The organism is Streptomyces sp. NPDC057249 (genome assembly GCF_042669245.1).
Taxonomy (GTDB): domain Bacteria; phylum Actinomycetota; class Actinomycetes; order Streptomycetales; family Streptomycetaceae; genus Streptomyces.
In genome coordinates this window covers 57,158-114,828 of the sequence record NZ_JBHUXS010000007.1, presented here as the reverse complement: position 1 = coordinate 114,828, position 57,671 = coordinate 57,158, and the positions used below count along the sequence as shown (strand labels likewise).

The following is a 57,671-nucleotide window of genomic DNA, read 5'->3' as shown; positions in this document are numbered from 1 at the left end:
TGCTTGATATCTATTACAAATTAATGCCTGCGACGACACCTGGGCGTCTAACCCGGCCGAAGCCGTTCCCGGTAAAAGCCTTCGTCTTTGACTGACTGGCTTGGCCGACAAGCTGGGCGATGCGCTTTCAGCGGGATGCCCATGTCCGGTCTCGCTCGTTGCTGAGGATCGCCGCCGCTCGTCGCCCACTAGGACCGTAGGACCGTTCTTTCCCGCTCCCCCGGAGCCTTACCTTGACGATATCGTCGGCGGACAGCAGTGCGACGAACGAGCGGCGTCTCGAACTATGCCCAGGTAGACCGAGGACTCAAGCTCCAACGAGGCGCCTGGCATTGGTCATCCTTATGAAGTCGTAGTGAGATTCCTCATCCCGGGTCATAGCAATGATTTCCACGGGCGGCAGTGAGAGCTCCCAATAACCCATGTTTCGGATGCTATCCACATCCCCTCGGCAGGCGTAGATAATCAGGACATCCAAATCGCGTGGTTGCTCCGATCGCAGCATCGATCCGAACACCCAGATTTCCATGCCGGGGTAGCCGGCGGCGCACTCGCAAAGCTCACCGAGGATTGGCCAACGGCGCCTCAGGTCCATGTATCACGGATTTTACTGGCAAAGTCATCCAACCTATACAGGGGAACGTTGGCTTCGCGGGCGCTAGTAACCACCCGTTTCCCGAATCCTTGCGCTGAAGGGTTTGTGATAACTAGGGCATCGATGTCTAGGCTTGGGTACTCGTCAAGAATTTTGCAGAACCCTTCATCGGTCAGCTCATAGCGGTCGTGGGTTACCACTGTCAACGATCGGAGCCCATTCTTTCGCTGTAGTTCCCACGCCCTATGCCCTCGACGAATCACAGAGACCACAGCTCTCGTGAAAGCCATGCGCTTCCTGAAATATTCCTCTTCGGGGTGAACGTAATCAGAGATGTCATCGAAATATGTGATCGCACGGTTGAAGCCACCGAAAGTATCCACACAAACACCACGTTCCAGTGCCCGTGAATGAACATCAGGGTCCACCGGCCGCCTGGTCATGATTACCATATTCACTTCTGGGAGCTTTCCAAGCGCCTCTTCAAGCATTGGTACCGTAAATGGCAAGCTGTCCGGCTCCACGCAATATCCGATAGCGTCCGGCCAGCCGGCGCGCTCCACCCTCACGCCGAATTCGCCCACAGCTTGGACGGTTCTCCCGGATTCCGTGAGCTGTTTGACCACCCAGGATCGGATGCTCATGTATCACCCTTCATGATTGATTCAATTTCTTCCGGAAAGCGCGTGGACCCTGGGGTCCAGGTTCCTTCCAGATGACGCTCTTCAAGCTGCTGCACATGTATGGCGAAAATATCGACTGTTTCTTTCTCCGAGGCTGTCAGGAATCCGCGATTCGACTGCAGGAAGCGCAGCAAGGTTCTATTATTTGGGATGACCGTATCCACCACATGTCGACTCCACTGATCGGCGCGGGTGTCATCGAATACGTCATCAAGTGGGCCGTATAGCTGAAAGACGGCTCGGTTGGCGCCCAGGAGGGGTTCTATGGCGGCTCGCGCTTCAGCCCTTGACGCAAAAACCGGCACCCCGAAAGCGATTGCACGCGCTTGTTGGCTCCGCTCTTTCCAGCGGCGCAATATTTCCGCAGGGTACTGACTGGGGCCTTTGTCGATCATGGTATGGCACGTGGGGCACAGTACGAGAATGTTCGTCGGATCAGCGCGCTCTGTCTCGGTGAGGTCCGCACCTTCTGTTGCGCGTGGCCCGTTGGTACTTGCTGGAATGATGTGCGCAAGCTCTGCGACGTGCGCCTGGTCTACAAAGGCATGTAGATCAACTCGGCATCCTGGATTCTGGCAGTGGCCGCCAGATTCTGACCAGAGTACGTCTTTTGCGGGCTGCGAGAGCCTTACCCGTTTTGTCGAACTTGTCGTCATCGTCGCAACCTCCAGGGACAGCTGTACGCATCCGGAGCGTTAAAAGGCCCTGGATGCCGCCATTGTTCCACTGAGCAAGGCTCCCGGTGTGGGTTTTGAGCACATAGCGATGTTGGCGGCCCGGAGCGAAGCCGCAGTCCGCGTGCAGCCCGGTTGCTAGTTGACGGAGCGGTGTCAGAGTCAGGACGTACGCTGCCGGGCGTGGATGATCTCCTGGGCAAGGTTCTTGAGCTCCAGCCGTCCTGGACGGCGATGAACACCGAGAAGATGCAGGAGCGGGGTGTCATCGTCCGGCAGCAGCTGCCGGCGCTGATGCGTGCCGATGCGGCCCATCTTGCCGCTGCGCTCCGAGTCCCGGTCGATGGTGTGTTGGTTGAGGGGCGCGACGGCACGGGGCTCAAGTCCGAGATTCCGTGGGTGCGCGTGTACGGGCGGGAGGAGTCGCCCAGCTCGACCGATGGGTGGTACGTCGTTTACCTGTTCGGTGCCTCCGGCCAGCGGGTCTACCTGTCGTTGATGCAGGGGACGACGATCTGGACGGGGGGCGTGTTCAAGCCGCGCCGGCCCGAGGATCTTCGGGCCCGCGTCGATTGGGCTCTACCTCTGCTGGCAGAAGCAACGGCCGGGCGACCCGATCTGAAGAGGGTGCTCGAACTTGATGCCCGGACCCCCCTGGGGCGCGGATACGGTCCTGGGAACGTTCTGGCCATCGCCTACGAGCGTGATCAGATGCCCGGACAGGGGACCCTGGTGGAGGACCTGCGCTTCATGGCGGGACTGCTCGGCATCCTGTACGAAGCCGAGCGCCTCGCTCCGTACATCCCGGGGGACCCGACTCCCGAGGTGGTGCAGGCCGAGCAGGACGCGGCCAAGACGGCCGGCCGGCGCACTCGTAGCGGTACGAGGCGGCCCAGGGCTGGGCAGGGCTTCGCACTCACGGCGGCCGAGCGGGACGCCATCGAAGCCCACAGTGTTCGGATGGCCACCGAGCACTTCAAGGCTCAGGGCTGGACGGTCAAGGACGTCGGTGCCAAGGAGTCCTTCGATCTTCTGCTCAAGAAGGAGGGGCGCCGGCTGCATGTCGAGGTGAAGGGGACAACCTCGGCAGGGCTGGAGGTCATTCTCACGCGTGCCGAGGTCGAGAAGCAGCGGACGTACTACCCGGACAACGCGTTGGTGGTCGTGCACTCGATCGAGCTGGACCGCACGGGAACAGAGCCGGTCACAGCCGGGGGAGTCCTTCACTGCACCAGTCCGTGGGTCGTGGCGGAGGAGGACCTGACGGTGATCTCGTACGCCTACCGCACGCCGCTCGGTGCGCAGCCGTCGCACGAAGGGGTGGGGGAGCAGATCGAGAATCCTCGCGACGTTCCCCAGCAGCGAGATGCGGGGGCCGCCTCGCGGCTGGCGAGCAGTGAAGGGACTCTGTTGTAAAGGCGCTGACCACGCGGCTGCTGCGGGGCCGTAGGTGCTTGCCAACCTCGGCCCCGCCGGGCCGTCTGTGGGCCGTCGGCGGGTGACCAACGACGACCGGCGACGGCCACCAACGACCACGACCGTCCCGCCCGCCTCCGGGGGCGGCGCAGGTCACAGGCCCCTGAGGTACCCATTTCCGTCCAGGGCTGGCCGTCAGGCAAGATGGGGTGTATCTGCCCACACATCGATTGCCGGACGGTTTCTCTTGGCTGAGTTCATCTACACCATGCGCAAGACGCGCAAGGCGCACGGCGACAAGGTGATCCTCGATGACGTCACCCTGAACTTCCTGCCCGGCGCGAAGATCGGTGTCGTGGGGCCCAACGGCGCCGGTAAGTCCACGGTGCTGAAGATCATGGCGGGCCTGGAGCAGCCGTCCAACGGTGACGCGTTCCTGTCGCCCGGCTTCAGCGTCGGCATCCTCATGCAGGAGCCGGAGCTCGACGAGAACAAGACGGTCCTGGAGAACGTGCAGGACGGCGCCGCCGAGATCATGGGCAAGCTCAAGCGCTTCAACGAGGTCGCCGAGCTGATGGCGACCGACTACTCCGACGCGCTCATGGACGAGATGGGCAAGCTCCAGGAGGACCTGGACCACGCCAACGCGTGGGACCTGGACGCCCAGCTGGAGCAGGCCATGGACGCCCTGGGCTGCCCGCCCGGCGACTGGCCCGTCGTCAACCTCTCCGGTGGCGAGAAGCGCCGCGTCGCGCTCTGCAAGCTCCTCATCGAGGCGCCCGACCTGCTGCTCCTCGACGAGCCCACCAACCACCTCGACGCCGAGTCGGTGAACTGGCTGGAGCAGCACCTCTCCAAGTACGCGGGCGCCGTGGTCGCCGTCACCCACGACCGCTACTTCCTCAACAACGTGGCCGAGTGGATTCTCGAACTGGACCGCGGCCGCGCGCTCCCGTACGAGGGCAACTACTCCACGTACCTCGACAAGAAGGCCGCCCGCCTCAAGGTCGAGGGCCGCAAGGACGAGAAGCGCCAGAAGCGGCTCAAGGAAGAGCTGGAGTGGGTGCGGTCCAACGCCAAGGGGCGCCAGACCAAGTCCAAGGCCCGTCTCGCCCGGTACGAGGAGATGGCCGCCGAGGCGGACAAGATGCGGAAGCTGGACTTCGAGGAGATCCAGATCCCGCCGGGGCCGCGCCTCGGTTCCATCGTCGTCGAGGTCGAGAACCTGTCGAAGGCGTTCGGCGACAAGGTCCTCATCGACGACCTGTCGTTCACGCTGCCGCGCAACGGCATCGTCGGCGTCATCGGTCCGAACGGCGCCGGCAAGACCACGCTGTTCAAGATGATCCAGGGCCTGGAGACGCCGGACAGCGGCTCCATCAAGGTCGGCGAGACCGTCAAGATCTCCTACGTCGACCAGTCCCGCGCCAACATCGACCCGAAGAAGACCCTCTGGGCCGTCGTCTCGGACGAGCTGGACTACATCAACGTCGGCCAGGTCGAGATGCCCTCGCGGGCGTACGTCTCCGCGTTCGGCTTCAAGGGCCCGGACCAGCAGAAGCCGGCCGGGGTCCTCTCCGGTGGTGAGCGCAACCGCCTCAACCTGGCGCTGACGCTCAAGGAGGGCGGCAACCTGCTGCTCCTCGACGAGCCCACCAACGACCTCGACGTCGAGACCCTGTCCTCGCTGGAGAACGCCCTGCTGGAGTTCCCCGGCGCGGCCGTCGTCATCTCCCACGACCGCTGGTTCCTGGACCGCGTCGCCACGCACATCCTGGCGTACGAGGGCGACTCCAAGTGGTACTGGTTCGAGGGCAACTTCGAGTCGTACGAGAAGAACAAGATCGACCGGCTCGGCGCCGACGCGGCCCGCCCGCACCGCGCCACGTACAAGAAGCTCACGCGAGGCTGATCGTCTTGGCTCGTCACATCTACAGCTGCCCGCTGCGCTGGTCGGACATGGACGCCTTCGGCCACGTCAACAACGTGGTCTTCCTCCGCTACCTGGAGGAGGCGCGGATCGACTTCATGTTCCGGCTGGCGCCGGGGGACGGTTCGCCGTCCTTCGCGGGCGGCTCCGTCGTGGCGCGGCACGAGATCGACTACGTGCGGCCCCTGGTCCACCGGCACCGGCCGGTGACCGTCGAGTCCTGGGTCACGAAGATAGGCGCCGCGTCCCTGACGATCGCCTACGAGATCAAGGACCCGGACCAGGTCTACGTACGCGCCTCGACCGTCGTCGTGCCGTACGACCTGGCCGCCGAGCGCCCCCGGCGCATCTCCCCGGAGGAGAAGCTGTTCCTCCAGGAGTACCTGGCCGAGGAGCCCGCCGCGGTATGACCGTGTCCGTGCAGTCACTGCGGTTCGCCGACGCGAGGGAGGCCGCCGATCTCGGCGCCTTCCTCGGCCGGCTGCTCCACTACGACCGTGCCGCCGCCGTACGCCTCCAGGCGGGCGGCGGCGCGCTCGCCGTGTTCGGCAGGCCCCCGTCCTTCGACGTGCTGGCGATCCGCACGGCCCGCCTCGCCGACGCGCACGCCTTCGACGTCACCGTGTCGGCCGGCGACCTCCTGGAAGCCCTGCCGGACGAGGGGCGGGACGACGACGCCGCCCTGCCCGCGCCGGTCACCGGACCGCCCTGGGCCGGTGTCCTCCCGCCGCGCGGCGGCTGGCGGGAGCGGTCCGGGCTGCCCGGGCCGGTCGCCCTGCGGGCCGCGCTGACCGCCGCCGTCACCGAATTCCGGGACCGCGACGAGGCTCTGCCCGAGGACCGGCGCACCCGCGCCGAGCGGGACCGCATCGGCCACGACATCTGGTCGCGCACCCTCGCCGACACCGAACTCCCGCTGCGCGCGGTGCACGCCGCGCAGTCCCTCGGCTTCCTGCGCGCCGACCCCGCCTTCCCGGTCGCCCTCCTGGCGGCCGGCAGCTGGCTGCGCCTGCGCACCCCGTACGGCTCCGTCGCCCTGCGCCGGGCCGGCGCGGCGGGCGGCCTGGGGAACCTCGCGGTCTCCGTGACCGGCTGAACCGCGCGTCTTACGTCGTAAAGCCCCGCTCACCACCGCATCCGCACGTCCTCCGCCCACCCCAGCAGGCGCTCCACCGCGATCCGCGTCCCGTCGTCCGCGCGCACCGTGCCGTCGTAGTGGCCGAACAGCTGGTCGGTGCGGTTGGCCAGCACCCCCGCCTCGGTGCGGACGCGGCGGTTGTGGAACGGGGTGAACGTCAGATCGACCTGGCCGGTCAGCGGGGTGCGGATCGTCCACGGGCGGAGCGGTTCGGAGGCGGACCAGCGCCAGTCCAGCTCCTCGCCGATCTTGCTGAGCCGGCCGTCCACGCAGAGCGCGTTCTCCGTGGAGCCGGTGCCCAGCGTCCACTGCCCGCCGAGCTGGACGCCCAGCGTGTGCCCGTCGGTCCGGCCGGACGCGGCGCCCCAGTTCCAGTGGACCGTGCGCGGCCAGCGGCCCCGGCCGTGGTCCAGGACGGCCCAGGTGTCGTCCCCGTCGAAGTCCAGGAACTCCCCGCCCACCCTGACCCGGCCGGACGCGGGCAGCGCGGTCTGCTTGGAGGTGTACTGGAAGCGGCGGCTGCTCCACGGGACGACCACGGAGAGCGATTCGTGCCCCTCCGGCCGGGCGACCAGGAGGTTCACCTCCACCGGAACCCGCTCCGGGGTCAGGCAGCGGGCCCGCAGCCGGGTGCCGCCGGGCTCGTCGCGGATCTCCACGCGCACCTTGCCGCCCGTCGGGCGCGCCGGGCCCGTCACCACGTCCGGGGCGCCGGGGGAGCCGGCCACCGTGTCGGGAAGGACGGTGCCGGGGCCGCCCGGGATGATCGCCGTGCGTTCCAGCTCAAGACCGCCGGGCGCGTACTCCAGCAGGTAGACGCTGTTCAGGGCGAGGAAGTCCAGGTCGCTGACGGTCAGCGCCACCAGGTGGGTGGGCGTCGTCACGCACCAGTACTCCCACCGCTTCGTCCGGCCCCAGCCGCGCAGGTTGGCGCGGTGCAGCGGGGTCCGCGACCAGCCGACCGCCGCCGGGTCGAGGCGGCCGTCGGGCAGGCACAGGTCGGCCGGCGCGGTGATCTCGCGTTCGAACGTCGTCATGGCCGGATACTAACGGCCGGTCACCCGCCCTTCGGGCCGTCCGGTCACCCGCCCTTCGGGCCGTCCGGCCACACCCCGATGTGGTCCTGCTCCAGCTCCAGCATCACCCGGTGCTCCATGCCCAGCGCCTCGGTGTAGTCGGCGGGCAGTTGCAGCCGGCCGGCCCGGTCGAGCATCGCGTACTCGCGGGCGACCTGGGACTCCTGGCCGGTCGCCGCGTCGACCTCGGTGCGGCGCAGCACCTCGAAGGACGTGCGGCCGTCGCGGATCGCGACCGTACGCCGCACCTCACTGGCGACCGCCTGGTCGTGGGTGACGATCACGATGGTCGTGCCCAGTTCCTCGTTGGCACGGCGGAACGCGGCGAAGACCTGCTCGCCGGTGGCCGAGTCGAGTTCGCCCGTCGGCTCGTCGGCCAGCAGCACCGAGGGGGAGTTGGCGAGCGAGACGGCGATGGCCACCCGCTGCTGCTGGCCGCCGGACATCTGCTGCGGGCGGCGGTCGCGGCAGTCCTCGACCTCCAGCATCTTCAGCAACGCCTCGGCGCGCGCGGTCCGTTCGCGGTTGCGGCCCCGGCCGCGCAGCTGCATGGGCAGCGTGATGTTCTGGATCGCCGTCAGATACGGCAGCAGGTTGCGGGCGGTCTGCTGCCAGACGAAGCCGACGACGTCCCGGCGGTAGCGGAGGCGTTCCTTCGGGCCCATGGACAGCAGGTCGCAGCCCGCCACCTTCGCCGCCCCGGCGGTCGGCTCGTCCAGGCCCGCCAGGATGTTCATCAGCGTCGACTTGCCGCTGCCGGAGGCGCCGACCAGTGCCAGCAGCTCGCCCTCCTCCACCAGCAGATCGAGTCCCTGGAGGGCCTGCACCTCCACCCCGTCCGTGGTGAAGATGCGCACCAGCCGGTCGCAGGCGATCAGCGCGTCGTGCCCGTAGGAGGGCCGGTCGCGCCGGGCGGTGGCCCGCTGTTCGAGCTCCGCCAGCGTGGAATCGGTCGACGGCGTCGTCATCGGGAGTCTCCTGCCCTGAGTTCGGTGATCGATCCGCGGCGGCCGGCCCACCACGCCTGCACGCCGGCCACCGCCCCGGTCAGCACGATGACGCCGAGCGCCGGGAGGACCAGCGACCACGGGTCGGTGTGCAGCGGTGCGGTGTCCAGCGCGCCGGTGCCGGGGCCGGACGAGAGTGCCAGGCTCGCGAGGTCGACCCCCGGGGCCAGCAGGGCGATGGTCGCCCAGCCGACGAGGAGCCCGCCGCCGGCCGCCAGCAACGCCTGCGGCAGGGCCTCGAAGCCCAGGAGCCGGCCGCCCTGCCGGGAGGTCAGGCCCATGGTGCGCAGCCGCGCCAGCAGGGTGGTGCGCTCCGGCGCGGTCTGGAGCAGCGACAGCAGGACGGCGAGCAGGGCGTATCCGGCGCCGGCGACGATCGCCGCCAGATAGATCCGCTCCGCCCCCGACTGCATCGGGGTGTCGACGTACGTGGCCCGCTCGTCGGAGCGCAGCCGCACGGTGACCTTCTCGTCCGAGTGTCCGGCCGCCGCGCGCAGTTCCTTCGCGTCCAGCCCCGATCCGGTCAGCAGCAGCGCCGTGGTCTGCCGGTGGGTGAGCGCGGCGGCGTCCACCACGATGAAGGAGCTGCCGTCCACGGCGGGCGTGCGCGTGACCGTGGCGGCGGCCCGCACCTTGAAGTTCCCGGCCAGCGACCGCAGGCCGAGCGGCCGGTCGCCGAGGCGTTCGGCGACGGACGGCGAGACGAGGGCCGGCACGACCCGGTCCTCGTCCGGCGGCGTCCCCTCGCGGACCGCCGAGCCCTTCGCCCGCAGCCCGTCGGCGGAGAACGGGCCGAGCCCGGTGGAGCGGGCCAGCGCGGCGTACGCGGCGGGGTCGACGCCGATCAGCGTCGTGCCCTTGGCGTCCTGGACGCCGTTGCCCGCGGCCGGCAGGGCCACCCCGTACTCGATCTGGACGCGGACCGAACCGCTCACCCCCTCGGCCTTCTCCAGCGCGCGGACCAGACCGGCCGACAGCGGTACGGAGTCGGCCGCGCCCGTCACCCGGGCGTCCGCACCGGTGGTCCGGACGGCGGCGTCGTCGCGGGCGTCCGCGACCCCCGCCAGCACCGAACCGCCGAACGCGGCCGTGGTCAGCGCCACCAGCAGGGCGAGCAGCGGCAGGGTGCCGGCGGCCGAGGTGCGGCCGGCCCGGGCGAGCGACAGGAAGCCGACCGCGCCGCGCAGCCGGGACACGGACCGCAGGGCCAGGCGCAGCGGCAGCGGGTAGAGCCGGACCAGCACCACCGCCGCGATCAGGGCGACCAGCACCGGCGCGGCGCTGACCAGCAGGTCGGTGCCGCCCTCGGCGTCCGTGCCACGCCGGCGCAGCGCGGCGACGGCGCCGACGGCCAGGACGAGCAGGGTGAGTTCGGCGACGGTGCGCCGCCGGGAGGGGCGGGCGGTCGCCAGGTCGTCCCGGCCGGCGTGGGTCTGCGGGGTGCGGTGCCGGAGGGTCGTCCGCAGCGGGAGCGCGACGCAGACCAGCGCGACGACCGCGCCGGCCCCGACCGCCGCGGGCCACAGCCGGGCCCCGCCCACGGTGAGCACGGCGAGCAGCAGGCCCAGCGCCCCGGCGGGCACGGCGGTGACCGCGGTCTCGGCGAGGAGCCGGCCCCCGATACCCCGGAGGGACCCGCCCCGGGCCCGCAGCAGGGCGAGTTCGGCGTGTCTGCGGCCGGCCAGCAGCCCGCCCGTCATCAGGAGGACGACGCCGGCGACGGCTCCGATGCCGACGGCGGCGACGGTGACGACCGGCTGGATCGCGGACCGCATCCCGTCGTACCCCGTCAGGACCTCGTCCAGGTCCGTCGCCGTGCTCACCGTGGCACCGGCCACCTCACGCATGGCCAGCAGCCCCGGACCGCCCTCCAGCGACGCCACCGAGGTCCGCAGCTCCGGCACGTCCAGGGCGGTGAGGCGCGAGACGTCCGGCGCGATCCGCCAGTACAGCTCGGGCTGCCCGGCGGTGGAGAGCAGGGCGGGCGCGGCGTCCGGCGGCAGCAGCAGCGCGGCGATCCAGTAGTAGCGCGGGGTCTCCTTGGTGGGCCGGGCCACCAGCGAGGGCGTCCGCAGCAGCGGCTCGGCCGACCAGTACGACCCCGACGGGTTCTTGGGGGCCACGATGCCGGTGACGCGGACGGTCAGGGTGTCGCCGCCCCGGGTGGGGACGGCGATCGTCGCGCCCGCCTCGATGCGGAGTGCCTTCGCGGTCTCCTCGGTGACGGCGGCCTCGACCTCCCTGGTGGTCAGCGACACCTGGCCGCGCGTGGCCGGCCAGCTGCCGGCGCGCAGGGTGGCATGGCCGGAAAGGCCGGACTGGGTGACGTACGTCAGCGTCGGATCGAGGCCGTAGGGGCGCGGGAACCACGGTTCGTGAGCCGCGATCGGCGTCGAGGTGCGCACCCCGTACGCCGATTCGGCGGTGTCGGCGCGCAGCGGGGCGGGAAGGCGCTTCAGGACCTGGCGGTGCACAGAGGCCATCGACTCCTGGCGCACCGCGCTCTCGCGTGCCGCCGGGCGCAGTTCGAGGCCGGGCTGGGGACCGCTCAGCTGGAGCACGCTGCGCGCCGGGGTCGCCGCACCGAGGTCGTGGCGCAGCCCCTTCGTCTCGTACGAGTCGACGGAGCGGGGGAAGGCGGCGGCGAGGAACGCGGTCACCAGCACCAGCAGCGCGAACGCGCAGGCGGCGCCGGGGGCCGTCCGCAGCCGGGTGCGTACCCAGGGGGCGCAGGGGGTCGAGGGGCGGGCACTCATGTCAGTTGTCCCCCTGGGTGCGCAGCGAGGTCGCGGGGTCGGCGCGGCGCAGGGCCAGCACGGCGGTGATGAGCAGGGGCAGCGCGGCGACTCCGGCCAGCAGCGCGGCGACCTGTCCGGGCGGCAGTCGCACCAGGACCGGCGGCACCGGCTGGGCCGCCTGCCCGGTCAGCACGATCAACGGCACGACCGCCCGGGTCAGCAGGGCCCCGAGCAGGGCCCCGACCAGCAGCGCGATGGCGATGAGGACGCCCTGTTCGGCGGCGGTCATCCGGGCCAGCTGCCGGCGCGGGGTGCCCAGCGCCCGCAGCACGGCGAATTCGGCGGAACGTTCCCGCTGCGAGCCGACGGCGGTCACCGCGAAGCCGACCGCGGCCAGCGCGGCGGCGATCACCGCGACGGCGAGCAGCGCGGACTGCGGGCCCGCCCCCAGCGGATCGGTGACCAGCTCGTCGGCGATCTCGTCGCGCACCTGGACCTGGACGGGGTCGGTGTCCGGCTGCGCGCGCAGCGCCGCGGCCACCTCCGCCGACCGGCCCGGTTCGGTGCTCAGCCACCACTCCGTGGCGGTCAGCCGGGCGGTCGGGCGGGTGGCGAAGACCTCACCGAGGGCGCGCAGGTCCAGCAGGAGCGCCCCGCCGTCCCTGGCCCGCTGGGACTCGGCCGACGCGGTGGAGGAGCCCGAGCCGGGTCCGGTGGTGGGCAGCCGGTGCACGGTCCGGGTGATCTTCACCCGGACCGTCTCGCCGGCCAGGGTCACGTCGATCTTCTGGCCGGGTCCGGCCCCCGTCGCCTTGAGGTACGCGTCCGTGGCGACGGCGTTCAGGGCCGGTGCCTCGGGGCGGGCCGCGGTGAGCCGCACACCGACCGAGGGGACCGCGTACGCCGCGTCCTCGGCGGTGACCGATCCGGTGGAGTAGCCGACGGAGAGGGGGGTGGCGGCCGACGCGGCCGGGGTGAGCGGCACGCCCGGCTTCGGCTCGTCGAGGAGGGAGTCCTCGGTCCGCTCGCCCTGCCAGCGGAGACCTTCGGGCACCCGGACGGGTCGCTCGGTGCCGTCGGCCGCGGTGGTCCGCAGCGCGCTCACGGCCAGCCGGTGCGACTCCGCGCGGTCCACGGGCTCCTTGCCGTTCAGCTCGATCCCGGTCAGGGCGAACCCGCCGGCGGCCGACACGTCGACGGAGACCGGATGCGCCTTCCCGTCGACCGGGACGGACCCGGCGACGACCTGGTAGGGCAGGCCGTAGCGGTCCTCCAGGAGGACGGAGACCCGGAGGTTCATGCCGGACGGCGAGACCTTCCGGGGTGCGTCGTCGGCGGATATCCGTACGTCGAAGAGGAGACGGGTGCTGTGCTCCGGCAGGGGCAGACCGACGCGGGCGGCCTTCGGCGGGGTCAGCGTGTCGAAGAGCCCCGCCACCGGCCCGTTCCCGAGGTCGTCGCGCATCAGCATCCGCTCGTCGGCGTGCGCGGTGTCCAGGGCCAGGATCTCCGCGGTGCGCTCGCCGGAGAGGCCCACCGTCGTACGGAAGGCGGGCGCCGCCGCGCGTACGCCCGGCAGCTGTCCGTACGCGGGCGCCTTCGCCGGGTCCGCGTCGATGCCGGCGGTCATGCGCACCGAGGCACCGGACCGGAAGTCGGCCTGGTCGCTCTGCGAGCGGTTCCACGACGCGCTCTGCCCGATCGCCAGCATGCCCATCGCCACGGAGAGGACCAGCAGCAGCACGGGCCCGGCGCCCCGCAGCGGCCGGCGGCTGAACTGCCAGCCCGCCAGCGCGGTCGCCAGTCCCCGCCCGCCGGCGGCGCGCCGCTCCGCGAGCCGGGCGGCGGGCGGCAGCAGGCGCAGCGTCAGGACGGTGCCGGCGAGCAGGCCCAGCGCGGGCGCGGCCACCAGCAGCGGGTCGATCCCGAGTCCGCCCGAGCGGTCCCCGCTGAGCGCCCCGCTCCCCGAGCCCCTCGTCTGCCGGTCCAGCTGCCAGTACGCCACCGCCGCGACGAGCAGCAGCGCGAGGTCGGCGCCGGCCCGCACCGGGCCGGGCAGCGCGGCGGAACGCGTGGTGCGCCGGCCCCCGCCGCCGGCGGCCAGGGCGGGCGCCACCACGGCGAGCGCGCAGGCCAGCGCGGTGACGGCGGCGACCAGCCAGACCTGTGCGGTGACGCCGGTGTCGAGGCGGAGCCCGATCCGGGAGAGTTCGCTGCGGTCCGCCAGGAGCCGGGTCAGCGGGCCGGAGAGCAGGGGTGCGACGACGGCCGCGGGCAGCGCGAGGAGCAGCGCCTCGACGGACGCGAGCCAGGTGATCCGGGCCCGCGAACCGCCGCGTGCCCGCAGCAGTTCGGTCTCGCCCGCGCGCTCGCTGCTGAGCAGCCGGGCCACCAGGAGCAGGGCGTATCCGGCGAGCAGGACCAGCTGCACGGCCACGATCGTCAGCGTCGAGCGGGAGACCAGCAGGGCGCGGTCGACCTGTTCGAGGACGGTGGGCAGCGAGGTCCGCGCGGTGCCGCCGTCCTTGAACTCGGGTCCGGCCAGCAGTTTCTTCGGGCCGGTGGTCGCCGCGTCGTGCAGCGCCGTCATCCGGTCCGTGGTGACCGAGCGGAAGTCGGCGGACGCCAGCCAGGACACCTCGCCCGCGGTCGTCCGGCCCGAGCCGAGGACGGCGGGGTCGGTGAGCAGGGGACCGTACGTGGTGAAGACCACCTTGCGGACACCGCGTCCGCCGAGCTCGTCCAGCTGCCAGTACGGGTCGGCCTGGTCGGCGGCCTTGTAGAGCCCGGTGATCACGACGTCCACCGGCTTGCCGCCCAGCCGGTCGGTGAGCTTCAGCCGGGCGCCGGGCTTCAGCGACAGCGCCTCGGCGGCGGACGCGGGCAGGGCCACCTCGACGGGGGCGCCGCTCTTCCCCGCCCCGGCGGCGGGCATGCGGCCGGCGGTGAGGCGGACGCGGCTGCGGTCCAGCGAGGCGAAGTGCGTGAGGTCGGGGTCACCGCGCCGGCCGGCCGGGTCCTGGAGGCTGCGCGGCAGCGCGTACGGACCGGACGCCTCCAGCTTCCGTACGGTCACCGGCAGGCCGTCGAAGGTGTCCCGGGCGGCCTCGCGCGCCGCCGCGTCGGCCGGCTGCCGTTCGTCCGGTTCCAGCTGCGCGGAGACCACCAGCGAGGCGGGGACGGCGGAGCGGTGGGTGAGCGTGTGGCGCAGCGCGGCGTCGCCGACGGAACCGGAGAACGCGGTGAGCGCGGCCAGGACCGAGGTGGTCAGGAGCACGGCCAGCACGGCCGCCGCGAGGAGGAGCCGGTGCGCCCGCACCCGCAGAAAGACGAACCCCGTCACCTGGCCCCCTCGTCACCACTCGCCGCACGCCCGCCCCTGGCGTCGCTCCGGATGCTTTCAGACGGCTGTGTCCGTGGAAACCGCTTACGGGTACAACTTGATGCATTCGTGACCGGTATCCGGCCGTGGAGTACCGGATTCCGCACGGATGTAGGCGATCCGTGACCGGCGGTCAGCCGTCGGTGTTCACCATCGAGGCGGCGGCGTAGGTGAGGTAGTCCCACAGCTGCCGCTCGTGCTCGGGGGCGAGGCCCAACTCGTCCAGCGCGACGCGCATATGGCTCAGCCAGGCGTCGTGCGCGGCGCGGTCCACCCGGAAGGGCGCGTGCCGCATCCGCAGCCGGGGGTGCCCGCGCCGGTCGCTGTAGGTGCGCGGTCCGCCCCAGTACTGCATGAGGAACAGCGCGAACCGCTCCTCGGCCGGCCCGAGGTCCTCCTCCGGGTACATCGGCCGCAGCAGCGGGTCCTCGGCGACGCCCTGGTAGAAGCGGTGGACCAGGCGCCTGAAGGTCTCCTCGCCGCCGACCTGCTCGTAGAAGGTCAGCTCCTGCACCGTGTCGCGCGGAATCTCAGTCACCCGTCCATGGTCGCAGACGCGCCGGGCGCCGGGCCGGGCCCCGGGTGTTTTTCTCCGGCAGCCCGCCTTTCCGTGTGGAAGTTCGTGATGCGAACTACTATGGTTCGTGTAGCGAACAAAACGCGGTCCATCAAGCGGTCCATCAACAGGGGTGGACCATTCACGGCTGGAGTCGGCATGACAAACGGAACAGGCAAGCGCAGTGTCGTGGTCATCGGCGGGGGATACGGCGGCTCGGCCGTCGCCAAGGCGCTCGACGAGGAAACCGACGTGGTGCTCGTCGACCCGAAGGACGCGTTCGTCCACGCGGCGGGCTCCCTGCGGGCGCTGGTGCGGCCCGAGTGGGCGGAGAACATCTTCTTCCCGTACGACACGCTGCTGAAGCACGGCACCGTCCGCCGTGAGCGGGCCGTCGCGGTGGACCCGGGCGGGGTCACCCTGGCGGGCGGCGAGCGCGTCGCCGCCGATTACCTGGTGCTCGCCTCCGGGTCCGACTACCCCTTCCCGGCCAAGACCGACACCGACCTGGCCGGCGACGCGCTGGCCCGGATAAGGGAGGCGCACCGGGAGCTGGAGGGCGCGAAGCGGGTGCTGATCGCCGGCGCCGGGCCGGTCGGCCTCGAACTGTCCGGCGAGATCAAGGCGGTCTGGCCGGAGAAGCACGTGATCGTCACCGACCCGGCCGGCGAGCTGCTGCCGGGCTTCCTGCCCGAGGTCCGCGCGGAGCTGCTGCGCCAGCTGGACGCGCTCGGCGTCGAACTGCGGCTCTCCACCGGGCTCACCGGCGAGCCGCCGGCCGCCCCGGGGCGGCTCGAACCGTTCACCGTGACCACCGGCGGCGGCGAGAGCATCGCGGCGGACATCTGGTTCCGCTGCTACGGCGTGCGCTCCAACGGCGACTACCTCGCCGACGGCCGGGTCGCCGTCCGCGACGCGCAGGGCCGGGTACCGGTGGACGAGCGGCTCAACGTCGTGGGCCACGACCGCGTCTACGCCCTCGGCGACCTCACCGACCTGGCCGAGGCCAAGATGGCCGGGTACGCCATGCAGCACGCCGAGGTGGTGGCCGCCAACATCCTGGCGCAGGTGCGGGGAGAGGTTCCGGAGGCCGTCTACCGGCCGTCACCGGTGCCCTCCGCGCTGCTGCCGCTCGGACCCGGCGGCGGGGTGGGCCAGGTGCCCACGCCGGACGGGCCCGTGCTGCTGTCCGCGGAGGAGGTCAGCGCGTACAAGGGCAAGGACCTGTTCACCGGGCGCTTCGCGGAGCTCTTCGGCGTCACGCGCTGAGACCCCGGGCGCGGGCCTCAGCAGCCGGAGGTGGCCGCCGGGGCGTCCTCGTAGGACTCGCGGAAGACCATGGGCACCTTGTTCTCCAGGACGAGGCGGCCCAGCAGCGCGGTCAGCAGCTCGCGGTCGGCCTCGTCGAGCCCTTCCGCCAGGGCCTCGACCCGCCGGCAGGTCTCCGCGTAGAACACCTCGGCGAGCCGGCTCCCGGCCTCGGTCAGCGCGACCCGCACCGCGCGCCCGTCCTCCGGATCGGACTCCCGGCGCACCAGACCGCGCTGCACGCTCCGGTCGACGAGGCCGGTGAGGCTGGACTTCGCCAGCCCCAGTACGGTGCCCAGCTCGCGCATGCCGTACGGCTTCAGCATCAGCACGCAGAGCAACTGGCCCTGCTGGGCGGTGATTCCGTGCTCCCGGCCGGATTCGGCGTACACGGCGTTCACCAGGAATGCGGAGCGCACCAATGCGGTGGCGGTCCCCATCTGCCCGTCCTCGGCCTTTCGCATGGGTCCAGAATATGGCAGGCGGAGGCGGGACGGGCCCGTCCGGGCCGGACATTCGTGGTGCGAACTACCGCACGGAAGAGCGGCCGGTGAAGGGGGTGGGCCCTCACCGGCCGCTCTTCCGTGTGCGCGGTGTCTCAGTCCCGGCGGACCGTGATCGTCGTCCAGGCGCCGACGTGCACCCGGTCGCCGTCCTGGAGCGGGACGGGGACGTAGGGCTGGATCGGCTCCTCGGCGCCGTTGACCGTCGTGCCGTTGGTGGAGTTCTGGTCGACCACGGCCCAGCTGCCGTCCGGCTGCTGCACCAGCACGGCGTGCTGGTGGGAGACGCCCGGGTCCTCCGGCGGCACCGACAGGTCGATGTCCGGGGACTCGCCCGTGCTGTGCCGGCGACGGCCGATCGTGATCTGCCCGCCGGTGAGCGCGAGCTGCTGCTCCGGGGAGTACGCGGGCAGGTTCAGCCCGGTCGCCTCGGGGCCGCTGCGCTGCATCATCGCCAGGAAGTACTCACGGTCGGGCGCGATGAACGCGGTCCAGTTGTTGGACAGCGGGGGCCGGCCGGGCCCGGGGCCGTGCTGCTGACCGTGGTCACCGTGCGGACCGGGACCCTGCGGACCGGGGCCGGGGCCCTGGGGTCCGGGACCGTGCTGTCCGGGGCCGCCGTGCTGCGGGCCGGGTCCCTGCGGGCCGGGTCCCTGCTGGCCCGGGAACGGCGGCTGCGGACCCGGGCCCTGCGGGGGCGCGGGCCGCGAGGGCGGGGACAGCAGCCAGTCCTCGCCGTCCGTGTGCGGCGGGGCCGGCGGGGGCGCCGTCTGCTGCTGGAAGGCGGGCGGCGCGCCCTGCTGCTGGAACGGCGGCGGCGAGCCCTGCGGACCGCCCTGCGGCCCCTGCTGGTACGGAGGCGGGGGGCCCTGCCGGCCCTGCGGACCGGGTCCGGGGCCCTGAGGGCCGGGGCCTTGGGGGCCGGGTCCCTGGGGTCCGGGGCCGCCCTGGCCGAACGGCGGCGGGCCGCCCTGCGGGCCCTGCCCGAACGGCGGCTGTCCCGGGCCGCCCGGGTGGCCGGACTGGCCCGGGCCCGTGGACAGGGGCTCGGCGGACCGGTTCACCTGCGAGGGGCGGGAGCCCTGGTAGTCGAAGGGGTCGCGCGACTGCGGCGGGCCCGGCTGCTGCTGCGCCGGGAAGCCCGGCGGCCGGCTGCCGGCGGGGCCGGGGTCGCCCGGCAGGTTGTGCCGGGGCGCCAGCGGGGTGTACGAGGTCGCCGTGTTCGTGAGGAAGTTCCAGCGGCACTCCTCGCAGTACGGCGCCATCGCCTCACGCGGCGTGCGGCACTGCGGGCACAGCTCGGCCTGGGCGGTCGCGTCCGGGTCGTGCGGCCGGGGGTAGCCGTAACCGTGTGCGGGCGGCGGGGGAGGCGGCGGGGGGACCGCACCCGCAGGCGCGCCCGCCCCGGTCATGCGGTGGCCGCAGACCTCGCACCAGTCCTCGGAACCCGACTGGTGTCCGTTCGGGCAGGTCGGCATGTCGGCGCTTCCCCCTCTCCTTCTCCGGCCCGCAGGCCGTCATGTGGCGTGCTCCGCCGCCCGGCGGACCTGAACCGGCGGGCGGCTGATCGTTGCGGATATGTGGTTATTTCTTGACGCGAACCGTCTTCGTGGAGCGCGTTTCGAGAGTCATCTCGTCCGCTTCCGCGACCTTCGCCTTCAGTCGCACAGTACCCGTCGCCGCGTCGACGACGTCTACCACCTTCGAAAGCAGTTTCGCAGTGTCCTCGTTCCCGGACGCCGACGCCAGCTGCACCGCCCGGCCGAGTTTGGCCGTCGCGCCGTCGAAGTCTCCCGACTTGCGGGCATCCAGCCCCTGCTGGATGACTTGTGCCAGTTCGGCCTGTCCCGTGTAGTGCGCGACCTGCGGATTGATCGAGGTCGACGCCACCATGTCGTCCGTCCACACCGCCCGCACCAGCCCCTGCGAGAGGGTCTGCGGCGCCCCGCCCGACGGGTCCGGAAGGATCAGCGAGACCCGGGCGGCGAGCATCTCCTGCCCGATGCCGGCCTCCGGCACCCGGACGCAGACGTGGTAGTCGCGGGACTCGTCGCCCCAGGAACCGGTGGGGTAGTCCCCGGCGCGGGGGCCCGCCTGGGTGCGGCGGCCGGTCAGGTCGGCGACCGTCGGCGCCACCTGCTTCACGAACCGGATCTCCACGCCGACCGGGGTCCACAGCCGCAGCGCCACGTCCGCGACCTCCTTGCCCATGGCGTTCTCCATCATCCGCGTGAAGTCCGCCGCGAGCCCGGCCGGGTCGGCGACGATGTCGGCGGTGCCGAGGAGGGCGGAGGAGATGGCTGTGACTTCTTTCACCTCCCAGTCGGTGCCGACCCCGCGGGCGTCACAGGTGAACCGGCCCGCGCAGGCGTCGAGCGCCGCGCGCAGGTCCTCGGGCGACTCGTGCTCGTTGCGCCCGTCGGTGAGCAGGATGCCGTGCCGGATGTCCACGTCGGCCGCGCCGAGCAGCCGGTCCGCCAGCCGCAGCCAGGTCCCGATCGCCGTACCGCCGCCCGCGCTCAGCCGGCGCAGCGCCTCCTTGGCCTCGGCCCGGGTCCGCGCGTCGGCGACCGCCAGCCGGCCGTTGCCCGGGTAGACCTCCTTGGCCACGTGCGTCCCGGCAACCACGGCGAACGAGGTGCCGTCGCGCAGGGTGTCCACGGCCGCCGCCGTCGCGTCGCGGGCGTTGCGCATCTTGGTCGGCGGGTAGTCCATCGAACCCGAGCAGTCCACCATGATCACCACCGCGGCCCCGGCGGTCCGCCCCGGCAGCGGTACGCCCCCGGTGGTGCCGCCCCCGGTCGAGGTGACCGTGATGATGCCGTTGACCTCGCGGCCGCCCTCGGGCAGGAACTCGTTCTGGTACACCTCGACGGAGAACTGCGGCACGTTCGACTTGGAGAAGTTGGCCATCTGATCGGCTCCTTGAGGCTCCACGTCTCGGATGAAGCCAGAGGTACGGACAAAGGCGTAGGAGGGCGGAAAACCGCCCGGGCATCAGGCGGAGCCTGCCCCCAGGGGGTGCCTGACGAATCCCCGCGGCGTCACGGGCATGGTCAGGCACCCCCTTGCGGTGACACGGCGAACGGGAGCAGGGCCACCGTCACGTTGTCGTGGCCGCCGCCGTCCAGGGCGTGGCCGACCAAGACCTGGGCACCGTGCAGCGGGCGGGCGTACGCGTCCGCGGGCACCGCGGCGGCCATCTCGGCGGCGGACTCCGCGTAGTTCCACAGGCCGTCCGTGCAGACCACCACGATGCCCGGCCGGTCCGGCTTGAACGAGGCGGTGTGGGGCTCCAGTTCGTACGCGTCGGCGCCCAGCCAGCCGGTGATGGCGTGGGCCCGCTCGTCCGCGTACGCCTCCGCCTCGTTCATCAGGCCCGTGGCCACCATCTGCGCGGCCCACGAGTCGTCCTCGGTGAGCCGGGCGGGCGCGGTGGAGCGGTCCTCGGGCACCCAGTACACGCGGCTGTCGCCGACCCAGCCGACGACGAGCAGGCCGCTCGCCATGACCGCGCCGACCAGGGTGCAGGCCGGGGCGTTCTGATGGCGGTGCGGGTCGCGCTCCGGGCCACCGGGCTCCCGGGCCAGCCGGTTGACCGACTCCGAGGCCGCCACGATCGCCTCGTGCATCGCCTGCTGCGGATGCGTGCCGCGCGGCAGAGACTCCAGCAGGCACTCGTTGGCCGCGCTTGCCGCCGCCGCCGACGCCTCGTCGGGCCGGCTCGCCGACGACACCCCGTCGCAGACGATCGCCACGACGGCCGCCGAGCCGTCCGGCAGGGCCGTCGTGGACACCGCGAACGAGTCCTCGTTGCGGTGGTGGCGCAGCCCCCGGTCGCTCACCGCGGCGACCGAACCGAGCTCCTGCTCCATGTGGTCGCGCTCGCGCGGCTGCGCGTGGCCGCAGTTCTCGCAGTAGCCGTCGCCGTCGACCCGCCCGGCCCGGCAGGCCACACACACCCGGCCGCCGGCCGCCGGGACCGGGGCGGGGGCCGGCGGAGGCTCCGGGACCGTACGGGGATCGGGCGCCGCGCCGGGGGCGGCCAGCTCGAAGTCGCCGGAGGCGCCGGGGGCGTCGGGACGGACCCCGGGCGCGGGGCCCGTGGCCGCCGCGCCCGCCGCTCCCGGGGTGGCGATGGCGACCGTAGGGCGGTCGCGGGGCGGCTCGGGCACGGCCGACAGGTCGTACCCGCAGGCGCCGCAGAACAGGTCGCCCCGCTCCAGCGGCTCCTCGCAGCCGGGGCACCTCGGCACGACCGTCTCCTGGTGGTTCTGCGACATGTTCACACCCACGTTCGGGGGCGGAAGCGGTTGGCCCGCTCCACCAGTTCGATCCTCTCGGCCCCGGGCTCCGCGAGCCGGGCGAGCATCCGGTACGCACGCTCCAGTCCGAACCGCAGTCCGCGCTCGTCCAGCTCGCTGCCGAGCAGCGTCCCCGGTCCGGCGGTCCCGGCCGGCTGCGGGCCCGAAGGGCTACCGGAGAGTACCCAGTCCAGGGCCGTACCCAGCACCTCGGTCGCGAGCCGTTCCCGCCGGACCGCGTCGAGCCCCAGTCCCGACAGCGCCGACACCTGGGCCGAGGCGGCCGTCAGGTCCGCCATCAGCGGCTCCTGCGGGGCCCGTTCACGCAGCCGGGCCCGGACGGCGGCGATCCGGGCGGCCGTGTAGTGGATCGACGCCTCCGGCACCGACTCCAGCGTCCGGACCGCCGCGCTCCGGTCGCCGGCCGCGATCTGCACCCGGGCCAGACCGAAGGCCGCGCTCACGAAGCTCGGGTCGGTCAGCCACACCAGCCGGTAGTACTCGGCGGCGTTGTCCAGCTGCCCGAGGACCTCCGCGCAGATGCCGAGGGCCAGCTTCGGCGCGGGCTCCCCGGGGAACGCGTCGTACACCGCGTCGAACGACAGCGCGGCGTTCTCCCGGTCGCCGGTCACCAGCGAGGTGAGGCCCCGGTACCAGACGACGCGCCAGTCGTCGGCGTGCTGCCCCTCCAGCTCGGCCAGGGTCTGCGCGGCGGCGGCGACGTCGCCCATCTCCAGGTGGGCGCGCAGCTCGCGCAGCCGGGTCTCCAGGGAGGCGGCCGGCACCGCCTGCAACGCGGCGATCAGCTCGGCGGGCGCCGACGCCATCACCCCGGCCAGGAACCCCGCGTTCGGGTCGCTCGCGTCGACCCGGGGCACGGGCAGCGCGAGTGAGGTCCCCCGCACGTCGAGCCCGGCCAGCCGGGGCACCCCCGCGCCCGCCGGCACCGGGGCGGCGGCGGGCGAGGGGACCGGGCTGCGCGGAGCGGGGACGCTCGCGGTGGGCGCGTGGGGCAGGGGCCCGGCGCCGGTGCCCGCGCCACCCGGCGTACGGACGTGGGTCGCGGCCGAGGGCACCGGTGCGGCGCCCGTGGGCGAGGCGGGGGGCGGCCCGGCGGGCAGCGCGCCCGGTATGCCCCCGGGCGGGGTCGCGGCGGCGGGCACCGGGGCGCCCGCACCGCTCCGGCGGCGGCCTGAGCGGCCCCCGGACCCGGCGGCGGCCCGTGCGCCCAGGCGCGACACCTCGCCCGCCCCGTCCGCGAACAGCTCCGTGTCGGTGACCCGCAGCTCCGCGCCGAACAGCGTGGACAGCGCCGGGCGCGGGCGCCCCGTCTGGAGCGAGACCACTTCGCGCAGCACCCCCGTCAGCTGCTCGGCCATCTCCGCCGCCGAGGCGAACCGGCGGGCCGGGTCGGGGTCGGTGGCGCGCACCAGGAGCCGGTAGAACGACTCGTAGCTCCGGAACACCTCGATGTTGTCCGGGTCCGGCAGCGAGTCCACGAAGACGTTCGTGTACCCCTGGAAGTCGAAGGTGAGCACGGCGAGCGTGCGGGCCACCGTGTACAGGTCGGAGGCGACCGACGGACCCAGCTCGGCGACCTCGGGCGCCTGGTAGCCGACGGTGCCGTAGATCGCCGACTCCTCGTCGTCCATCCGGCGGACCGCGCCCATGTCGATCAGCTTCAGCTGGTCCTCGGTCTGGATGGCGTTGTCGACCTTGAAGTCGCAGTACAGCAGGTTGCGGCTGTGCAGATGGCCCAGCGCCTCCAGGGCCTCGATGCCGAACGCGCACGCCTGCTCGACCGGCAGCGGATCGCGCTTCCCGGCCGGCGTGCGGCGCTCGTTGGCGATCTCCTTGAGCGACTTGCCGCCGACGTACTCCATGACGATGTAGCCGTCGAGCGAACCGGTCCGCTGGTCCAGGTGCTCCACGAAGTTGTAGATGCGGACGATGTTGGAGTGCTCGATCTCCGCGAGGAACCGCCGCTCCGAGATCGCCGCCGCCATGGCGTCCTGGTCACCCGTGTCGAGCAGGCCCTTGAGCACCACCCAGCGGTCCGACACCGCCTTGTCCACCGCGAGGTAGACCCAGCCGAGCCCGCCGTGCGCCAGGCAGCCCGCGACCTCGTACTGCCCGTGGACGACGTCGCCCGCCTCCAGCTTCGGCACGAAGGAGTACGGGTGGCCGCACTTGGTGCAGAAACCCTCGGTGCGGCCCGGCCGGTCGCCCCGGGCCCGGCCCACCGGCGCCCCGCAGTCGGAGCGCGAGCAGAACCGCTTGCGCTCGGGCACCTCCGGGTTCTCCATCACGGCGGTACGCGGATCGGGCCGCGGCACGTCCGGCACCTGCACCAGGCCCGCGCCCAGCCGGTTGCGGCCCGAGGCGCTGGTCGACTTGGCGGACGAGCGCACCGACACCGAGTGGGTGCCGGTCCGGCCGGACAGCGACAGGGACCGCGAGAGCCGCCCCGACACCGAACGCCGCGAGGTCGAGGAACGCGACGAGGACCGCGAGGACGCCCGCGACGAGGACTGCGAACCGCTCCGCGCCGAAGCGCTGTTGGACCCCCGGCTGCCCCGCCCGCCGCCCGCGACCCCGGTGGGCGGCGAACTCACCAGTCCGTTCGGGGAGACCACCGGCGCCAGACCGCAGGTGTCGCAGTACAGCTCACCGCCGCCCATGTCCTCGTAACTGCCCTCGCACGCGGGGCGCTGGCACTGCGTACTCATGTCCGTTCCCCCTCTTCGCCCCGCCGCCACGACGGTCCGTCACCTCTGGCCAGCTGCTCCAACGCCGCGTCCTGGTAGCGCTGCACCGCCTGCGCCGCCACCCGCAGGTCGCACGGCGCGCTCCACAGCATCCGCCGCGCCGCGTCGTACCGCTCGACCAGGAGCGGGTCCTCCGCCAGGCCGTTGCGGGCCACCTTCGCCTTGTACGCGTCGAGCCGGCCGCGCAGCTCCGCCCGGACCGCCAGCGGCGCGGTCACCGCCGTCAACTGCTCGCGGGCCCGCAGCAACTCCTCCTCCGCCTCGCGCTCCAGCGCCTCCAGCAGCGGGGACAGCCGGTGCCAGCGGGCATGCCTGCGGTACTCCGACGCGGCGGCCAGACGCTCCTGGAGCGCCGTCGGCGGTCCGTTGACCACGGGCACCTCCGACGCGGCGATCTTGGCCAGCACCTCGCCGCGCGCCGTCCGGGCCTCGGCCAGCGTGCGGTCGGCGCGGGACAGCACGTCGCGCAGGTGCACCAGCCGCTGCTCGGCGTCCTGCCGCACGGCGAGCACCGCCTCGACCTCGCGCCGCACCTCCTCCAGCGCCCGCGCCGCGCGGTCGTAGCGCGTCGTGTCGGGACGCCCCCCGCCGGGCGCCGCGCTGCCCGGACCCGGCAGCCAGAACGCCAGCGGGTCCGAGATCACCTGCGCCCGCAGCGTGGCCAGCTCCGCGGTGATCGCCTCCAGCTCGTCGCCCGCCGGGTGCTCACCGGGGCGGACGCCCACCGAGTGCGCCAGCGAGTGCGTGCGGCGCAGCTCGGCGGCGAGGAGGTCTATGCGGGCGGGCATCGCCGACCACACGGTGTCCGAGGCCACGACCATGTCCAGGGCGCTCGCGTACAGGCCGTTCATCCGGGAGACCAGCTCCTCCAGCGTGAACCGCTCGGAGAGGCGGGCCGGGCCGCTGACGGACGGGTCGTGCCCGGCGGCGGCGTGTGCCACGGTGACGCCCTGGCCGCGCAGCAGCTCGGTCAGGACCGTCAGGTCCTCGCGGTTGGGGTGGCGGCGCCGGGCCCGCACCTCACGGGCCCGGTCCAGCACCCCCGTGTACGCGTCGAAGTAGCTCCACAGCAGCGTGACCGACCGCTCGGTGACGGTCCACCGCTCCCTGGTGACACCGGACAGCTCGGCGCCCTCCAGGAGCCTGCGGCCCGCGTGGTCCTGGAGGGCGAGGAGCGAGGTCTCGATCGCCTCGTGCTCCGCGCCGAGCCGGGACAGCGCACGGTCGGCCTCGTCCCGGTCCATGACCGGACCGGGGGGCCGGGCCGCGTAGCTGGGGAAGGGGCCAGCGACGCCCATCGATCACCTCTCCGCTCTCCCCGCCGGGCCTGGGCCCGACGGGATCAGTGCCGCCGCCCGCAGGGCGGGGACGCGCTAGTCCCGGTACTTCGGCTCCGGCGGCCCCTGGACCCCCGGCAGGCCCTCCTGGAGCCAGGCGCGGTACGACTTCATCCAGAGACTGTCCGCGCCGCCGGCCCGGTAGTCGACCAGGACCTTGTTGACCCGGGACACCAGGTCGTCCGCGCCCTTCTTCGTGGCCACGCCGTAGTACTCGGTGGTGAACGGATCGCCCTTGAGCTCGACCGCCGGGTCCTGGGCGGCCTGCCCGGCGGCCAGCGCGTTGTCCGTGACGACCGCGTCGACCTCGCCCAGCTGGAGCCGTACCAGGCAGTCCAGCTGGTTGGGGACGGTCAGCCGGTCCTCGTCGGCCGGCGTGCCGTCGTGCTCGTCCTTGAAGACCGAGCCGAACGACTCCTTCTCCAGCGCCTCGTACGCCGTGGAGCCCTCGGCGGTGCAGATGCGCTTGCCGGCCAGCGTGGAGTTGAAGCCGGTGATCGAGTGGTCCTCCTTCGCGGCGAGGACCTGCTGACCCGCCTGGAAGTAGGCCGTGGAGAACGAGACCTGCTTCAGCCGGGCGCAGTTGATCGTCATCGTCCGCACGACCACGTCGACCTTGTCGTTCTCCAGCGCCGCGATGCGCTGGTTGGTCGGGATGGCCCGGAAGATCACCTTGCCGCCGTCGCCGAGGATGTCCTTCGCGATGGCCCGGACCAGGTCGATGTCGAAGCCTTCCAGGTCACCGGTGGCCGGATTGCGGAAGCCCCACTGGAAGCTGTTCTGGTCGACGCCCGCGATGAGCTTGCCGCGCTCCTTGATCTTGCGGACCGCGTCCCCGTCCACCGCGCCCGGCCGCAGACTGGCCTCCGGGTCGGTGCAGGCGTCGGCCTTCGTCTGGAGGGCGTGCGTCGCGCCGGGGCCCGTCACCTGGGGGCCGAAGACGTCGTCGCCCGGGTGGGACAGGGGCAGCAGGGTCAGCGCCGCGGTCAGCGCGCAGGCGGCGGCCATCGTGGTCACCCCGCCCCAGCCGCGCAGCCGGCGCAGAGGTCCGCGGCCCGTCCTCGGGTCCTTCGCTGTCATCGCTCCCCCTGTCACCGGAACTCCGAGAGCCTGCGGTTGACCCCGACGATCGCCGCGACCGCGCCCAGCACGGCGAGGACCGCCGCACCGGCCGGCAGGCCGCCCAGGGCGCCGCGGCCGTCCCGCGCGGCCCGGGTGAAGTCGTCCTGCTCGTGCGCCAGGGCGACGCGCAGCGCGTCGTCCACCTTCTTGAAGGACTCGCCCGTGGAGTTCTCCCGGCCGATGATCTGTTCCAGGGCCGACTCGTAGTCCCCGGCGTCGTCGGTCTTCCGGGCCGTACGGTGGCGGCCCTGCCACTCCTCGACCGCCCCGGCCGCGGCGGCCACCGGCTTGCCGCCCTCGCCGTCCCCGGTGTCCTCGGCCAGCTTCGCCGCCGTGGCCAGCTCCTCGCCCAGCGCCTTCATGCCCGCCGCGTAGTCGGTCTCGTACTTGTCGTTCTTGCCGTCCGCGGTCAGCACCGCGCCCCGGGCGACCACCGTCAGGTTCTCGTCGGCGCGCGCCTTGAGCGAGTCGATGCGCGCCCGGTTGAGCACGTCCATCGGCCGCTGCCCGTGCGAATCGGCCTCGGCCAGGCCGGACCTGGCCACCGTGTGCCCGACCGCGAGCCACAGCAGCAGCACCGTCGTCGCGGCCGTCGCGGCCAGCAGGCCGTGGTTGAACACCCGGTTCGTCCTGCGGTAGTTACGGCGCTGCGCCCAGGCCAGCACGGCCAGCGCGACGACACCGGCGCCGAGCGACAGCAGCGGCCACCCGCGCGCGGAGCCCTGGTCCTCGCCGAGCCGGCCGGTCTCCGCCGCGTACAGCCGCTCGGCGGCCGGCAGCAGCTCGCCGGACATCGTCTGGTTCGCGTACCGCAGGTAGGCGCCGCCCAGCGGGAGCCCTTGCCGGTTGTTGGCGCGGGCGCGCTCGATCAGGCCCGTGTAGCGGGGGAGTCCTTCGTTGAGCGTGGTGATCTCGCGGCCGGACGCGGTGGCCGCGTCCGTGTTCGCCGCGGCCTTCACCAGCAGCCGCGACGCCTCCTCGATGTCCTTCACATACTGCTCGTGCACCGCGCGCGGCTCCTGCGGCCCGGCCAGGAAGCCGCTCGCCGCCGCCGCGTCCGCGTCCGCCAGCGAGCGGTAGATGCCCGCCGCGTCCGCGCTGAGCGGCTGGCTGCGCTCCACCACGTCGTCGGCGGAGGCGGCCCGGTCGCTGATCTGCAGCGCCGTCACCGCCCCGAACGCCAGGACCAGGAGCGCCAGGACGGCCCCGATGACGCGCAGACGGCCCGGTTCGGTGGTCGCGGCCGCACGCAGCCGCTCCGTGACGGCGGCCCGGGTGCTCGGCTGCTGCGGCACGGGCACCGGCACGGGCGCGGGCCCGGGCACGGCCTCCGGAGCAGGCTGCTGCCCCAGGGCGCGCTGCAGTGCCTCACGCGCACTCGGCGGGTGTGTCACTCGACCTCCCCCTCGGTCACTGACGACGGCCCGCCCCCCGGCCGATCGGGGGACTGGTGCCCGGCCAGAAGTATGGCCTCAGGGACCGGCACCCCACATCCAGAACGCCTGGATCGGGCACCGGACCACACCGCGACCGGCCGTGACCGGTCGCGGCCCACCGCATTCGATCAAGACCGGCGCCGTTGATCAAGGCGAACGGCACGATCCCCCACGGACCGTCCTCCCCATCAACAACACGTCCGGGGCGCCCGATCGGTTCCCGAATGCGCGAGGGGCCCCGTAACCCGCAGGCTACGGGGCGCCTTTGACGGGCGGCCAGTCAGGCGAACCGCGCCCGCAGCCTCGCGTGCACCTCCGGCGCCGCGCCCGTGCGGTCCAGGCCCAGGAGCCCCGCGCCGAGCACCGGCGACTCCCGCACCACGCGTACCACCGCCTTCGGGGCCCGGACCGCGAGGAGTTCGCGGACGCGGTCGTCCAGCCGCGGATGGCGCGCCGCCAGGACACTGCCGCCGAGGAGCACCGGCGCCTCCTCGTCCAGCAGCCCGAGACGGGTCAGCGCGACCGAGGCCAGCGCCACGACCTCCTCGGCCAGCCGGTCCACCAGGGCCCGCGCCACCGGGTCGCCCGCCTCGCCCGTCGCGAACAGCACCGGAGCCAGCTCGTGCCGGCGCTCCGGCGCGATGCGGCCCAGGTGCAGCGCCTCGATCAGCGCGTACATCGAACCGAGGCCGAAGTGCGCGGGGAGCGTCCGGGCCAGCTCGGTCGGCTCGCCCCGGCCGTCCTCGGCGCGCGCGGCGAACCACAGCGCCTCCTCGGACAGCCCCGAACCGCCGCCCCAGTCCCCGGAGATCCGGCCGATCGCCGGGAAGCGCGCGGTGCGCCCGTCCGGGACCATGCCGACGCAGTTGATGCCCGCGCCGCACACCACGGCCACGCCGCGCGGCTCGTCGACCCCGGCCCGCAGGATCGCGAAGGTGTCGTTGCGCACCTCGACGGTCCGGCCCCAGCCGCGCGCGGCCAGTGCCGCCGTCAGCTGCTCCTCCTCCACCGGCAGGTCCGCGTTGGCGAGGCAGGCGGACACATGGGCGACCTGCCCGGCGTCCGCCCCGGCCTCGGTGAACACCCGCTCCACCGCCGCGCCGAGCACGTCGACGGCCGTCTCCACGCCGACCACCGGCGGCTGGAACCCGCCGCCCCGGGCCGTGGACAGCACCGTGCCGTCCGCACCGATGAGCGCCACATCGGTCTTGCTGTTCCCCGCGTCGATCGCGAGGACGGAACCGTTCACGCCCACGCGAGGTGCTCCCGGTTGTGCGCGACGAGCTTGTCGGTCAGCGCCTCGGCGTACGCGAACTGGCCGATCAGGGGGTGGGCCAGCAGCGCCTTGAACACCCGGTCCCGGCCGCCGTGCAGCGCGGCCTCCAGCGCCAGGTCCTCGTACGCCGTGACGTTGGCGATGAGCCCCGCGTACAGCGGGTCCAGGGCGGGCACGGCGAGCGGCGTCGCGCCCGAGCCGTCGACCTTCGCCTGGACCTCGATCACCGCGTCGTCCGGCAGGAACGGCAGGGTGCCGTTGTTGTACGTGTTGACCACCTGGTGCGCCGAGCCGCCGCCGCCCAGGAGCGCCGCCGCCAGGTCCACGGCCGCCTCCGAGTAGAAGGCGCCGCCGCGCTTGGCGAGCAGCGCGGGCTTCTCGTCCAGCGTCGGGTCGCCGTACATGGCCAGGAGCTCCTTCTCCATGGCGGCGACCTCGGCGGCCCGGGAGGGCTTGCTGCCGAGCTCGCGGACGACCTCGTCGTGCGCGTAGAAGTACCGCAGGTAGTACGAGGGGACGACGCCGAGCCGGTCAACGACCGCGCGCGGCATGTGCAGGTCGTCCGCGATGGCGTCGCCGTGCTCGGCGATCAGCCGGGGCAGCACGTCCTCGCCCCGCGGGCCGCCGAGGCGCACCCCCAGCTCCCAGGTGAGGTGGTTCAGCCCGACGTGGTCGAGGTGCACCTCGCCGGGGGCCACGTCGAGCAGCCGGGCGAACTTGCGCTGGAAGCCGATGGCCACGTTGCACAGGCCGACGGCCTTGTGCCCGGCCTGGAGGAGGGCGCGGGTGACGATCCCCACCGGGTTGGTGAAGTCGATGATCCAGGCGTCCGGGTTGGCACGCCGGACGCGTTCGGCGATGTCCAGGACGACCGGGACCGTGCGCAGCGCCTTGGCGAGGCCGCCGGCCCCGGTGGTCTCCTGGCCGACGCAGCCGCACTCCAGGGGCCAGGTCTCGTCCTGGTTGCGGGCGGCCTGGCCGCCGACGCGCAGCTGGAGCAGGACGGCGTCGGCCCCGGCGACGCCCGCGTCGACGTCCGAGGTGGTGACGATGCGGCCCGGGTGGCCCTGCTTGGCGAAGATCCGCCGGGCGAGGCCGCCCACGAGGTCGAGCCGGTCGGCGGCCGGGTCGACGAGGACCAGCTCCTCGACCGGCAGCGTGTCACGCAGCCGGGCGAATCCGTCGATCAGTTCGGGGGTGTAGGTGGACCCGCCACCCACTACAGCGAGCTTCATGGTTCAGCCCTTTACTCCGGTCAGTGTGACGCCCTCGACAAAGGCCTTCTGTGCGAAGAAGAAGACGACGATCACAGGGGCCATGACCAGAACGGTCGCGGCCATGGTCAGGTTCCAGTCGGTGTGGTGTGCGCCCTTGAAGGACTCCAGTCCGTAACTCAGCGTCCAGGCGCCCGGGTTCTCGGAGGCGTAGATCTGCGGGCCGAAGTAGTCGTTCCAGGCGTAGAAGAACTGGAAGAGGGCGACGGCGGCGATCCCCGGCTTGGCCATCGGCACCACCACGCGCAGCAGGGCGCGCAGTTCGCCGCAGCCGTCGACCTTCGCCGCGTCGAGGTACTCGTCGGGGATGGTCAGCAGGAACTGGCGCAGCAGGAAGATGGAGAACGCGTCGCCGAAGGCCATCGGGATGATCAGCGGCCAGAGCGTGCCGGACAGGTCCAGCTGCTTGGCCCAGAACAGGTACATCGGGATGACCACGACCTGCGGCGGCAGCATCATCATCGAGATGACGAGCATCAGCGACAGGTGCCGGCCGCGGAAGCGGAACTTGGCGAGCGCGTACGCCACGGGCAGCGAGGACACCACCGTGAGGACGGTGCCCAGACCCGCGTAGAGCAGGGTGTTCCGCCACCAGGTCAGGAAGCCCGGGGTGTCGAACACCCGCTTGTAGTTGGCCCACTCGAAGGGGTGCGGCCACAGGTCCCGGGTGAGGGCCTGCTGGTCGCTCATCAGCGAGGTGAGCACGAGGAAGACGAACGGCAGCACGAAGAAGAGGGCCGCCGCCACGCCGAGCGCGTGCACGGCGATCCAGTTCAGCAGCGCCTTGCGGCGCGCGACGCGCTGGGCGAGGGAGACGGGCTCGCCCGCCGGGCCGGCCGTCACCGGGGTGTCGAGGACCTGCGCCATGTCACTCACCTGCCTGGATCAGTCCGCTGCGGCGCCGCATCAGCAGTGCGGTGAACGCCATGGCGAGGGCGAAGAGTACGAGCGCGACGACACAGGCGGAGCCGTAGTCGAAGCGCTGGAAACCGAGGTTGTAGACCAGCTGCGGAAGCGTCAGTGTCGACTTGTCGGGATAGCCGGGTTCGAACTGCTGGCCCGAGCCGCCCATCACCCCGGACGCGACCTTCCCGGCCACCAGCGGCTGGGTGTAGTACTGCATCGTCTGGATGATGCCGGTGACCACGGCGAACATGATGATCGGCGAGATGTTCGGCAGCGTGACGTACCGGAACCGGTGGTACGCGGTCGCTCCGTCCAGCTCCGCGGCCTCGTACTGCTCCTTCGGTACGTCGAGCAGCGCGGCCATGAAGATCACCATCAGGTCGCCCACCCCCCACACCGCGAGCGCGGTCAGCGCCGGCTTGGACCAGGTGGCGTCGGTGAACCAGCCGGGCGTGCCCATCCCCAGGTCGCCGAGGATCGAGTTGACCGGCCCGGTCCCGGGGTTGAGCAGGAAGACGAAGCCCAGCGTGGCCGCGACAGGGGGCGCCAGGTACGGCAGGTAGAACAGCGTCCGGAAGACGCCCGTACCCGTCTTGATCTTGGTGATCAGCAGCCCGACACCGAGTCCGAAGACCACCCGGCAGGCCACCATCACGACGACCAGCCACAGCGTGTTGCGCAGCGCCGGCCAGAACAGCGGGTAGTCCTCGAAGACGTACGACCAGTTCTTGAAGCCGCTGAACTCGGGGGCGGCGAACCCGTCGTAGCTGGTGAACGAGAAGTAGACCGTGGAGATCAGCGGGTAGGCGAAGAAGACGCAGAACCCGATCAGCCAGGGCGACATGAAGGCCGCCGTTCGAAGCGCCGACCTGCGGCGCTTCGAACGGAGTGTGTACGTGCTCATCGTGGTGGCTCTACTTCGCCTGGGCGATCGCCGCGTCGATTTCCTTCGCGGTCTGCTCCAGACCCGCCTTGATGTCCTTCTGCTTGCCCTTCTCGACGTCGAAGCCGAGGTTCTGCAGGGACACCAGGTACGCGCCGCCGTTCACCGAGGGCGGGGTGGTGGTGGACTTCGGGTTCGCGGCGATGTCCAGGAAGGTCTTGAAGCGCGGGTCGTACTTCAGCTTCGGCGACTTCAGCGCGGCCAGCGTGGAGGGCACGTTGTGGATGGCGTTGGCGAAGTTCACCACCGCGTCGGTGTCGGTCGTCATGAACTTGACCAGCTCCCAGGCGGCGTTCTGCTTGCTGCTGGTCGACGCGATGCCCGCGATGGTGCCGGTCAGATAGCCCTTGCCGTACGTGTCGGCCTCGTCGTCCGCGACCGGCATCGGGGCCACCCCGATCTCGAACCCGGGCTTGGTGTCCTCGGCCATGCCGAGCCGCCACTCGCCGTCCAGCTGCATCGCCACCTGGCCGGTGTGGAACGGGTGCTTGGCGCCCCACTCGTCACCGAAGCCGGTACGGAACTTCTCCAGCTTCGCGTAGCCGCCGAGCGAGTCGACCAGCTTCTTCTGGTTGGTGAGCATCGCGGCGAACGCCGGGTCCTTCGCGATGTTCGACTTGCCGTCCGCGTCGAAGTAGGTGGGGTTCCAGCCGCCGAGGTAGTGCTCGGTCGTCGACTCGTAGCCGTGGTAGTTCGGCATGAAGCCCAGCTGCTCGTACGAGTCGCCCTTGGTCTTCGTCAGCTTCTTCGCGTCGGCCGCGAACTCGGACCAGGTCTTCGGCGGGTCCGTGATCCCGGCCTTCTCGAAGGCGTCCTTGTTGTAGTAGAGCCCGTACGCGTCACCCAGCAGCGGGACCGTGCAGCGCACCCCGTCGAACTGGGTGTACTCGTTCATCGCCTTCGGGAAGGTCGTCCCGGGGTCGATGCCGTCCTTCTTCAGGAACGGGTTGAGGTCCACGAACGCCTTCGAGGAGCAGAACTTGCCCACGTTGTTCGTGGTGAACGACGAGACCACGTCCGGCGCCTTGGAGCCGCCGGCCCGCAGCGCCTGGTTGATCTTGTCGTCGGTCATGTTGCCGACGACCTTGACGTGGATGTTGGGGTGGGCCTTCTCGAAGGCGGCGATCGTGGCCTCGATGCCCTTCACCTCGCCCGGCGCGCTCCAGCCGTGCCAGAACGTGATGGTCGTCTCCTTGGACGCGTCGTCGTCGGCCCCGGAGCCGCTCTGCCCGGTACAGGCGGAGGCGAACAGGGCTATCGCGGCGGTCGCGGCGAGTGCGACGGCCGGCTTCCGGCGGTTTCCGGACATGGTGGTGTCTCCCGGTGAAGCGGTGGGCTGGGACGGGGCGTTTACGGGAAAGGGGTGGCGTGAGAGGTCAGCGCGAGGTGTCGAACACTTCGTCGCGGGTGGTGGCGAGCGCGCTCTCCAGCGCGCCGCGCAGGACGGGACGGTGGGTGACGTCCCCGGCGAGCAGCCGGGGCCTGGACGCGGCGAGTTCGGCCAGCTCGGCCGCGACCCGGGCGCGCAGCTGCTCCCCGCCGCGCGAGAACAGCTGGCCGGAGAGCACGACGATCTCCGGGTCGAGGACGGCGACCAGGGAGGCGAGGCCGGTCGCGAGGCCGGTGGCGAACCGGTCGAGCAGCGCGGCGTACGGCCCGCCCTCGCCCCGCTCCACGGCCTCCGCGGCCCGGCCCACCAGCTCGGCGGCGATCTCGTGATGGGTGCCGGAGCCCGGCGCGTCCTCGATGCCCAGCTCCCGGGCCAGACGCGCGAGCACCTGGGCACCCGCCAGCTCCTGGAAGCCGCCCGCGTTGGCCTTGGTGACCTGGCGGACCAGCGGCGCCCCCGGCACCGGCAGGAAGCCGACCTCGCCGGCGCCCCCGGTGTAGCCGCGGTGCAGCCGGCCGTTGATGACGAGTGCGGCGCCCAGCCCCTCCTCGTTCCACAGGAGCACGAAGTCGTCGTGGCCCCGCGCCGCGCCGCGCCGCTGCTCGGCCACCGCGACGAGGTTGACGTCGTTCTCGTACTCCACGGGCATCGGCAGCACCGCCGCCAGCTCGTCGAGCAGCGTGGCGGAGTGCCAGCCCGGCAGGTGCGAGGCGTAGCGCAGCCGGCCCGTGTTCGGGTCGAAGGCGCCCGGCGTGCCGATGACCACCCGGTGCACATCGGCCCGGGTCAGCCCGGCCGCCGCGACCGCGCCGTCCAGCGCCTCGGTCACCTCCCGCACCACGCCGTGGGCGTGCCGGCCGGGGGTCCGCAGCTCGAACTCCCCGACCGTCTCGCCGGTCACATCGGCGACGGCGGCGACGATCCGGTGGGCGTTCACGTCGAGCCCCGCGACATGCGCGGCGGAGGCGTCGACCGCGTACAGCTGCGCGTTGGGCCCGGGACGTCCGGCCGCGGTCCCGGTGGCGACGACGAGTCCGGCGGCTTCGAGGCGGGCCAGCAGCTGGGAGGCGGTGGGCTTGGAGAGCCCGGTGAGCTTCCCGATCCGGGTCCGCGACAGGGGGCCGTGCTCCAGGAGCAGATCGAGGGCGGCGCGGTCGTTCATGGCACGCAGCACCCTGGGGGTGCCCGGTGTGTTCCCGGCCATGAGCGTGGCACCTGCCTCTCTGTTAGGAAAGTTTCCTGTTCGGTGAGAAGGAAGGTAGGGCCCGGGCCTCCGGGGCGTCAATGACCTGACCGCCGGTGGCAACCAAAGCGTTACCTGGGGCGGAACCGGGCCGGGAACGAACGGCCGGGGACCGCTCGGGTCCCCGGCCGGGCCGGCTACTTCGTGGTGCTCGGCGGCGGTATCGGGGTCGCCGCCAGCGACTGCGGGGAGGTCGCCGAGGCGTACGCCGAGGGGGCGGCCATCCCCGCCGTGGGATCGGCCTCCGGCGCGTCCTCCGGGGCCCCCGCCACCATGCTGACACCGGCGGCGTCCAGCGCCGCCTTGATCCGCCAGCGCAGCTCGCGCTCCACCCCGACCGCCTGGCCCGGCATGGTCTTCGCGCTCACCCGGACCGTCATCGAGTCGATCAGCACCGTGTCCAGGCCCAGGACCTCGACCGGGCCCCACAGGCGCTCGGACCAGGGCTCCTCCTTGGCCATCTCCTGGGCGGCCTCGGTGATCACCGTGCGGATCTTCTCCAGGTCCTCCGTGGGGCGGACCTGGACGTCGACGTTGGCCGTGGACCAGCCCTGGCTGAGGTTGCCGATCCGCTTGACCTCACCGTTGCGGACGTACCAGATCGCGCCGTTCTCGCCGCGCAGCTTGGTGACGCGCAGGCCCACCTCGATCACCTCGCCGGAGGCGACGCCCGCGTCGATCTGGTCGCCGACCCCGTACTGGTCCTCCAGGATCATGAAGACCCCGGACAGGAAGTCGGTCACCAGGTTCCGGGCGCCGAAGCCGAGTGCCACACCGGCGACCCCGGCGGAGGCGAGGAGCGGGGCCAGGTTGATCTGGAACGCGCCCAGGATCATCAGCGCCGCGGTGCCCAGGATCAGGAACGAGGCCACCGAACGGAGCACCGAGCCGATCGCCTCCGACCGCTGGCGGCGGCGCTCCGCGTTGACCAGGAGACCGCCGAGCGCGGTGCCCTCCACGGCCTGCGCGCTGCGGTTCATCCGCTCGATGAGCTTGGTCAGGGCGCGGCGGACCGCGATGCGCAGAACGACCGCGACCGCCGCGATGAGGACGATCCGCAGGCCGGTGTTCAGCCAGGTGGACCAGTTCTCCTCGACCCAGCCCGCGGCGTCTCCGGCCTGCCTCGCGGCTTCGTCCAGCGAGCCGCCGGGCTCCGGTGACGGGGCTGCGGCCAACAGGGCGGACAGGGACACGGCGAAACCTCCAGGGAGCGAGCGCTGAGCGGGAGAGCGCTGAACAACCACACTAACGGGGGACCCCTGCGGGAAAAATTCCTTCCGGCCCGTTACCCGCACGTGGTGGCGCTCCGACCAGGCGTGAGGGGAGACTGAGAGCGGAGATCGTCCCGGCGCGAGCCACGCGCCGCCGGCGTACAAGGAGGCATCCGTGCCGCATGTCCTGGTTCTCAACGCGTCGTACGAGCCGCTCGGCGTCGTACCGCTCCGCCGCGCACTCGTCCTCGTCCTCGAGAACAAGGCCATCTGTCTTGAGGAGTCCGGCGCCCTCATGCACAGCGCAACCCGGGCCGTCCCGGCCCCCAGCGTCGTCCGGCTCAAGCGGTTCGTCCGCGTCCCCTACCGCGGTCCGGTGCCGCTGACCCGGCGGGCCCTGTTCGCCAGGGACGGCGGACGCTGCATGTACTGCGGGGCCGCGGCGACCAGCGTCGACCACGTCATCCCGCGCAGCCGGGGCGGGCGGCACGCCTGGGACAACGTGGTGGCGGCCTGCCGCCGCTGCAACCACGTCAAGGCCGACCGCCATCTGCCCGAGCTCGGCTGGCGGCTGCACCAGCAGCCCGCCCCGCCGACCGGACTGGCCTGGCGGATCATCGGCACGGGGCACCGCGACCCGCGCTGGCTGCCCTATCTGCAACCGTTCGGTGCGGACGACGCGATGGCCCGGATCGACGGCGTCTCAGCCTGAGACCGGGCCCGTGTGCTTCCCGGGGCGGTCCGCCGCACCGGGGCCCCGGCCTGCCCTGCCGCGCACCGCCGCCGGACCCCGTCAGTCGTCCTCCGCCACCGCGTACGCCTCGGCCGACCAGAGCGAGATCCCGTACTTCGTGGCCCGCTCGTCGCCCACGACGCGCACGAACCGGGCGTCCTTCGCGTCCATCCGCACCGACTCCCGGCCGCCCTCGCCCTCGCGGACGGTCGCCGCGGTGCGCCAGGCGCGGCCGTCCGACGAGACCTGGACGCGATAGCGCGACGCGTACGCGTCCTGCCAGTGCAGCACCACCCGGCCGAGGCGGACCGGGGCGGGCAGCTCCGCCTGCCACCACGCCCCGTCCTCGGCCGGCGAGGACCAGCGGGTCTCCGGGTCGCCGTCGGACGCGGCGGACGCCGGGAAATCGGCGGTCTCGTCGCCCGACGAGGAGGCGGTGGCCCCGTGCAGCAGGTCGGGCCCGGCGGTGCGCGGGTAGGCCCGCACGGTCAGGGTGGTCCGCTCGTCCCCGAAGGTGAACGGCACCTCGTACTCGCCGGCCGGGGTGTCCTCCGGGACCGTGATCTCCACCGGGACCTCGGTCCGCGTCCCGCGCGGCACGGTCGTGCGCTTCGGCAACCGGACCTCGATGCCCTCGGGTGCCTTCGCGGTCAGCCGGCCGCGCACCTCGGCCGGGCGCCGTCCGGACAGCCGGGCCCGGACCTCCTGCGGCCCGCCGCCGATCACCGCGTCCGTCTCGCCGCGCGCCAGGTCCAGCCGGGCGGCCGGCTCGTCGCCGAACCAGGGCACCAGGGAGCGCACGTCCGGGGCGGTCCCCGCGCGGACGGACGCGCCGGCCAGCGGCGGGATGATCAGGGGCGGGGCACCGCCCGCCAGCGGGGTCGCGGCCGGCCAGCTGATCCGGACCGCGTCGGCCCGCACCCCCTCGCCCGCCGCCTGGGTCCAGCCGCTCGCCGACAACGGGCCGAGCGCCCGCCACCCCTCGCCCGGAACGTGCGCCTGGACCGTCGCGCCCGCCGCCGCACCGTCGTCCGGCACGGTCGTCGCGGTGACCGCCTCCAGCGGGCGGGCCCGGTCCAGCCGCACCGTGTAGCTGCCCTGGGCCTCGGACACCTCGCCGCCCGGCCGGTCCGTGCCGGTCCAGGAGCGGGCCTCCTCGCGGACCCGGTCGAGGAACGCGTCGAGGACGCCCTCGCCGACCTTCGCGCCGCCCGCCGCGATGTCCTCGCGGACCGGTTCCAGCGCCAGGGACGCCCGCCAGGCGGCGGCCCCGTCGCCGCGGGCCTGGGCGCGCAGCAGGTCCACGGCCAGCTCGCCCGCGTGGCCGTAGCGGGACAGCTGCGCGGTCCACGGGCGGACCTCGGCCCCGAGCCGCCCCCCGGCCACGCCCGCGAGCCGCGCCGGGGCCGCCCGCATCTCCTCGAACGCCGCCCGCAGCCGGTCCGCCGCCGTGTCGAACGCCTTGCCCTCGCCGTTCGCGTACGCCGTGCGGAACGCGGCGATCAACGGCCGCAGATACGCGGACTCGGTGGAGCCGAGCACCGAACCCGCGCTGTTGCCCGCGAGCGCCCGCAGCGCGTCGCGGCTGCGGACGTCGCCGCCCGCGAGGTCGTCGATCGCGGCCTCCCAGGACTCGGCGGGGTCGTAGCCCCTCGGGTTCCACGCGAAGTCGGCGGCCGTGAAGAGCGGGATGCGGGAGGCGGCGGGCTGCTCCATCGCGTTGGCGAGCAGGGCCGCCGAACCGGACGCCACCGCCGGGTCCCGGCCGGTGTACGGGCCGAGGAAGATCCGGTCCTGCGCGTAGTCGTTGACCGGGTAGTTGTCCATGGTCACCAGCGGGTGCCCGAACGCGGCCCGCGCCCCGGCCAGTTCACCGCCGGTGATGGTTTTCGGTACGACTCCGACGCCCGTCCAGGCGACCTCGATCCCGTCCGCCAGCTCCCGTGCGAGCGCCGTGCGGTACGCGGTCGCGCCGTCCTGGTAGTACTCCGTCGGCATCACCGACAGCGGCAGGGCGTCCGGGTGGCGCTCCGCCAGGTGGCGGGCCACCCCGTTCACGACGCGGGCCTGTGCCCGGGCCGCCGCCCCGGGGCCGCTGCCGAAGGCGTCCGCGTCGGCCGCGCAGTGCCACTCGCTGTAGCTGACGTCCTGGAACTGCACCTGGAAGACCCGGACCCCCAGGTCCCACATCGCGTCGATCTTCCGCGTCAGCGCCTTGAGGTCGCGGTCCGACGAGAGGCACATCGACTGGCCCGGCGCGACCGCCCAGCCGAGCGTCACGTGCTCGGCCGCGGCCCGTTCGGCCAGCTCCCGGATGCCGGCCTTCCGCGCCGCCGGGTACGGGTCGCGCCAGCGGGCCTGGCGGTAGGGGTCGTCGCCCGCCGCGTAGAGATAGCGGTTCTGCTTGGTGCGCCCCAGGAAACCGAGCTGCGCGAGCCGTTCCTCCTGGCTCCACGGCTGCCCGTAGAAGCCCTCGGTCAGCCCGCGTACGGCGGTGGCCGGCCAGTCCCGGACGACGACCCCGGCGATCTTCCCGCCCCGGACCAGCTGGCGCAGCGTCTGCACCGCGTGGAACAGCCCGTCGTCGCCGACGCCCGCCAGGGCCACGGTGTCCCGCTTCGCGACCCGCCCGGCCGCCAGCCGGTAACCGCCCGCCGGCAGATCCCCGCGGTCCGGGGCGTCCAGGGCGCGCAGCGCGTCCGCCGCCCCGTCGCCGCCCAGCCGTAGGACCGGCCCGGCACCGGGCAGCGTCTCGTGGACCGTGCGCACGCCGGCGTCCGCCAGGACCGCGCGCAGCGCCTTCACCGCGTACGGGTCGGCCTCCGTGTCCGCGATCAGGGTGACCTCGCGGCCCAGGGCGACGGCGGGTCCGGTCGCCTCGATGGTCTGCGGGCGCGGCCACACGGCGGGGGGCGCGGGTGTCGCCGCGCGGTCGCGGCCGGCGGCGGACGTGGCCGCCGGGTCCGGGGGAGCGGCGAGGGCGGGCGGGCCCGCCGCGGCGAGCAGCCCGCCGAGCACGGCCACGGCGACCGCTGTCGCCCGCGTCCTGCCACTGAGCCGCATCCCTGTCTCTCCCCTCGCGCCGGCCGCTGCCGTCCGAGCCCACCACCCCGCGCGCGAGGGTGTCAATGCGCGCGGCGTTCGGTGGGGAAATGCCCTGCTATGACCGGTGTGATGAACGGAGCGCGGGGGGCGGGGCGATACGCGAAAGACAGCGCCGAATGGCCGAAAAAAGCGAACGTCTTGCGGGTAACCGGCCCTTCGGGAACGGAATGTGACCCCGGACACGTTGAACTCGTTGTCATAACGCCTACGTCTGCGGCAGCGTCCGCTGGGTAGGCCGTCACTGTCCTGTTCTCCACGGCCAGGAGGCCACCATGCCCGTCACCGTGCAGCGCCCGCTCTCCGCCCTCTCCAAACAGGCATCCGGTCCCGCCCCGCTGATCAGCGCGTCCCCCGCCACCGTGCCCGGCCCGCTCACGAGCGAACCGCCGCTCGCCGACGCCATACCCCTGACCAGCGAGCCCCCGCTCGCCGAGGCCACCCCCCTGACCAGCGAGCCGCCGCTCGCCGTCCTCGCCCCGCTGACCAGCGAACCGGCCGCGTCCGGCTGCGCGTGGGGCACGGAGTCCCCAGGAGTCTGAATGGGCTTGTCCCGGCTCGCCGCCCTGCACGGCGTCGCCACCTCCTTCTCCCCGTCCGCCGGCGTCACCGAGCCCGTCCCGGAGACCACGGTCGTCGCCGTGCTCGGCGCACTCGGCGTCGACGCCACGACGCCCGAGGCGGTACGCGACGCCCTCGCCGCCGCCGAGTCGGCCGCCCGCACCCGGCTCCTCCCGGACACCCTGGTGGTGTGGTCCGGTGAACCGCTGCCACCCGCGCTGACCGGGCTGCCGCCCGGCACGGAGCTGACGGTCCGGCTGGAGGAGAGCGACGAGCAGGCGGAGCCGGCCCGGATGCGGGTGCCCGCCGGGGAGCCCGGTCCGGACGTGCCGGGGAGCGCCCCCGCCGCCCACTGGTGGGACGGGCCCCCGCTCGGCGTGCACCGGCTCACCGTCCGCGCGCCGGACCGCGACGCGCAGTCCTGCACGCTCGTCGTCGCCCCGGCCCGGGTCCCGCAGCCGCCCGCCCGCACCCACGGCTTCCTCGTCCAGCTCTACTCCCTGCTGTCCGCCCGCTCCTGGGGCATGGGCGACCTCGGTGACCTCGCCGACCTCGCCTCCTGGTCCGGCCGCCGGCTCGGCGCCGGCTTCGTCCAGGTCAACCCGCTCCACGCGGCGGTGCCCGGCGACCCCACCGACCCCTCGCCCTACCGCCCGTCCTCCCGGCGCTTCCCCGACCCGGTGCACCTGCGCGTCGAGTCCGTCCCGGAGTACGGGCACGTGCCCGACCCGGTCGCGCTCGACACGCTGCGCCGCAAGGGCGCCGAGCTGCGGGAAGCCGTCCTGGACAAGGGCGCCCTCATCGACCGGGACGCCGTCGGAGCGCTCAAGCGGCAGGCCCTCGACCTGATCCTCGCGGTCCCCCTCACCCCCGGCCGGCACGCCGAGTACTGCGACTTCCTCGCCGCCCAGGGACGCGCCCTGGAGGACCACGCCCTGTGGTGCGCGCTCGCCGAGGTGCACGGCCCCGACTGGCACGGCTGGCCGGAAGGCCTGCGCGACCCCCGCTCCGACGCCACCGCCCGGGCCCGCGCCGAACTGCTGGACCGGGTCGACCACCACTGCCGCCTCGCCTGGCTCACCGACAGCCAGCTCGCCGACGCCCAACGGGCCGCCGAGGAGGCCGGAATGGCCGTCGGCGTCGTCCACGACCTCGCGGTCGGCGTCCACCCCGGCGGCGCCGACACCTGGGCCCAGCAGGACGCCTTCGCCCACGGCATGTCCGTCGGCGCGCCCCCGGACGCGTTCAACGCGCGCGGCCAGGACTGGGGCCTGCCGCCCTGGCGCCCCGACGCCCTCGCCGCCTCCGGCTACGCCCCGTTCCGCGGCCTCCTGCGCGGAGCCCTCGCCCACGCGGGCGCCCTGCGCATCGACCACGTGATGGGCCTGTTCCGGCTCTGGTGGGTGCCCGAGGGCCGCCCGCCCACCGAGGGCACCTACGTCTCGCACGACGCGGAGGCGATGCTCGCCGTCCTCGTCCTGGAGGCGCACCGGGCCGGCACCGTCGTCGTCGGCGAGGACCTGGGCACGGTGGAGCCCGGTGTCCGCGAGGCGCTGGCCCGGCGCGGCGTCCTCGGCACCTCGGTGCTCTGGTTCGAGCGGGTCTGGGCGGGCGACGGGCGGCCCCTGGCACCCGAGCGGTGGCGCCGGGACTGCCTGGCCACCGCGACCACCCACGACCTGCCCTCCACCGCCGCCCGGCTCACCGGCGACCACGTGACGCTGCGCCACCGCCTCGGCCTGCTCACCCGCCCCCTCGACGAGGAGCTGAGGGAGGACCGCGCGGAGACCGCCGAGTGGCTGGCCCTGCTCACCCGGCTCGGGCTGCTCCCCGAGGGCGGTGCGCTCGCCGAGGGCGGCGACGAGGAGGCGGCCGTCCGGGCCGTCCACCGCTTCCTGCTGCGCACCCCCGCCCTGATGACCGGGATCTGGCTGCCCGACACCGTCGGCGACCGCCGCCCGCAGAACCTCCCGGGCACCTGGGACCAGTACCCCAACTGGCGGCTGCCGGTCGCCGACGCGGAGGGCGTCCCGGTCACACTGGAGCAACTGGCCGCCTCGCCCCGGCTGCACCGCCTGATGGACGTCCTGCGCGCCCCGGGGGAGCCCGGGGAGGCCCGGATGCCGTGAACGGGACCCCGTACGGCACCCCCGGGCGCGCGGCCCGCGCGGGCGTTCGCTACGTTTGCACCGTGGACAAGAAGAACGCTATGCGCGCCGGCGCCGTCGCCGCCGGAACGACGCTGATGATGCTGCTGATGTCGTCCCCCGCGCTCGCGCTCACCCGCGACGACGGCGACGACCCGGGTACCGGCCTGAGCGTGATCGACACGCTCGGCCTGTTCGTCCTGGCGCCCCTCGTCCTGTTCGGCGTCATCGCGGGCCTGGTCATGGTGCTCGACAAGTCCAAGAAGCAGGCCTGACCCACCTGCCCGGCGACCGGGGTCCCGCCCCGGTCCCGCCCCGCACGGCACGGGTGCGCCGCACGGTGACCATCACCGCGCGGCGCACGCGCATGTCCGGGCCCGGACGCGGCGGTAGGTTGCGGCCATGACCGAGTGGGACGTCAAGAAGCTCCGCATCCTGCGCACCCTGCGCGACCGGGGCACGGTCACCGCGACCGCCGACGCCCTGCTGATGACCCCCTCGGCGGTCTCCCAGCAGCTCTCCAACCTGGCCAGGCAGCTCGGCGTGCCGCTCCTGGAGGCCCAGGGCCGCCGCGTCCGCCTCACCGACGCCGCCCATCTGGTCCTGCGCCACGCCGAGGCGGTCTTCGCCCAACTGGAGCGCGCCGACGCCGAACTGACCGGCTATCTGCGCGGCGAGGCGGGCGAGGTCCGGGTCGCCGCGTTCGCCACCGCCGTGCCCGCCCTCGTCGTCCCGGCCGTGCAGCGGCTGCGCGCCGACGCCCGCCCCGGCCCCGACGTCCGGGTGCGCGAGGCGGAGGCCGCCCAGGCGTACGAACTGCTCGCCGCCGCCGAGGTCGACCTCGCCCTGTCGCTGGCCGCCGACGCCCCGACGGCCCGCGACCCCCGGTTCACCGTCCTGCCGCTGCTCGCCGACCCGCTCGACGTGGCGCTGCCGGCCGGCCACCGCCTCGCGGACGCGCCCGGGCTGCGCCTCGCCGACCTGTCCGCCGAGCCCTGGATCTACGGCGGCTCGGGCCCTTGGTCGGAGATCACCGTCTCGGCGTGCCGGGCGGCGGGCTTCGTACCCGAGCGCGCGCACAGCGCGTCCGGCTGGACGGCGATCCTCGCCATGGTCGCCGCCGGCCTGGGGATCGCGCTCGTCCCGCGCATGGCCTCGGCCGAACGGCACGGCCGGGAGGGCGTGGTGCTGCGGGTCCTCGAAGCGGACCGGCCCCGCCGCCATGTCGTGGCCGCCGTCCGGCGCGGCGGAGAGGGCGCCCCGGCGGTGGCCCGGGTCCTCGCGGCCCTCCGGGAGGTGGCGGACACACACGGGGACGACGTGACCGTTCAGCTCGGCTGAACAATTCATGCGGAAACTTTCGATGGACCTACCGGCTTGCGGCGTACGACAGTGAACGCATGACCACCGACCAGGATGAGACCCGGCACGACGACCCCCACGCCCATGACGCGGCCCCGTACGGCGGCGGTGACCCCTACGCCGACTACCGCACCGCCGACCTCCCCTTCACCGACCTCGTCGACCTCGCCGACCGGCGGCTCGGCGCGGGCGTGATCGCCGCCAACGACGAGTTCTTCGCCCAGCGCGAGAACCTGCTCCTCCGGGAGCGCGCGGTCTTCGACCCCGAGCACTTCGGCCACAAGGGCAAGATCATGGACGGCTGGGAGACCCGCCGCCGGCGCGGCGCGGACGCCGGACACCCCTTCCCGGCCCCCGACGAGCACGACTGGGCGCTGATCCGGCTCGGCGCCCCCGGCATCATCCGCGGCATCGTCGTGGACACCGCCCACTTCCGCGGCAACTACCCGCAGCGCGTCTCCGTCCAGGCCACCTGCGTCGAGGGCGCGCCCGGCCCGGAGGAACTGCTCGCCGACGACGTGAAGTGGGAGGAGATCGTCCCCCCGACCCCGGTGCGCGGCCACGCCGCCAACGGCTTCGAGATCACCGGCGGACGCCGCTGGACCCACATCCGCCTCTGCCAGCACCCCGACGGCGGCATCGCCCGCCTCCGCGTGCACGGCGAGGTGGTCCCCGACCCGTCCTGGCTGGCCACGCTCGGCACGTTCGACCTGATCTCGGTCCTCAACGGCGGCAGTTACGAGGACGCCTCGGACCGGTTCTACTCCTCGCCGACCCAGATCATCCTGCCGGGCACCTCCCGCAAGATGGACGACGGCTGGGAGAACCGCCGCCGCCGGGTCCGCGACACCAACGACTGGGTCCGCTTCCGGCTGCCCGCCCAGGGCGCCGTCCGCGCGGTCGAGATCGACACCGCCTACCTCAAGGGCAACGCGGCCGGCTGGGTCGCCCTGCACGGCCGGGACGGCGAGAGCGGCGAGTGGTTTGAGATCATCCCGCGCACCCGCCTCCAGCCCGACACCCTGCACCGCTTCCCGCTGGCGGCGGAGGCCGTGGTCACCCACGTACGCCTCGACGCCTTCCCGGACGGCGGAGTCGCCCGGATGCGCCTGCACGGCTCCCTGACCGAGTCCGGCGCGGCCGACCTCAGGGCCCGCTACGAGGCGTCGGCCTCGTAAGGCCGGTCCCCCCCGCTCCCGCCCGGCGGACGGCTGCGCTTCAGCGCCTGTCCGCCGGGCGGTTTCCAGTTACGCGGTCGCGGCGGCCGCGTCCGCCGCACGGGCCCGGAGCGCGCGCTCCACGCCCGAGCGGGACTCGGAGACCAGCCGGCGCAGACCCGCGCCCGGCTCGGCCGAGGCCAGCCAGGCGTCCGTGGCGTCCAGGGTCTCCTGCGAGACCTGGAGCGCCGGGTACAGGCCGATCGCGACCTGCTGGGCCATCTCGTGGCTCCGCGAGTCCCAGACGCCCTTCACCGAGGCGAAGAACTTCTCCGTGTACGGGGCCAGCAGCTCGCGCTGGTCCGTCTGCACGAAGCCGGCGATGACCGCCTCCTGGAGCGAGTTCGGCAGCTTGTCGGACTCCACGACCGACGCCCACGCCTCGGCCTTCGCCTCCTCGCTGGGCCGCGCCGCACGGGCGGCGGCCGCGTGGCGCTCGCCCGCCGCCGTCCGGTCCCGCGCGTACTCGGCGTCGATCTCCTCCTCGTCGACGAGCCCGGTGGCGGCGAGCCGCTCGACGAACGCCCAGCGCAGCTCGGTGTCCACGGCCAGGCCCTCGACCGCCTCGGTGCCGTCGAGCAGCGAGCGCAGCAGGTCCAGCTGCTGCGGGGTGCGGGCGGTGGCCGCGAAGGCGCGCGCCCAGGCCAGCTGGTGGTCGCTGCCCGGCTCCGCCGCGCGCAGGTGCGCGAGCGTCGCGTCGGTCCACTGCGTCAGGCCCGCCTCACGCCACTCCGGCGTCGCGTACAGGTCGATCGCCGTCTTGACCTGGCGGTGCAGCGACTGCACGACACCGATGTCCGACTCCTTGCCGATCCCCGACAGGACCAGGGCGAGGTAGTCGCGGGTGGCCAGCTCGCCGTCGCGGGTCATGTCCCAGGCGGACGCCCAGCACAGGGCGCGCGGCAGCGACTCGGTGAAGTCGCCCAGGTGCTCGGTGACGACCCGCAGCGACTCCTCGTCCAGGCGCACCTTCGCGTACGACAGGTCGTCGTCGTTGAGCAGGATGACGGCCGGGCGCGCGGTGCCGGCCGGGAACGGCACGGTGGTGCGCTCGCCGTCGACGTCCAGCTCGATCCGGTCCGTGCGCACCAGCTTGCCGCCGGCGTCGAGGTCGTAGCAGCCGATGGCGATCCGGTGCGGGCGCAGCGTCGGCTCGCCCTTCGCGCCGGCGGGCAGCGCGGGCGCCTCCTGGAGCACGGTGAACGAGGTGACGTGACCGTTCTCGTCGGTCTCGATCTCCGGGCGCAGGATGTTGATCCCGGCCGTCTCCAGCCACGCCTTGGACCAGGTCTTCAGGTCGCGGCCGGAGGTCTCCTCCAGCGCGCCCAGCAGGTCGGTCAGCCGCGTGTTGCCGAAGGCGTGCGCCTTGAAGTACGCCTGGACGCCCTTGAAGAACTCGTCCATGCCGACGTACGCCACCAGCTGCTTCAGGACCGAGGCGCCCTTGGCGTAGGTGATGCCGTCGAAGTTGACCAGGACGTCGTCCAGGTCGCGGATGTCGGCCATGATGGGGTGGGTCGAGGGCAGCTGGTCCTGCCGGTAGGCCCACGTCTTCATGGAGTTGGCGAAGGTGGTCCAGGAGTGCGGCCACCCGGAGCCCTCGGCGTACGCCAGGCAGGCGATCGAGGTGTACGTGGCGAACGACTCGTTCAGCCAGAGGTCGTTCCACCACTCCATCGTGACGAGGTCGCCGAACCACATGTGGGCCAGCTCGTGCAGGACGGTCTCGGCGCGCGTCTCGTACGCGGCGTCCGTCACCTTGGACCGGAAGACGTACTGGTCGCGGATGGTGACCGCGCCCGCGTTCTCCATCGCGCCCGCGTTGAACTCCGGCACGAAGAGCTGGTCGTACTTGGCGAACGGGTACGCGTAGTCGAACTTCTCCTGGAACCAGTCGAAGCCCATCCGGGTCACGTCGAAGATCGCATCCGCGTCCAGGTACTCGGCGAGCGAGGGCCGGCAGTAGATGCCCAGCGGGACGGTCACACCGTCCTTCTCGTAGCTGCTGTGCACCGAGTGGTACGGGCCGGCGATCAGCGCGGTGATGTACGAGGAGATGCGCGGCGTCGGCTCGAACGACCAGACGTCGTCCTTCGGCTCCGGCGTCGGCGAGTTGGAGATCACCGTCCAGCCGGACGGGGCCTTCACGGTGAACCGGAAGGTCGCCTTCAGGTCGGGCTGCTCGAAGCTCGCGAAGACGCGGCGCGCGTCCGGCACCTCGAACTGGGTGTACAGGTACGCCTGCTGGTCGACCGGGTCGACGAAGCGGTGCAGGCCCTCGCCGGTGTTGGTGTACGCGCAGTCCGCGACGACCTTCAGCTCGTTGGTCCCGGCCCGGAGGTGCGGCAGCGTGATGCGCGAGTCGCGGAAGACCGCCGCGACGTCCAGCGCGCTGCCGTTCAGCTCGACCTCGTGCACCGCGGGGGCGACCAGGTCGATGAAGGTCTCCGCACCGGCCTCGGCGGAGTCGAAGCGCACGACGGTGACGGACCGGTAGGTCCCGCCCTCCTGCGCTCCGGAGAGGTCGAGATCGATCTCGTACGCGTCCACGGTCAGCAGGCGCGCCCGCTCCTGTGCCTCTTCGCGGGTCAGATTCGTGCCAGGCACGCGGTCATCTCCTTGCTCTGTGATGTTTCCCGCCATCCTTCCACGGGACCCGTACCCAGGGCGATGTCCGTTTTCCGCCGGACCGGGAGGTCCGGGCGCGGCACGCTCGGGACCATGACCACTTACGAGGCACGCGCCATCGAACCGGACGCGCTCGACGGACTCCGGAAGACCGACGACGCCGGGCAGCCCTGCGTCCCGTACACCGACACCGAGGGCGGCGCCCCGCTGCGGTGCTGTCTGCGCGGCAGCGAACCGGGGGAGCGCATCGCCCTCGTCTCCTACGCCCCGCTGCGCCGCTGGGCGGCGGCGACCCGGGCCCGCCCGGGGGCGTACGACGAGCAGGGCCCGGTCTTCATCCACGCCGAGGGGTGCGAGGGGCCGGAGCCCGGCCGGAAGGGCTACCCGTTCTCCCGCGCGGGCGCGCTGCGCACCGTGCGCCGCTACGACGCGGAGGGCCGCATCGTGGGCGGCCGGCTCCTGGAGATCCCCGAGGACGAGGAGCGCGGTTACGACGAGGCGCTGAGGGAGGCGTTCGCGGACGCGGCGGTGGCGCTGGTGCACGTACGCGCGGTGGAGTACGGCTGCTGGCACTTCGAGGTGAGGCGCCCCTGAGCCCTGCCCGGGGCCCTGCCCCGGACCCCGCTCCTCAATCGCCGGAGGGGCTGAAATTCAGCCCGTCCGGCGATTGAGGACACACAAGGTCAGCCCCGCAGCTCCGCCGCGACCAGCTCCGCGATCTGGACCGCGTTCAGCGCCGCGCCCTTGCGCAGGTTGTCGTTGGAGACGAACAGCGCGAGACCGTTCTCGGCGGTCTCGTCGTTGCGGATGCGCCCCACGTAGGACGCGTCCTTCCCCGCGGCCTGGAGCGGCGTCGGGATCTCGGACAGCTCGACGCCCGGCGCGTCCTTCAGCAGCTCGTACGCGCGCTCCACGGAGACCGGCCGGGCGAAGCGGGCGTTGACCTGGAGGGAGTGGCCGGAGAAGACCGGGACGCGGACGCAGGTGCCGGAGACCTTCAGCTCCGGGATCTCCAGGATCTTGCGGGACTCGTTGCGGAGCTTCTGCTCCTCGTCCGTCTCGAAGGACCCGTCGTCCACGATCGAGCCGGCCAGCGGCAGCACGTTGAAGGCGATGGGGCGCTTGTAGACGCCGGGCTCCGGGAAGTCCACGGCCGAGCCGTCGTGCGTGAGCTTGTCCGCGTCGGCGACGACCTTGGACGCCTGGCCGTGCAGCTCGGCGACACCGGCGAGACCGGACCCGGATACCGCCTGGTAGGTGGCGACGGTCAGCGCTTCGAGCCCCGCCTCCTCGTGCAGCGGGCGCAGCACGGGCATGGCGGCCATCGTGGTGCAGTTCGGGTTGGCGATGATGCCCTTGGGGCGGTCCGCGATGGCGTGCGGGTTGACCTCGGAGACGACCAGCGGGACCTGGGGGTCCTTGCGCCAGGCGGAGGAGTTGTCGATCACGACGGCGCCCTGCGAGGCGACCTTCTCGGCCAGCGCCTTCGAGGTCGAGCCGCCGGCCGAGAACAGCACGATGTCGAGGCCCGTGAAGTCGGCCGCGGCGGCGTCCTCGACCGTGATCTCGCGTCCCTGCCACTCGATGACGGAGCCCGCCGAGCGCGCGGAGGCGAACAGCCGCAGCTCATCGACCGGGAACTTCCGCTCGGCCAGGATTCCGCGCATGACTGTGCCGACCTGACCGGTGGCGCCGACGATTCCGACCTTCACAGGAACTCCCTCAGACGTACGAACGGGCACGGTTGCCGGTCCATGATGCGTATGTCCACGCCCGCCTTGTCCAATCCATTGTCCGGCCTGCGGACGAGTGGCGCGCAGCACAGTGGGGCGGGTGCCCGGTGAGCACCCGCCCCACTGCCGTACGGATCACATGTTCAGCACCGGGTGGTTACGGTGTGACCTTTTCGATCACGACGCTGCCGGTGCCCGCCGCGGTGCCCCGGGCGTTCACGAGGCTGACCTCGCCGAAGAACTGCCGCCCCTCGGGAGCCGCGCCGGCCACCTTCACCTGGGCGCCGACCTCGGCCGAGGCGCCGGGGGCCAGGTTCACGGCCTTCGACTCGTCGACGGAGATCGTGCCGAGCGCCGCGGAGTAGTACACGTCGCGGTAGTCGTACTCGGTGGTCCCGGCCGGGACGTCGTACCCGTCGATGACGACGGTGTAGGTACCGGCGGCCGGCTTCACCAGGCTGACGGACTCCTCGGAGCCCGCCGTGGTGGAGGCGCCCACCTCGGCGGCACCCTTGTACACGTACAGGTCCAGGTCGGCGTTGGCGTCGCTCGTACCGCCGATGGCGACGTCCAGCTTCTCGACGCCCTCACCGATGGTGACCTCCTTGGTGTACGAGCCACCGGTGGAGATCGACGGGCGCTCGACGTCGGCCGAGCCCAGCGAACCGCCCTTGAGCTTGCCCTCCAGGGCGCCCGCGTCGTTGGTCACCGTCCAGTCGACCGAGGCCGGGGTGCCGATCTTCGCCTCGGCGATGGTCTGCACGGCCGGGTCGAAGGTCGCGCCGAGCAGCGCCACGTCCAGCTTGTACGGGTTGTCCAGCAGCGGCGACGTGCGCCGGGCCTCGACCTCGATCTCCCAGACACCGGGCTGCGGGTCCGTGTAGGAGCGCGCGTCCGGGCGGCAGGTGTTGGCCGGGTTCTCGTAGTTCGGGTAGCAGAACGGCGTACCGCTGTCCTCCATCTGCACCCCGTACGGGTGGATGGAGATGAAGCGGGTCTGGCTGCCCGAGCGCAGGGCGCTCATCGCGACCTCAAGGGTCTTGGCGCCCTCCGGCACGGTCACGAAGTACGACGTGGTGCCGTTGCGCTGCACCGAGCCGGACGCCTTGAACGCGTAGGACGGCTTCGCCAGCTCCTTGGAGACGACGACCGTCGTCAGGATCTGCTGGTCCGTGCCGGCGGTCTTCTTGTCGTCCAGCTGGAGGATCGCGCTGTGCACGCCCGCGGTCCGCGGCTTCGCCTGGACCTTGACCGTCACCGGCTTGTTCAGCGGCAGCGCGACCTTCTTGGGGCCGACCAGCGAGAAGGTGCCGTCGTCGTACTTCCAGGAGAGCTTGTGCGTGACCTTCCTGTCCGGGCCCGTGGTGCGGGTGACCGTGACGTCGTAGGTCTTCTTCTGGCCGGCCTTGAGGCCGCCCTCGCGGTCGTACAGGCCGGTGCCGAAGCCCGGGGTCTTCAGCGCGAAGTCGATCGCGGTGTCGACGGGGGCCTTGACCGTGTACTCGTGCGCCGGGGCGCCCTTCTTGGAGATCAGCTTCCAGGCGTCCACGATGTCGATCAGACCGGCACCCTGGGCGTGCGCGGGCACACCCTTGATCTTGGTGGCGGTGCTGGTCAGCGCGGTGCGCAGGTCGGCCGGGGGCAGCTCGATGTGCTTCTGCTTCGCGGCGGACAGCAGCAGCGCGGTGGCGCCGGCGGCCTGCGGGGAGGCCATCGACGTGCCCTGGAGCATGGAGTAACCGGCCGGCAGGGAGTAGCCCGCCTCCTTGACCGGCGAACCGGGCAGCCAGGTCTGCGTCGAGTTGATCGACGCGCCGGGCGCCGTCAGGGTCGGCGCGAAGCCGCCGTCCTCACGCGGACCGCGCGAGGAGAAGGGCAGCATGTCGTACTTCTTGGTGACGTTCGAGCCGTAGTTGGCGGCCCAGGTCTCCTTGGAGATCGACGCGCCGACCGAGATCACGTGGTCGGCGAGGCCCGGGTCACCGATGGTGTTGACGCCGGGGCCGTCGTTGCCGGCCGAGATGACCAGCTGGACGCCGTAGATGTCGACCAGCCGCTTGTACAGCTCGGCGCGGGCGTTGTTGCCGTCGTTCAGCGGCGGCAGGCCGCCGATCGACATGTTGACGACGTCGACGCCGCGGTTCACGACGAGGTCGATCATGCCCTCGGTGAGCGCGATGTTGGTGCAGCCGCCGGACCAGGTGCAGGCGCGCGAGGAGACGATCTTCGCGCCGGGCGCGGCACCGTTCATCTTGCCGCCGAAGAGGCCGTTGGCGGCGGTGATGCCCGCGACGTGCGTCCCGTGCTCGGACTCGATGACCCCGATGGAGACGTAGTCGGAGGTGTCGCCGGCCGCGTTGTAGACGACGTCCTCGCGGTTCTCCACCACGAACGGGATGCGCTCCACGACGTCCGTGCGCGGGTCGTCCTTGCCGAAGTAGGAGACCTGGTGCTTCTCCTTGTACGGCTTGAGGGCGGTGTCGTCGCGGAAGTCGCCGTTGCCGTTCAGGTCGACCCGGGAGGCGCCGCTGACCGGGTCGTAGAGCACGGCCCAGGTGTCGGTGGTGTCGCCGTCGCGGTTCAGGTCGCCCGCCATGTCGCCGCCCTTGGTGGCGGCCTCGGCGAACAGGCTGATCCGGAACGAGCCCTTGGGCGCGTTGTACGTACGCCCCTTGTACGTGAACACCGGGCCGGAGACGGCGTCCGTCATCCGCAGCCAGGTGCCGTCGCCGTCGCTGACCGGGTCGGTGGCGGTCACCCAGTCGGTGATCTTGCGCTCGCCGGTGGTGGTCTTCTGGAGCGCGGGGTGCGCGATGTCGACGCCCGCGTCCAGGACGCCGATGGTGATCCCGCGGCCGTCGGCCTTCGGGTGCTGCTTCACGAAGTCCACCGCACCCGTCTCGAAGGACGGGTTGTACGGGTTCTTCGCGGGCGTCTTCTTCCCGGGGGCCGGGTAGCTGCCGGTGGACTTCGCCTTGCTCTTCGCGCCGGTCGCCCGGTCCGCGGCGGGCGTCGGGTCGTCCAGCATGATCTCCTGCTTGAGATCGATGCCGAGGACGGAGCCGAGCTTGGACGCCGCCTTGATGGTGGTTTCGGCGGTCGCGGTCGGCACGGTCGCCCGGACGTATCCGAGCTTGTCGTACGCGCGTCCCAGCACGGAGCCCTTGACGGCGTCCAGCTGCTTGGTGACCTGCTCGGTCGCGCCGGGGGCGGTCGCGACCATCATCGTGACGTTCTTCTCGCCCTTGGCCTTGGCCTTGGTCAGGACCTCGGCGTCGGCGGAGCCCAGCTTGTCCGCCGGAGCGGTGCCGGCGGCCTTGACGGGGGCGGAGGCCGGGTCGTCGGCGGCGAAGACGGGGGCGACACCGGTGGCGGCCAGCGCGGCCACCAGACCGGCGGCGGCCGCCACCCGGGCCGCTCGTCTCGCTCCGGATATGGAACCGGGGGATTCGGAGGTCATCAGCATCCCTGTATGTGAAAGAGAGAGTCCGGAAATCGGTACCGGATGACCGCTCACCCTTTCGTAAATGACAGGGGTTTGTGGAGAGTTGTGGGGACCTTGTTGAGTACATGGCGGGATTCCGCCACCGGGGCGGAAGCGTCAGCAGGGACGAACGGGCAGATACGTGACGTAAATCCGGCCATGTGCGGCGCCGGCCGGGGTGTCGCCCTCCGCTCAGCGGGGAAGGATCATCACGTACGCCGCGGGCTCCCGGTCCGCCGCGGCCATCAGCGCTGTCCGGACCACGGCCGCCTGCTGCCCGGGCGCGTCCCGCAGCTTCTCCGGTGTCAGATGGACGACGGTGACCCCGAGCCGTTCCAGGTGCTCGCGCCGCGCCGCGTACGCGGACCACTCGGCCTCGTGCCTCTCGTCCTGCCGGCTGTGCCGCGGAGCCCTGGTGTCCAGCTCCACGGCGACCGCCTCGTCGGGCCAGTAGGCGTCCACCCGGCCCAGGTGCGGGCCGCCGGGCAGCCGCAGGTCCACGTTCCACAGCGGCTCCCCGAGCCCGTGCGCGCGCACCATCCCGTACAGCCGCTCCTCCGCCCTCACCCGGCCCTCGGCGAGCAGCGAGTCGACCGCGTCGACCACCTGGGGCCGGCCGAGCACCTTGGCCCGGTACAGCTCGCCCACCAGCACCGCCGGCTCGCAGTGGCCGCCCCGCACCGCCTCGGTCAGCAGCCGGCGCACCGCGACCGCGTCCCCGAGCCCGGCCACCGCGTCCGCCAGCGCCCGTGCCACCGGGGCCACCGGCAGCCCGTCCACCCACTCCGGGCGCGGCGGTTCGGCGGTCCGCAGCAGCCGGGCGTATCCGGCCGAGCGCAGCCGCCGCACCCGGGGCACCAGCACGTCGACCCGCTCCACGGCGGCGGCGGGCGGTGCGGCGGTGAAGCCGTACAGCGAGAGCGCGGCGAGCCCGGTGAGCACCGCGTCGCCGTACGCCGGCTCCACGGTCCGCGCGGCGTCCGGCCGCCGCCCGGACGCCGGCGGGCGGCCCGCGTACAGCAGCGCGGAGCGCAGCCGCTCCCGGCCGCTGAGCGGGCCGGGGTGCAGGACGAAGACGCCGGGCAGCGGCTGCTGCCACGGACCACCGCCCCGGCAGCGTTCCGCCGCCCGCCCGGCGGGCACGCCCATCGCCTTCAACTGAGCGGCAGTGACGACGCGTTGACGCCCGTCAGTCGGGACGGGGCGGCCGGGCTGGAGCGGGGTGTTCTGGGTCATGCTCCGGTGTATCCCGCCGACGGCCGTGACCTTAACCCCTGTTACAGGGCCGTCGACATACCCGGACAAGAACACCGCCTCGCACGACCACCCGGCCCGTCCGGCGTGTGAGGACGGAACCCTTGCCCGGGACCGGGGCCACCGGGCAAGGGCCTGGGCCGGACGCCCTACGCCACCGCGTCCGTCGCCTGCGCCCGCAGCGCCCGGGCCAGGTCGTCCCGGGCCTCGGCCACCAGCCGCCGCAGCGCCGGCGCCGCGTCCGCCCGGGACTCCAGCCACGCGTCGGTCGCCGCCAGCGTCGCCGGGTCGTCCTGGAGGGCCGGGAACAGCCCCCGGACCACGGCCATCCCGATCTGGATCGACCGCTCGGCCCAGACCCGCTCGATCGCCTCGAAGTACCGCGCGGTGTACGGCGCCAGCAGCTCCCGCTGGGAGGACTGCGCGAAGCCCGCGATGGTGGCCTCCACCAGTGCGTTGGACAGCGCGTCCGACTCCACGACGTCCGCCCACGCCCGGGCCTTCACCTCGGCGGACGGCCGCGAGGCCAGGCACCGCACCTGGTGCCGCTTGCCGGAGGCCGTGTCGTCCCGGGCCAGCTCCGCGTCGACCGCCGCCTCGTCGGCCGCGCTGTGGGAGACCAGCGGCGACAGGAACGCCCAGCGCAGCTCCTGGTCGACGTCGAGCCCGTCGATCCGGGCGGTGCCGTCGAGCAGCCCGGTCAGCAGCTGGAAGTCGGAGTCCGACGCGGCGACCGACGCGAAGAACCGGGCCCAGGCGAGCTGGTGCTCGCTGCCCGGCTCGGCGAGCCGCAGTTCGCCGAGCGCGCCCTCGGCCAGCGCCCGGCCGCCCTCCTCGCGCCAGGCGGGAGCCGCGTAGTTCACCAGCGCGCCGCGCGTCCAGGCGTGCAGCATCTGGAGCACACCGATGTCCGTCTCCCGCCCGGCGAAGGCCAGGACCAGCGCGACGAAGTCCCGGGCCGGCATCAGCCCGTCGCGGGTGAGGTTCCACAGCGCGGACCAGCACAGCGCCCGGGCAAGCGGGTCCGTGATGTCGCCCAGGTGCGCGCGCAGGGTGGCGAGCGACACCTCGTCGAAGCGGACCTTGCAGTACGTCAGGTCGTCGTCGTTGACGAGGATCAGCTCGGGCCGCTCGGCCCCCGCCAGCTCGCCGATCACGGTGCGCGGACCCGACACGTCCGCCTCGGCACGCGCGTAACGCACCAGCTCCCCTTCCGGGTTGCGGCGGTACAGGCCGACGGCGACCCGGTGGGGCCGCAGCTCCGGATGGGACTCGGCGGCCTCCTGGAGGACGGCCAGCTCGGTGATCCGGCCGGCCGCGTCGTACGTCGCGACCGGGGTCAGCGAGTTGACGCCCGCGGTCTGGAGCCAGGAGCGCGACCACGCGGTCATGTCCCGCCCGGACGTCTCGGACAGCACCGACAGCAGGTCCCCGAGCCGGGTGTTCCCGTAGGCGTGCTTCTTGAAGTAGCGCCGGGCGCCCTCCAGGAACGCCTCCCGCCCCACGTACGCCACGAGCTGCTTGAGCACGGAGGCGCCCTTGGCGTACGTGATGCCGTCGAAGTTGAGCTTGGCGTCCTCCAGGTCACGGATGTCGGCCGTGATCGGGTGCGTGGAGGGCAGCTGGTCGGCGCGGTACGCCCAGGACTTGCGGTTGTTGGCGAAGGTGATCCAGCCGTCCTCGAAGCGGGTCGCGCCGGTCATCGCGAAGACGCCCATGAAGTCCGCGAAGGACTCCTTCAGCCACAGGTCGTCCCACCACCGCATGGTGACGAGGTCGCCGAACCACATGTGCGCCATCTCGTGCAGGATGACGTTGGCCCGGCCCTCGTACGCCGCCCGGGTCACCTTGCCGCGGAAGATGTACTCCTCGCGGAACGTGACACAGCCCGGGTTCTCCATCGCGCCGAGGTTGTACTCCGGCACGAACGCCTGGTCGTACTTCCCGAAGGGGTACGGGTAGTCGAAGTTGTCGTGGAAGAAGTCCAGGCCCTGCTTGGTGATCAGGAAGATGTCGTCGGCGTCGAAGTGCTTGGCGAGCCCCTTGCGGCACATCGCGCCGAGCGGGACCTCGAGCGTCGTGCCGTCCTCGAAGGTCCGGCTGTAGGAGTCGGTGACGTAGTGGTACGGACCGGCGACGACCGCCGTGATGTACGTCGAGATCGGCCGGGTCTCCGCGAACCGCCACACCCCGCCCTCGCGGGACTCCTCCGCGCCGTTGCTCCACACCGTCCACTCGGCGGGCGCGGTCACCTGGAAGCGGTACGGGGCCTTGAGGTCGGGCTGCTCGAAGTTGGCGAAGACGCGCCGGGCGTCCGCCGGTTCGTACTGGGTGTAGAGGTAGACCTCGCCGTCCTCCGGGTCCACGAACCGGTGCATGCCCTCGCCGGTCCGGCTGTACGCGCACTGCGCGTCGACCACCAGGACGTGTTCGCCCTCCGCCAGGTCCGCCAGCGCGATCCGCGTCCCGTCGAACACCGCCGCCGGGTCCAGCGCGGTGCCGTCCAGCGTCACGGCGTCGACGGACGGGGCGATCAGGTCGGCGAAGGTCGACGCGCCGCCGCGAGCCGCGCGGAAGCGGATCGTCGTCACCGAGCGGAAGGTCAGCGGACCGTCCGCCATGTCGTCCCCGCCGGTCGCGGAGCGGACGTCGAGTGCGACGTCGTAACCGTCGACGGTCAGCAGCTCGGCCCGCTCACGGGCCTCGTCTCGGGACAGGTTCTCGCCGGGCACGGCACACTCCTTTGTGTCACGTTCGAATAGTTTGATCCTCCCATGCCGACTTCCGGACGCGCGGGCGGGAATGGCCGGAGCGTCGTCCGGTGTTGTCGGCCACAGACTTGTCCACCGACGCGATAGGTCCGTTCGAGGAGAGAGATGTCTGACAACAGCACGGCGACCGGCAGGACCCCCGTCGACTTCTGGTTCGACCCGCTCTGCCCTTGGGCCTGGATGACCTCCCGCTGGATGCTGGAGGTGGAGAAGGTCCGCGACGTCGAGGTCCGCTGGCACGTGATGAGCCTGGCCGTGCTCAACGAGGACCGGCTCGACGAGCTGCCCGCCGACTACCGCGACATGCTGGAGAACAAGGCGTGGGGCCCGGTCCGCGTCGTGACCGCCGCCCAGCAGCTGCACGGCGACGAGGTCGTCGGCCCCCTTTACACCGCGCTCGGCACCCGCTTCCACAACCGGGGCGAGGGCCCGACCCGCGAAGCCGTCGAGAGCGCCCTCAAGG

Annotated in this window: 43 protein-coding genes (2 of these 43 running past the window's edge); 14 read left to right on the top strand and 29 right to left on the bottom strand. The window is 72.7% G+C overall.

The genetic code is table 11. The features are described from left to right. Nucleotides 1-7, top strand: partial view of a protein kinase family protein gene (locus ACFUJY_RS15100; RefSeq protein WP_383298787.1) — the end only. It extends 1,172 nt beyond the left edge of the window; the window shows 7 of its 1,179 coding nt (coding positions 1,173-1,179); its start codon lies beyond the left edge, outside the window; it ends in the stop codon at nt 5-7. 300 nt (nt 8-307) lie between these two features. Here the strand turns inward: ACFUJY_RS15100 and ACFUJY_RS15095 are convergent, their stop codons facing one another. From ACFUJY_RS15095 to ACFUJY_RS15085, 3 genes are read right to left on the bottom strand one after another with little or no spacing between them, the layout of a single operon-like run. Beyond that, the gene (locus ACFUJY_RS15095) at nt 308-595 is read right to left on the bottom strand and encodes a hypothetical protein (RefSeq protein ID WP_383298785.1); all 288 of its coding nucleotides are present in this window, start codon (nt 593-595) and stop codon (nt 308-310) included. Beyond that, the gene (locus ACFUJY_RS15090) at nt 586-1,239 is read right to left on the bottom strand and encodes a hypothetical protein (protein ID WP_383298783.1); all 654 of its coding nucleotides are present in this window, start codon (nt 1,237-1,239) and stop codon (nt 586-588) included. Before ACFUJY_RS15090 ends, ACFUJY_RS15095 begins: the two co-directional genes overlap by 10 nt. Next, nucleotides 1,236-1,934, bottom strand: coding sequence for an HNH endonuclease (locus tag ACFUJY_RS15085; RefSeq protein WP_383298781.1), 699 nt, complete (start codon nt 1,932-1,934; stop codon nt 1,236-1,238). Before ACFUJY_RS15085 ends, ACFUJY_RS15090 begins: the two co-directional genes overlap by 4 nt. Before the next feature lie 201 nt (nt 1,935-2,135). Here ACFUJY_RS15085 and ACFUJY_RS15080 point away from each other — a divergent pair, with 201 nt between their 5' ends. The 4 genes from ACFUJY_RS15080 to ACFUJY_RS15065 all read left to right on the top strand — a co-directional run bounded on the left by ACFUJY_RS15080 (nt 2,136) and on the right by ACFUJY_RS15065 (nt 6,394). After that, a complete protein-coding gene (locus tag ACFUJY_RS15080) occupies nt 2,136-3,368 on the top strand; it encodes an MrcB family domain-containing protein (RefSeq protein WP_383298779.1) in 1,233 nt (410 codons plus the stop codon). Nucleotides 3,369-3,615: 247 nt separating this feature from the next. Then, nucleotides 3,616-5,280 (top strand): energy-dependent translational throttle protein EttA, encoded by a 1,665-nt coding sequence (gene ettA / locus ACFUJY_RS15075; RefSeq protein ID WP_383298777.1) that lies wholly within the window; start codon nt 3,616-3,618, stop codon nt 5,278-5,280. Between the two features lie 5 nt (nt 5,281-5,285). Then, nucleotides 5,286-5,708: a thioesterase family protein gene (locus ACFUJY_RS15070; RefSeq protein WP_365681499.1), complete on the top strand. Its 423-nt coding sequence runs from the start codon at nt 5,286-5,288 to the stop codon at nt 5,706-5,708. Beyond that, nucleotides 5,705-6,394 carry a hypothetical protein gene (locus ACFUJY_RS15065; RefSeq protein ID WP_383298775.1) on the top strand — a complete coding sequence of 230 codons (690 nt, stop codon included), beginning with the start codon at nt 5,705-5,707 and terminating at the stop codon, nt 6,392-6,394. Before ACFUJY_RS15070 ends, ACFUJY_RS15065 begins: the two co-directional genes overlap by 4 nt. Nucleotides 6,395-6,423: 29 nt before the next feature. Here ACFUJY_RS15065 and ACFUJY_RS15060 read toward each other — a convergent pair whose 3' ends face one another. The 5 genes from ACFUJY_RS15060 to ACFUJY_RS15040 all read right to left on the bottom strand — a co-directional run bounded on the left by ACFUJY_RS15060 (nt 6,424) and on the right by ACFUJY_RS15040 (nt 15,177). Beyond that, the gene (locus ACFUJY_RS15060) at nt 6,424-7,473 is read right to left on the bottom strand and encodes a DUF2804 domain-containing protein (RefSeq protein WP_383298773.1); all 1,050 of its coding nucleotides are present in this window, start codon (nt 7,471-7,473) and stop codon (nt 6,424-6,426) included. 44 nt (nt 7,474-7,517) lie between these two features. Next, complete coding sequence (locus tag ACFUJY_RS15055; RefSeq protein WP_383298771.1) at nt 7,518-8,480, bottom strand: ABC transporter ATP-binding protein; 963 nt, start codon at nt 8,478-8,480, stop codon at nt 7,518-7,520. Further along, on the bottom strand, nt 8,477-11,275 hold the full coding sequence (locus ACFUJY_RS15050) for an FtsX-like permease family protein (RefSeq protein ID WP_383298769.1): 2,799 nt from the start codon (nt 11,273-11,275) through the stop codon (nt 8,477-8,479). Before ACFUJY_RS15050 ends, ACFUJY_RS15055 begins: the two co-directional genes overlap by 4 nt. 1 nt (nt 11,276) lies before the next feature. Further along, the gene (locus ACFUJY_RS15045) at nt 11,277-14,600 is read right to left on the bottom strand and encodes an FtsX-like permease family protein (protein ID WP_383298767.1); all 3,324 of its coding nucleotides are present in this window, start codon (nt 14,598-14,600) and stop codon (nt 11,277-11,279) included. 172 nt (nt 14,601-14,772) lie between these two features. Then, a complete protein-coding gene (locus ACFUJY_RS15040) occupies nt 14,773-15,177 on the bottom strand; it encodes a globin (protein WP_164404058.1) in 405 nt (134 codons plus the stop codon). Nucleotides 15,178-15,354: 177 nt separating this feature from the next. On the opposite strand from ACFUJY_RS15040, the gene ACFUJY_RS15035 reads away from it, so the two are divergent. Continuing rightward, on the top strand, nt 15,355-16,464 hold the full coding sequence (locus ACFUJY_RS15035; protein ID WP_383298765.1) for an NAD(P)/FAD-dependent oxidoreductase: 1,110 nt from the start codon (nt 15,355-15,357) through the stop codon (nt 16,462-16,464). A gap of 17 nt (nt 16,465-16,481) precedes the next feature. Here ACFUJY_RS15035 and ACFUJY_RS15030 read toward each other — a convergent pair whose 3' ends face one another. From ACFUJY_RS15030 to ACFUJY_RS14960, 15 genes are all read right to left on the bottom strand, one after another. Beyond that, nucleotides 16,482-16,943 carry a MarR family winged helix-turn-helix transcriptional regulator gene (locus ACFUJY_RS15030; RefSeq protein WP_383299394.1) on the bottom strand — a complete coding sequence of 154 codons (462 nt, stop codon included), beginning with the start codon at nt 16,941-16,943 and terminating at the stop codon, nt 16,482-16,484. 158 nt (nt 16,944-17,101) lie between these two features. Further along, nucleotides 17,102-18,484: an FHA domain-containing protein gene (locus tag ACFUJY_RS15025; protein ID WP_383298764.1), complete on the bottom strand. Its 1,383-nt coding sequence runs from the start codon at nt 18,482-18,484 to the stop codon at nt 17,102-17,104. Nucleotides 18,485-18,590: 106 nt separating this feature from the next. Next, the gene (locus ACFUJY_RS15020) at nt 18,591-19,919 is read right to left on the bottom strand and encodes a VWA domain-containing protein (RefSeq protein ID WP_383298763.1); all 1,329 of its coding nucleotides are present in this window, start codon (nt 19,917-19,919) and stop codon (nt 18,591-18,593) included. A 143-nt stretch (nt 19,920-20,062) separates the two neighbouring features. Then, nucleotides 20,063-21,289, bottom strand: a complete 1,227-nt coding sequence (locus ACFUJY_RS15015) for a protein phosphatase 2C domain-containing protein (RefSeq protein WP_383298762.1) — start codon at nt 21,287-21,289, stop codon at nt 20,063-20,065. Nucleotides 21,290-21,291: 2 nt separating this feature from the next. Beyond that, entirely contained in the window at nt 21,292-24,039 is a 2,748-nt protein-coding gene (locus ACFUJY_RS15010; RefSeq protein ID WP_383298760.1) for a tetratricopeptide repeat protein, read from the bottom strand. After that, nucleotides 24,036-25,376 (bottom strand): hypothetical protein, encoded by a 1,341-nt coding sequence (locus ACFUJY_RS15005; protein WP_383298758.1) that lies wholly within the window; start codon nt 25,374-25,376, stop codon nt 24,036-24,038. The genes ACFUJY_RS15010 and ACFUJY_RS15005 overlap by 4 nt, the downstream gene beginning before the upstream one ends. A gap of 75 nt (nt 25,377-25,451) precedes the next feature. Then, a complete protein-coding gene (locus tag ACFUJY_RS15000; RefSeq protein ID WP_383298757.1) occupies nt 25,452-26,495 on the bottom strand; it encodes a glutamate ABC transporter substrate-binding protein in 1,044 nt (347 codons plus the stop codon). Between the two features lie 11 nt (nt 26,496-26,506). Beyond that, complete coding sequence (locus ACFUJY_RS14995) at nt 26,507-27,832, bottom strand: hypothetical protein (RefSeq protein ID WP_383299391.1); 1,326 nt, start codon at nt 27,830-27,832, stop codon at nt 26,507-26,509. Nucleotides 27,833-28,253: 421 nt separating this feature from the next. Then, entirely contained in the window at nt 28,254-29,228 is a 975-nt protein-coding gene (locus ACFUJY_RS14990; RefSeq protein ID WP_383298755.1) for an N-acetylglucosamine kinase, read from the bottom strand. Next, the gene (locus ACFUJY_RS14985; RefSeq protein WP_383298753.1) at nt 29,219-30,484 is read right to left on the bottom strand and encodes a 6-phospho-beta-glucosidase; all 1,266 of its coding nucleotides are present in this window, start codon (nt 30,482-30,484) and stop codon (nt 29,219-29,221) included. Before ACFUJY_RS14985 ends, ACFUJY_RS14990 begins: the two co-directional genes overlap by 10 nt. A gap of 3 nt (nt 30,485-30,487) precedes the next feature. Further along, entirely contained in the window at nt 30,488-31,390 is a 903-nt protein-coding gene (locus ACFUJY_RS14980) for a carbohydrate ABC transporter permease (protein WP_383298751.1), read from the bottom strand. A 1-nt stretch (nt 31,391) separates the two neighbouring features. Then, entirely contained in the window at nt 31,392-32,333 is a 942-nt protein-coding gene (locus ACFUJY_RS14975) for a carbohydrate ABC transporter permease (RefSeq protein ID WP_383298750.1), read from the bottom strand. 10 nt (nt 32,334-32,343) lie between these two features. Further along, nucleotides 32,344-33,681, bottom strand: a complete 1,338-nt coding sequence (locus tag ACFUJY_RS14970; RefSeq protein WP_383298748.1) for an ABC transporter substrate-binding protein — start codon at nt 33,679-33,681, stop codon at nt 32,344-32,346. 67 nt (nt 33,682-33,748) lie between these two features. Next, nucleotides 33,749-34,966, bottom strand: a complete 1,218-nt coding sequence (locus ACFUJY_RS14965; RefSeq protein ID WP_383298746.1) for an ROK family protein — start codon at nt 34,964-34,966, stop codon at nt 33,749-33,751. A gap of 176 nt (nt 34,967-35,142) precedes the next feature. Beyond that, nucleotides 35,143-36,198, bottom strand: a complete 1,056-nt coding sequence (locus tag ACFUJY_RS14960; RefSeq protein ID WP_383298745.1) for a mechanosensitive ion channel family protein — start codon at nt 36,196-36,198, stop codon at nt 35,143-35,145. Nucleotides 36,199-36,391: 193 nt separating this feature from the next. Between ACFUJY_RS14960 and ACFUJY_RS14955 the strand changes: the two genes are divergently transcribed. After that, the gene (locus tag ACFUJY_RS14955) at nt 36,392-36,928 is read left to right on the top strand and encodes an HNH endonuclease (protein ID WP_383298743.1); all 537 of its coding nucleotides are present in this window, start codon (nt 36,392-36,394) and stop codon (nt 36,926-36,928) included. Between the two features lie 81 nt (nt 36,929-37,009). Here ACFUJY_RS14955 and ACFUJY_RS14950 read toward each other — a convergent pair whose 3' ends face one another. Continuing rightward, nucleotides 37,010-40,012: a beta-N-acetylglucosaminidase domain-containing protein gene (locus ACFUJY_RS14950; RefSeq protein ID WP_383298741.1), complete on the bottom strand. Its 3,003-nt coding sequence runs from the start codon at nt 40,010-40,012 to the stop codon at nt 37,010-37,012. 314 nt (nt 40,013-40,326) lie between these two features. Here ACFUJY_RS14950 and ACFUJY_RS14945 point away from each other — a divergent pair, with 314 nt between their 5' ends. The 5 genes from ACFUJY_RS14945 to alc all read left to right on the top strand — a co-directional run bounded on the left by ACFUJY_RS14945 (nt 40,327) and on the right by alc (nt 45,299). Beyond that, nucleotides 40,327-40,593: a hypothetical protein gene (locus ACFUJY_RS14945; protein ID WP_383298739.1), complete on the top strand. Its 267-nt coding sequence runs from the start codon at nt 40,327-40,329 to the stop codon at nt 40,591-40,593. Beyond that, nucleotides 40,594-42,741 (top strand): 4-alpha-glucanotransferase, encoded by a 2,148-nt coding sequence (gene malQ, locus ACFUJY_RS14940; protein ID WP_383298737.1) that lies wholly within the window; start codon nt 40,594-40,596, stop codon nt 42,739-42,741. It begins immediately after the preceding gene. A gap of 62 nt (nt 42,742-42,803) precedes the next feature. Continuing rightward, nucleotides 42,804-43,034, top strand: coding sequence for a hypothetical protein (locus tag ACFUJY_RS14935; RefSeq protein WP_143616018.1), 231 nt, complete (start codon nt 42,804-42,806; stop codon nt 43,032-43,034). Between the two features lie 127 nt (nt 43,035-43,161). Further along, a complete protein-coding gene (locus ACFUJY_RS14930; protein ID WP_383298735.1) occupies nt 43,162-44,100 on the top strand; it encodes a LysR family transcriptional regulator in 939 nt (312 codons plus the stop codon). Between the two features lie 59 nt (nt 44,101-44,159). Next, the gene (gene alc / locus ACFUJY_RS14925) at nt 44,160-45,299 is read left to right on the top strand and encodes an allantoicase (RefSeq protein ID WP_383298733.1); all 1,140 of its coding nucleotides are present in this window, start codon (nt 44,160-44,162) and stop codon (nt 45,297-45,299) included. Nucleotides 45,300-45,368: 69 nt separating this feature from the next. On the opposite strand, the gene pepN (ACFUJY_RS14920) is transcribed toward alc, so the two are convergent. Next, nucleotides 45,369-47,945 (bottom strand): aminopeptidase N, encoded by a 2,577-nt coding sequence (gene pepN / locus ACFUJY_RS14920; protein WP_383298731.1) that lies wholly within the window; start codon nt 47,943-47,945, stop codon nt 45,369-45,371. 114 nt (nt 47,946-48,059) lie between these two features. Here pepN (ACFUJY_RS14920) and ACFUJY_RS14915 point away from each other — a divergent pair, with 114 nt between their 5' ends. Next, nucleotides 48,060-48,560: a DUF1203 domain-containing protein gene (locus tag ACFUJY_RS14915; RefSeq protein ID WP_383298730.1), complete on the top strand. Its 501-nt coding sequence runs from the start codon at nt 48,060-48,062 to the stop codon at nt 48,558-48,560. Nucleotides 48,561-48,649: 89 nt separating this feature from the next. Here the strand turns inward: ACFUJY_RS14915 and ACFUJY_RS14910 are convergent, their stop codons facing one another. The 4 genes from ACFUJY_RS14910 to pepN (ACFUJY_RS14895) form a co-directional block, all read right to left on the bottom strand. Beyond that, on the bottom strand, nt 48,650-49,678 hold the full coding sequence (locus ACFUJY_RS14910) for an aspartate-semialdehyde dehydrogenase (RefSeq protein ID WP_383298728.1): 1,029 nt from the start codon (nt 49,676-49,678) through the stop codon (nt 48,650-48,652). A gap of 178 nt (nt 49,679-49,856) precedes the next feature. Next, nucleotides 49,857-53,165: a S8 family serine peptidase gene (locus ACFUJY_RS14905; protein ID WP_383298726.1), complete on the bottom strand. Its 3,309-nt coding sequence runs from the start codon at nt 53,163-53,165 to the stop codon at nt 49,857-49,859. Between the two features lie 210 nt (nt 53,166-53,375). Next, nucleotides 53,376-54,419 (bottom strand): hypothetical protein, encoded by a 1,044-nt coding sequence (locus ACFUJY_RS14900; RefSeq protein ID WP_383298724.1) that lies wholly within the window; start codon nt 54,417-54,419, stop codon nt 53,376-53,378. Between the two features lie 167 nt (nt 54,420-54,586). Next, nucleotides 54,587-57,169 carry an aminopeptidase N gene (pepN, locus tag ACFUJY_RS14895; RefSeq protein WP_383298722.1) on the bottom strand — a complete coding sequence of 861 codons (2,583 nt, stop codon included), beginning with the start codon at nt 57,167-57,169 and terminating at the stop codon, nt 54,587-54,589. Between the two features lie 144 nt (nt 57,170-57,313). Here pepN (ACFUJY_RS14895) and ACFUJY_RS14890 point away from each other — a divergent pair, with 144 nt between their 5' ends. Further along, nucleotides 57,314-57,671: the 5' portion of a DsbA family protein gene (locus ACFUJY_RS14890; protein WP_383298720.1), read on the top strand. Its footprint extends 293 nt past the window's final position; 358 of the gene's 651 nt are visible here — the first part of the coding sequence; the start codon lies at nt 57,314-57,316; its stop codon lies off the right edge, out of view.

What these genes read in the sequence shown, in the direction of transcription:
- ACFUJY_RS14945 (WP_383298739.1), top strand. Translation starts at nt 40,327, where the DNA reads ATGCCCGTCACCGTGCAGCGCCCGCTCTCCGCCCTCTCCAAACAGGCA.
- ACFUJY_RS15030 (WP_383299394.1), bottom strand. Translation starts at nt 16,943, where the DNA reads ATGGGGACCGCCACCGCATTGGTGCGCTCCGCATTCCTGGTGAACGCC.
- ACFUJY_RS14915 (WP_383298730.1), top strand. Translation starts at nt 48,060, where the DNA reads ATGACCACTTACGAGGCACGCGCCATCGAACCGGACGCGCTCGACGGA.
- ACFUJY_RS15015 (WP_383298762.1), bottom strand. Translation starts at nt 21,289, where the DNA reads ATGTCGCAGAACCACCAGGAGACGGTCGTGCCGAGGTGCCCCGGCTGC.
- ACFUJY_RS14980 (WP_383298751.1), bottom strand. Translation starts at nt 31,390, where the DNA reads ATGGCGCAGGTCCTCGACACCCCGGTGACGGCCGGCCCGGCGGGCGAG.
- ACFUJY_RS15095 (WP_383298785.1), bottom strand. Translation starts at nt 595, where the DNA reads ATGGACCTGAGGCGCCGTTGGCCAATCCTCGGTGAGCTTTGCGAGTGC.
- ACFUJY_RS15025 (WP_383298764.1), bottom strand. Translation starts at nt 18,484, where the DNA reads ATGCCGACCTGCCCGAACGGACACCAGTCGGGTTCCGAGGACTGGTGC.
- ACFUJY_RS15090 (WP_383298783.1), bottom strand. Translation starts at nt 1,239, where the DNA reads ATGAGCATCCGATCCTGGGTGGTCAAACAGCTCACGGAATCCGGGAGA.
- ACFUJY_RS14900 (WP_383298724.1), bottom strand. Translation starts at nt 54,419, where the DNA reads ATGACCCAGAACACCCCGCTCCAGCCCGGCCGCCCCGTCCCGACTGAC.
- ACFUJY_RS14905 (WP_383298726.1), bottom strand. Translation starts at nt 53,165, where the DNA reads ATGCTGATGACCTCCGAATCCCCCGGTTCCATATCCGGAGCGAGACGA.
- ACFUJY_RS14965 (WP_383298746.1), bottom strand. Translation starts at nt 34,966, where the DNA reads ATGGCCGGGAACACACCGGGCACCCCCAGGGTGCTGCGTGCCATGAAC.
- ACFUJY_RS14985 (WP_383298753.1), bottom strand. Translation starts at nt 30,484, where the DNA reads ATGAAGCTCGCTGTAGTGGGTGGCGGGTCCACCTACACCCCCGAACTG.
- ACFUJY_RS15085 (WP_383298781.1), bottom strand. Translation starts at nt 1,934, where the DNA reads ATGACGACAAGTTCGACAAAACGGGTAAGGCTCTCGCAGCCCGCAAAA.
- ACFUJY_RS15000 (WP_383298757.1), bottom strand. Translation starts at nt 26,495, where the DNA reads ATGACAGCGAAGGACCCGAGGACGGGCCGCGGACCTCTGCGCCGGCTG.
- ACFUJY_RS15065 (WP_383298775.1), top strand. Translation starts at nt 5,705, where the DNA reads ATGACCGTGTCCGTGCAGTCACTGCGGTTCGCCGACGCGAGGGAGGCC.
- ACFUJY_RS15005 (WP_383298758.1), bottom strand. Translation starts at nt 25,376, where the DNA reads ATGGGCGTCGCTGGCCCCTTCCCCAGCTACGCGGCCCGGCCCCCCGGT.
- ACFUJY_RS15055 (WP_383298771.1), bottom strand. Translation starts at nt 8,480, where the DNA reads ATGACGACGCCGTCGACCGATTCCACGCTGGCGGAGCTCGAACAGCGG.
- ACFUJY_RS15050 (WP_383298769.1), bottom strand. Translation starts at nt 11,275, where the DNA reads ATGAGTGCCCGCCCCTCGACCCCCTGCGCCCCCTGGGTACGCACCCGG.
- ACFUJY_RS15020 (WP_383298763.1), bottom strand. Translation starts at nt 19,919, where the DNA reads ATGGCCAACTTCTCCAAGTCGAACGTGCCGCAGTTCTCCGTCGAGGTG.
- ACFUJY_RS14970 (WP_383298748.1), bottom strand. Translation starts at nt 33,681, where the DNA reads ATGTCCGGAAACCGCCGGAAGCCGGCCGTCGCACTCGCCGCGACCGCC.
- ACFUJY_RS15010 (WP_383298760.1), bottom strand. Translation starts at nt 24,039, where the DNA reads ATGAGTACGCAGTGCCAGCGCCCCGCGTGCGAGGGCAGTTACGAGGAC.
- malQ (WP_383298737.1), top strand. Translation starts at nt 40,594, where the DNA reads ATGGGCTTGTCCCGGCTCGCCGCCCTGCACGGCGTCGCCACCTCCTTC.
- ACFUJY_RS14950 (WP_383298741.1), bottom strand. Translation starts at nt 40,012, where the DNA reads ATGCGGCTCAGTGGCAGGACGCGGGCGACAGCGGTCGCCGTGGCCGTG.
- alc (WP_383298733.1), top strand. Translation starts at nt 44,160, where the DNA reads ATGACCACCGACCAGGATGAGACCCGGCACGACGACCCCCACGCCCAT.
- ACFUJY_RS14930 (WP_383298735.1), top strand. Translation starts at nt 43,162, where the DNA reads ATGACCGAGTGGGACGTCAAGAAGCTCCGCATCCTGCGCACCCTGCGC.
- ACFUJY_RS15060 (WP_383298773.1), bottom strand. Translation starts at nt 7,473, where the DNA reads ATGACGACGTTCGAACGCGAGATCACCGCGCCGGCCGACCTGTGCCTG.
- ACFUJY_RS14975 (WP_383298750.1), bottom strand. Translation starts at nt 32,333, where the DNA reads ATGAGCACGTACACACTCCGTTCGAAGCGCCGCAGGTCGGCGCTTCGA.
- ACFUJY_RS15035 (WP_383298765.1), top strand. Translation starts at nt 15,355, where the DNA reads ATGACAAACGGAACAGGCAAGCGCAGTGTCGTGGTCATCGGCGGGGGA.